Raw genomic sequence first — 56733 nt, 5'->3', positions numbered from 1 at the left:
CAGGCGATCGGCTTCGATGCCACCACCAGCCTGAAGCGTTCCGATTTCGGCATCGGCGCCTATGTGCCGAACGTCGGTGACGAAATCAAGATCCGCATCACCACCGAAGGTGCCGTGCCGAAGGCCGACGCTACTCAGTAAGTTCATCGGTAGCGCGATATGAAAAGCCCGCGTCGGTAACGGCGCGGGCTTTTTTTTGGAGCGGGAATGGGGAACAGGGAACGGGGAACATGCAGACTGATGGGTGCTTGCGGCGCCGCGTTCTTTTTTGATCTTTCTTTGTTTTGCTCTTGCTTTTCTGCCTCTGCTTTTAAGGCTTTTCCCCGTTCCCCGTTCCCCGTTCCCCGTTCCCCGTTCCCCGTTCCCCGTTCCCGCGATCAGTTCTTCGTGACGCCCTGATCTTTCAACGATTCCAGCTTCGACAGGTCGACGCTGGTGACCGCCTGCTTGAGCTGGTCGATGCTGTCGGCGTTGCCGCTGGCTTGCACGGTGAAACGCTGGGCGACGATCATGCTGAATTCGCCGCTCTTGCTGCTGTTGTCCCAGGTTTCGTGGATCATCCGGCCGGAGTCGTTATAGGTTTTTTCGTAGCCGTGGTCGGTCTGTTTCTCCGACTCGCCGGCAAAGCTGCTGGCCATGGCCATCATGCCTTTCATGCTGCCGGTGTCGGACACTTGCAGATTGATGCTATGGCCGTTGCCATCGGTGTAGACCGCTTGCGCCTCGGTAACCTGCATGCCCATGGTATTGGTGCGTCCGGCTGAGGCGCTCTCGCGCTTCAGGCCCGCCAAAGTCTCGGGCAGAAAGGCCTTGATCTGATCGACGGGCAGTGACTCCACCTTGCTGTCGCCCGATACCGCACCCATCACCTTGCCCATGGCTGCTTGTTGCGCGGCGCTGTCGCCGGATTTCTGCGCGGCCTCCAACTCTTTGCTGGCTTGCTCGGCGCGCTGGCCCATCGCGGCCAGTTTGCCCAGGGCGCTGCTTTCATCGACGGTGACGCTGCCATCGCTGCTGGTGACGTGCGTGCCACTCAGTGCCGCGCCGCTGAGGGCCGCCGCACCAATCACGCCGCCGATAATCATGGCGATGATCCAGCCGAACACGACGGCGATCACTACGCTCACGGCGGTATAGCCGGCGGCTTTTTCCGGCGCCGCTTTCATGGTGTGCGGCAGGCCCAGGTACAGCAGGTAGATCGAATAGATGCCGCCGAGGATGCCGATCAGCCAACCCAGCCAAGGCACGATGGAGGCAACGCCGGCCACCCAATAGGCGGTCCATGCATAGGCGACGGTCTTGAGCGCCTGTACCTGGTCTTTCTGGCCGCCAAAGGTGGGCGCCAGAGCGCTGATGATGAGTGCCATGACATAGGCCAGCGCCAGGCTGAGCACATAGCCGATGACCATGCCGACGATGCCCATGCCGAACGGCGTACGCACAGTGACACCGAACAGGCTGAAGCCGATCAGGCTGCCCTTGATGAAACTGGCGATCGCAGGGAGTGCCGCTACGATGGCGATATAGCCGCTGTACAAGCCGGTAACGCTGGCCGGCTCGGCCGCAATGGCAGGCCATTCGGTCTGTGGCGTGGTCAAGATAGCCTTGACCCGCGCGATGATCTTGGTGAAATCCACGTTATTCCCCTCAATGCAGATAGCCGACGCTCGGTGTCGGCAGACAGATACTGGGTCTGTTCCATGACAATCTGTATGACCGTTCAGACGCTGCTGCCCGATCAGCCCTTATCCATTCCCGGCAACGCCTGGGCGGGTGCAGCCTGCTACCATCTGCGGCCCGATGTCTAGTCTGGAGTTTTTCCATGTCGCGTTCCCCTGCCGCGGCCGTACCGCTGATTCCGGCAAATGCCGAAAATCGTTACGAAGTGACGCGCGCCGACCTGCCGCTGTCCTGTCCGATGCCCGGTATGGAGCTATGGAACTCGCACCCGAAGGTTTATTTGCCGATCGTCGATGACGGCGGCGAGTCGAAATGTCCTTATTGCGGCGCGTATTACGTCCTGCGCGACTGACGATTGAGCCGTGATGCCGGGCCGAAACGCCCGCGTAGGTGAGGTTTCGGCACGATTGCTGCTTGTGCCGTGGGATGAAGGTTTTCATTGAAGAGTCCATGTCCGCTGTCGCCATGCCCACCAGGTCGCTGACTGTCGTCCAGCTAATCCCTGCGTTGCATTCGGGCGGCGCGGAGCGCTCTGTGCTGGAAATCGGCCGCGCGCTGGTCCAGGCCGGTCATCGCTCGGTGGTGATTTCAGCCGGCGGGCGCCTGGTCGAGCAACTGCAGGCCGAGGGCAGCGAGCACATCACGTTGGACATTGGCAGCAAATCGCTACGCACGCTGGCCCGGTTTGGCGCATTGCGGCGGCGCTTGCGTGAGCTTAAGCCGGACATCGTGCATGCGCGTTCGCGGCTGCCGGCCTGGCTGGGCTGGTGGGCCATGAAGGGATTGACGCCCGCGGCGCATTTCATCACCACCGTGCACGGGCTTAATTCACCGGGTCGCTATAGCGCGATTCTGCTGCGCGGCGAACGCATCATCGCGGTCTCTCAAACCTTGCGCGACTTTGTACTCAGCCACTATCGCTGGCTAGAGCCGGGGCGGGTGCGAGTGATTCCGCGCGGTATCGATCCCGAGGCGTTTCCCTATGGACATCGGCCCGAGGATGCCTGGCAGAAGGCTTTTTTTGCCGAATATCCCAGCCTGGCTGGCGCACCTCTGCTGACGATGCCTGGGCGCGGCACACGCTTGAAGGGGCATCACGATGCCATCGCGCTGCTGGTCGAGTTGAAGCATCGCGGCATTGATGCACGGTTGCTGCTGCTGGGCGTGATCGAACCCGGCCGCGAAGCCTACGCGCAAGAGCTGCGCGAGTTGATCGAGGCTAGCGGCGTGGCGGCACAAGTCGTACTCGCCCCGGCACGTGCCGACATCCGCGACATCTATGCCATCTCCGCCTTGGTGTTGCAGTTGTCCAACAAGCCCGAATCGTTCGGCCGCACGGTGGTCGAGGCCTTGTCGTTATGCCGACCCGTGCTTGGCTATGCGCATGGCGGCGTAGGCGAGTTGCTGGCGGAGTTGTATCCCGCTGGCCGGGTGCCGCTAGGTGACAAAGAGCGATTGGTGGAACGTGCCGCCGAGCTTCTGCGCGTGGCACCACCCATCCCCATGCTGCAAAGCTATCGCCTGGCCGACATGCAACACGCCACCCTGGCCCTCTACGAAGAGGTCGTCGCGTAGGTTGGGGTGAGCAAAGCGAACCCCAACGTTGCGCGCTGTAGGGGTCGCGGCGAACGTCAAAAGCGTGCCATGTTGGGTGTCGGGGCCAGCCTCAACGTTGCGCAACGTTGGGCATCACTTTGTTCAGCCCAACCTACGTATTAGGTTACGTATTACGCATTGCCGCGTGAGGATTACAGTCGCGTAGGTTGGGCTGAGCAAAGCGATGCCCAACATTCGTGCGCTGATTATCGGTGTGGTTGATGACCCCCGCGCCGTCAATAATCGTTAACGTCGGCCACGCCCCCTACAATGCGTGAGCTAAAGCTAACCCGGTTACCGATGAGTCCGTTCGCCCTCCTGAAGGCCGCCCTACGTTCGCCACTCTTGCCATTCTGGCTGGTCGTAGCCTTATTGCCGTTCGGGCGTAGCGCCGAGCTAGGTACCTTTCTCTGTCTGATCGGCGTGGCCTTGCTGTTCGTGCGCCACCCGCGTGCCCTGTACGAGCATCCCGGTGCGCAATTGCTGCTATGGCTGCTTGCCGCCTATATCGGCGCGGCATTGATTTCGGCCATAGGTTCGGCAGCGCCAGGCAAAAGTTGGTCGACCGTGGCCGCGTTGCTGCGTTATGTCCCCTTGGGTCTTTACGCCTGCTTCGCGATACGTCGAGAAGAAAAGCTTTCCGCGTTGTATATGGCAATCGCTGCCGTGCTGGCCGTGTGGGTGTTCGACGCCTGGGTGCAGGCGCTTACCGGCTGGAGTCTGGGCGGGCAGGCCGAGGCCGAGCGCATTTCCGGCATCTTTGGTGCGGCCAATCTCAAGCTCGGTCCGACGCTGGCCGTGCTATCGCCGTTTGCGCTATGGGCGGCACGCCGTCGGTGGGGATTGAAGGGCCTGCTGCTCGCTCTGGTCCTGGTTTTAGGGCCGGTATTGCTGTCGGGGTCGCGGGCGGCCTGGCTTTGCTATGGGCTGGTCGCCCTGGGTTTTGCCTGGCGCGAGGCTGGCTCGCTGCGTCGCTTCGCGTTGCTGTGTGCCGGCGGAGCCGTATTGCTGGCACTCGCCGGTGGCATTGCCTGGAATACATCGGGGCGTTTCCATGCGCGCATGGAGCGCACCTTGAGCGCTTTTAACGGCGCTCCGCAGGGTCTGGACGAGGCGCTCGCCGGGCGCCTGGATATCTGGCGCACCAGCCTGCGCATGGCGCGGGCACACCCGGTCAATGGCGTTGGCGTGCGGGCTTTTCGCTATGTCTATCCACAATTCGCACCGGCCAACGATCACTTCGTGGTCGCCGAGGCCTGCGGTGTCGGCGAGGGCGCCTGCCATGCGCACCAGGTCGTGCTTGAGGTACTGACCGAAACCGGTGGGCTGGGCTTGCTGCTATGGCTGGCTGGCGCTGTGCTGGCTTTGCGCGCGTGGTGGCGTGCGGGTGCGGCCGCGCGCGCGCGGGCGTTTCCGGCGAGTCTGGCGCTTGGTGTGATGCTGTTTCCGCTCAATACCCATCTGGCTTTTTATTCGGCATGGTGGGGTTTGTTGTTTGCATGGTTGCTTGGCCTGTGGTGCGCCGCGCTCTATGTCGTACCCAGTGAGGAGTCGCCGCATGGCGCGTGAACCGTTATCGGTAGTGGTCATCACTTACAACAACGGCGGCACGCTGGATGCGTGCCTTCGCGGGGTGACCTGGGCCGAAGAGATCGTGGTGCTGGATTCGGGCTCGACGGATGACACCGTGGCGATCGCCGAACGCTATGGCGCGCGTGTCTCGGTGCATCCGTTCGACGAATTCGGCCCACAGAAGCAGCGTGCTTATGATTTGGCTACGCACGACTGGATTCTCAATCTGGATGCCGACGAAACTTTATCGGCCGGTACGCGCGAGGTGATCGAGCAGGCATTGGTGGCGCCTCGCTATGCCGGCTTTCGTTTGCCGCGCCGCGAGTTATTGTTTTGGAAAGTGCAGCATCGTTGGGGTCGCCGCAACGGTCTGCTGCGGTTGTTCGATCGACGGCGCGGTCGCATGAACCACGTCGAGGTGCATTCGGCGGTGGAGGTCGATGGCCCGGTCAAGACCTTGTGGCGCGCCGACTTCATCAATCATGGCGATGTCGATATCGCCACGCGAATGAACAAGATTAATAGCTACACCACCCGAATGGTTGCGCATAAGCTGCGCAAAGGGCAGCGGTTCACCGGTCTGCGCATGGTGTTCTATCCGCCATGGTTCTTTCTGCGGCAATACCTCGGCAAGCGTTATTTCCTGGATGGCTGGGCTGGCTTCGTCGCCAGTATGACCGGTGCTTTCTACGTGTTTTTGAAGTATGCGAAGTTGCACGAGGCCCAACGAAAGGTGGGGCCCGATAAAGGCATGCGCAGCAGATAAGCGGCTGCGCGGTCGATGACGCGTCGTGGCAAGGTTGCACGCGATAACGATTCTTATTTATTCAGCCGTCATTTATTTGTGCGAAATGGCTGAAGTAATAAATTACGGCGTCGAAATTTATTGCAGCAAGCATGATTTGGGCGGTTGCGCCAATTCGCCGTGAATTCCATGTGAATTATCACGATAGCGCGAAATTTATTGCGTTGTCAGAGTCATGGTTTAAATCGATGGAAATAAATGGACTGTTTTTACAGGTAATTGATTGTGTTTGGTTTGTTGGCTTTGTCGGGTGTTTTTGCGTAATTCCTTTCACGCGCATTGCGATTTTTCGATAGATATTCCTACACTCAAGAGCGATTGATGCGTGGGACGTTGGCGGGCGGATGCCGGGGGGCACCCTCGTTTCATTGAAAGTGACAGGTCTCCTTCAAGGAGAACCGCGTTGCCGGTATGGCAGCGCGGCGGGTGTCTTTTGCCTTGATTTTCTATGGCGTAACGATAAAGGAGGTCGGGACGTAACTAATGAATGGATCGGTAGAGTGACGAATTCAAAAAACAGGGGACCTCGCTTTTTTCATTGAAAGTTTCCAGGAGAACTACATGCGAAACGAGTATCTGATTCTGTGTGCTTCCATTGCTGCGGCGATTGCCGCGCTGCCAGCGGCTGCCATGGCGCAGCCGGTAACGACGCCCAATGTGGCCATTGCCGATCTCAATACGGTAGAAATGCCTCGCGTGACGAAGACCATCGATAGCAGCGTTTTGTCGACGGTCGAAAAGAGTCATCTGGGGCTCGTTGCCAAGGTACAGCCCACGGCCAGCGTGGCCGACTCGACCCCCATGAACCATATGCAGCTCATACTCCAGCGCAGCGCGTTGCGCGAGGGAGCGTTGAACGCATTGATCGCAGCCCAGCACGATCCCAAGTCACCGAAATTTCATACCTGGCTGACCCCTGAAGAATACGGCGCCACGTTTGGTGTTGCCGATGTGGATATCGGCGCGGTGAAGTCGTGGCTGACGGCGCAGGGTTTCACCGTCCACGGCGTTTACCCGAACAAGATGCAGATCGATTTCAGCGGCACGGCGGGCCTGGTGAAGCGCGCCTTCCATACGCAGGAGAACCACTACACCATCAATAAGGTCAGCCATATTGCGAATGCGAGCGATATCAGCATTCCGACGGCGTTGCGGGATGTGGTCGTCGGCGTTGCCGGTCTCAATGATTTGCACCCGCAGGCGTTGCACGTGGCGCCTAAGCTGGCGCAATTCGATGCAGCCACCCAGCGGTTCAAAGTCAAGCAGCCGGCGACCGTCCATAACCTGGTGGCAAACCCCGAGGCCGTCAGCTTTCAGGGCGGTGTGCGTGGGCTGGTGCCGTATGACATGGCCAAGATGTATGGCGTCGACCAATTGCGCGCCAGTGGCGTGACCGGTACCGGCATCACGATCGCGCTGGTCGAAGGCGGGTCGATGGTGCCGGCCGATTGGACCAACTTCGTCAGTCAATTCAACCTTGCCAGCTATGGCGGCACGTTTGCGCAGGTTCAGCCGCAAGCGACGCCACCGATGACCAATTGCATCGATCCGACGATTGCCAATCCTGGCGAGGATGACACCGAGACCTTGCTCGATGCGGAGTGGTCGACGGCCATGGCGCCGGGTGCGAATATTGTGGTCGCCAGTTGCTCTGACTCCAACGGCAGCAACTTCTTTGGCGGTGTATTTACCGCGGCGACCAACCTCATCAACGGCGCCAAACGCCCCAACATCATCAGTGCCAGTTACGGCTACGGCGAAGGCTTTACCGATGCCGCCAGCAAGGCCGCGATCGATCTGATGTGGGCGCAGGCCGATGCTGAAGGTATTTCGGTGTTTGTTTCCAGCGGCGACTCCGGCAGCAATCCGAGTTTCAATGGCGGCTTTATCAACGGGGCCGGCCTGGACGCCAACTCGTTCGGTACGTCGCCCAATGTCACCGTCGTGGGTGGCACGGATACCGCCGATGTGCTGGATAAGACCAGCAGCAAGTACTTCAGCAAAACGACCAATTCGGAGTATGGGTCGGTACTTTCCTACGTGCCGGAAATTCCGTGGAACCAATCCTGCGGCAATGCATTGGCGGCTAAATTCGCCGGGCAACCCAGTGCGCTTGCGTTCTGCAAGCAATATCTCATCTATGACCCCAACGGGTATTACGTAACCTCCGAAGCGGGCAGCGGCGGTCCGTCCTCGGTGGATCGCAAGCCGGCATGGCAGCGGCAGGTGCATAACGCGGCGAAGGATCAGTCGCGCGATGTCCCGGACGTGTCCTTGTTCGCCGGTTCGTATGGCGGCTATACCTGGGCGATTATTTGTACCGCGGCCAATCCGTGCGTGCCGGGATTCACCGCTCCAGTGAGCCTTGAGGGCGGTACCTCGCTGTCCGCACCGATGTTTGCCGGCATCCAGGCACTGATCGATCAAGGCCTGGCCGCACGCGGCCTGCCGGCGAATCAGGGCAATGCCGCACCGACGCTGTATGCGTTGGCGGCGCAGGAATACGGTGGTGCAACGGGTGCGGCGCCGCCCTCGCTGGACGTATGCAATGCCGATAACGGCCCCAAGGGCACCGGCAAATGCGTGTTTCACAATGTGACGCGTAGCGGTATTTCCACTCAATGCATCCAGCAGCTCCCGGCCGTGGTCAGTCCCGATTGCTATTTCTACGGAACGATCGCGAATTTCCAGGGGATCTATGGCCCAGTCCAGGTAGGTCTGACGTCGAGCAGCGCCACGGTATACACCCCCAAGACGGCAGCCTATGCGTCGCAGCCCGGCTGGAGCTTTGCTACAGGCCTTGGGTCGGTGAATGCGAAGAATCTGCTTGCCGCATGGAAGGCCTTCGTCAACGCGCCATGATCGGCCATAGCAGGTAAATAACACCCCTGGCGGCATGCGTCGCCAGGGGTCTGGTTGTCAGATGGGCCGTGCTATATCGACGTCTAAATAGCCGGAAAGCATTGGCTCAGGTTCTAACGCGCACTACTGTCGCGTGGTTGCTGCAGTGGATGGCTCGCTGAGCTGTGTTCGGGCGGTTTATCGCGCAAGAGCTTCACGAATTCGTCCGCGATCACGCTGGTGCTGAAATGCTGTTGCACGAAATCGCGGGCAGCCGCCGCCATCGGCATGCGGCGCGCGGGATCGCACATGCTGAGAATGGCATCGCGCCATGCGCCGACATCGTTTGGTGGCAGCAGCAGGCCGGTCACGTTGGGGGACAGGGTTTCGGGGATGCCGCCGATGTCGCTGCCCAATACCGGGACACCGGAGGCCTGCGCTTCTACCGAAACGCGCCCAAACGTCTCGGTCGCGATCGACGGAAACGCCAGCATCGAAAGAGCGGTGTAATAAGGATGTACGTCGTTGATCCAGCCCAGCACATGATGCCGCTCGGCGAATGCACCAGCGGTAATTCGCTCGTGCAGTTCTTGCGAGCTGGGGCCATGGCCCAGCCATAAGCAATGCAGTTGCGGTTCGCTCGCCATCGCCTGCTCTGCCGCTTCGAGCAGGGTGAAGATGCCCTTGCTGCCATGGATGCGGCCGGCATAGCCAAGCACGATCGCGTCATCGCCCAGGCCGAGCGAATCCAGGATTTCGCGGCGCTGTTGCGGGTCTGGCCGGCACTGGGCCATGTTTACCGGGTTATAGAGCACCTGCACCAGATCGCCGGGGATGCCGCAATCGAGATAAGCCTGGCGTGCATGTTGGGATACCGCGAAGAAATGCTTGGCCAGGCGTGGAAGCAGATAGCCCGATAGCCGGCTCATCGGCGGCGTGCGGTGGCGAAACAGCGTTACCGGCACGCGCAATAGACGTCCCATCAGGATCAGCGGCCAATATTCTTTGCCGAAGTTACCGACCAGCATGTCGGGTTTTAGTTGTCGTGCGGCCTTGAATGTCGCGGCATAGCCGCGCAGATCGAACACATTGCGAAACTTCGCCGGATACAGGCGCGCATTCGTATGGGCCAACCCGCGCGCGATCAGTCCGTCGGGATACGCCACCACGCTCACTTGATGGCCCGCTTCGGCGACGGCTTGAATCAAGGCGATGAAATGGGTCGCCGCCCCTGTGTGCTCGGGATTCGTGCCGACGAATAGGAATTTCATGCCCGTCGCCGATCTTCGTAGCCGCTGAACGCGCGCATGGCGAACTGCGGCAAGACGTGATGGCGGGCGACCTGCACCCGCGGCAGCCGCCACAGATTCATACCTGCTGCGGCACGGCCGCGCTGGGTCGTCGTGGCGGCGGTATAGCCGGCTTCTTCAGTCACCCGGGCAACGCGGTCATCCATATCGCCGTAGGGGTAGCAAAACTGAGTGACCGCTGCGCCGAGGCAGTCTTCCAGATCCGACTTGCTGCCGTGGATTTCATCGTGTAACTGCGCATCGCTGCATTGGGTCAAGCGCGGATGGGTACGTGTATGCGCGCCGATCTCCATGCCGCCGTTATGCCAATCGCGCAATTGCGTCGGCGTCATCAGCGGTTTGCGTACGCCCAGGCGTTCGGCATCCCACTGATTGAACTGACCGATGCCGCCGCTGACGACATAGCAAGTGGCGCTGAAGCCGTACTGCTGCAGTATCGGTAGCGCGTTGTCGAGATTGTCCGCATAGCCGTCGTCCAGCGTAATCACCGCGATTCGGCCTTGCTTCTCGCCACGCAAATAAGGCATCGCCGCCGACATCGATAGTCCGGTGTAGCCGAATCGACGCAACAGCCACATTTGGCGCGCGAACGCACCCGGATTCACATACAGGCTGCGCCAGCGGCGCAGGCCGCCCGGTGCTTGCGCGATGTTGTGATACATGAAAATCGGAAAGGCCATGGTTCGCGGTGCATCCATGCTCATTCCGCACTTCCGGTCGGCGACAAGCGCTTAGCCCGATGGCGGAAACGAGACGTGTATGAGGGGCGGTGGATCAACTGGATGGAGCAGGTTAAGTCACCGCACTTTTTTACCCGGCTTGGCTGTCGTGAGGCTGTCGAGTGGCTTAAGTGCTTGTTAACGCAATGGGTCTGGCCCGCCCCAGGGTACTGAACAGGGGTTTCGGATAACCCAACTGATCGCCATGCCGACCGATGCCTCGCCGATTGGATTCAGTAGATCGGTGCTTCGCCGTCTGGTCGCGTTTTGAACCGTTTATGCACCCATAGGTATTGCTCGGGTGCTTCGCGCGCCATCTGCTCGATGCTGGCATTGATGCGGGCGGTGTCGCCCGACGCGTCCGCGCTGGGGAAATCCTCCAGCGGTGCGCCCAGGCGCATGGCGTAGCCGCGGTCGTCCGGCAGGCGGCGATGAAAAAACGGAATGACTTTTGCGCCGGACATGCGTGCCAGATGGTGGGTGGCGGTAATGGTGGCCGCAGGCACGCCGAAAAACGGCACGAATACGTTGTCCTTGCTGCGCATGTCTTGATCTGGCGCGTACCACAGCGTGCCGCCCTGGCGCAGGTATTTCACGGTGCCGCGAATATCGTCCTTGTCGAACATGGCGTCGGCATAATCCAGCCGGGCGCGCAGCACCGCCCATTCGAACACCGCCGAATCCATTTGCCGGTACATGCCGGCAATGCGAATGTGTTGCGAAACCAGCCGTGCGCACAGCTCCAGATGCGAAAAATGTCCGCCCACCAGCAGCACGCCCTTGCCCTGCGCGCGCGCGGCGTCGAGGTGTTCAAGCCCCTCGATGGTCACCGGTACTTGCGCCACGGCACGGTCGCTGCCCATCCAGCCGAGTGCGAATTCCATCAGCATCAGGCCGATATCGCGTAGATGCGCATCTACCAACGCCTTTTGCTCAGCCTTGGAAAGCTCGGGAAAACACAGTGCGATATTGGTTTCGGCGACATCGCGCCGGGCCGAGTTGACGTAAAGGACCAAATCGCCGAGCCGCCGTCCCAGCCACATCAGCGCGGCATAGGGCAGCCGCGCAATCAGCCAGGTCACCCCGACGCCCAGCCAGGCCGGCCATTGCAGTGGGGAGAGCAGGGAGCGAGTGAAGTGAGGGCGAGGCGTACCGGGCATCGAACGCATTGTAGCGGGGCGGTGGCTGATTCCTAAGCGTTCTTATTCTCAGCCGCACGCATTCTCGACCCCATGGCCGGCATCGCTATACTGCGTTGTTCGACCAGAAGGCCAGCCGTTGCGCTATCTCTATACCCTTGCGATGTATCTGGTAACGCCGTTCATCATGCTGCGGTTGCTGGCGCGAGGTGTGCGTTACCGCGATTACCACCGGCGCTGGCGCGAGCGTTTCGGTTTTCCCAGTGCGCCGGCGGTCTCCGGCAGTTTGTGGGTACACGCCGTCTCGGTGGGCGAGGTGAATGCGGCCGAGCCGCTTATCAAGGCGCTGCGCGACAGTTATCCGAATGCGCCGCTGGTCGTCACCACAGTCACCCCGACCGGCTCTGAGCGCGTGCGGCAGCTATTCGGCGACAGTGTGGTGCACGTCTACCTGCCATATGACTTGCCGTTTGCCGTGTCGCGTTTCCTGCAGCGTGTGCGGCCCCGCATGGCGATCATTGTCGAGACCGAGATCTGGCCGAATTTGTATTTCGCCTGCCGGCGCCGTGGCATTCCACTGATGATCGTCAATGCGCGGCTGTCCGAGCGTTCGCTGCGCGGTTATCGGCCGATGGGCGGGCTGGTGCGTTCGGCGCTCAGTTGCGTATGTCTGATCGCGGCGCAGTCGCGTACCGACGCCGCCCGCTACCGTCTGCTTGGCGCCGATCCGGCGACGATTCTGGTCAGCGGCAATATGAAGTTCGATATGCCGGTTGCCGACGACGCCGTGCCTGCGGGTGAAGAGCTGCGTCAACAATGGGGCCGGTTGCGGCCGGTGTGGATCGCCGGCAGCACGCATGAAGGCGAGGAATTGCCCGTACTCGAAGCGCATCTGGAGGTGCTCAAGCGTTTGCCCGATGCCTTGCTGCTGATTGCGCCGCGTCATCCCGAGCGTTTCAAAATGGTCGAGCACTCCGCGCGTAGTCTTGGCTTTTCCGTAGCCACGCGTAGTGCGGACCGGGTGCCGTCGGCATCGCATCAGGTTTTTGTGATCGATGCGATGGGCGAGTTGATGCCGTTCTACGCAGCGGCGGATCTCGCCTTTGTCGGCGGCAGCCTGATCCCGATCGGCGGCCATAACGTGCTGGAACCCGCCGCGCTATCGACCCCCGTGCTGGTGGGGCCGCACACCTTCAACTTCGAAGAAATCACCCTGACGCTGATCCGCGAAGGCGGCGCGGCGCGGGTGAAGGGCAAAGAGCAGCTAGGCAAAGAGGTGCTGCGCTTGTTGCTCGATACCGAACGACGCGCGCGCATGGGCGCCAGCGCACGCATCGTTTTCGACAGCGAGCGTGGTGCGGTACGCCGGGTGATGGGGTTGATCGACAAGCAATTGCAGGAATAGCCCGCAGTAAAACGGGCTACATAAAAACGGCTACATAAAACGGGCTACAAAAAAGCCGAGCGCAAGGCTCGGCTTTTCTTCATGCGTGGACTACGCCGCTATCGCTTACTGCAGTAGCGCGTTGACCTCTTCCACATCCTTCAGATCGATCGCGCCGCTCGACTGCTTGAGCTGCAGCTTGTCCAGAATGAAGGCGTGCCGTGTCTGCGAGTAGGTGCTTTCCGACTGGGTCAATGTCTGAATCGCATTCAGCACGTTGAGCATGGTCTGGGTGCCCACGTCGAAGCCGGCACGGGTCGCTTCGAGCGCCTTCTGGCCTGAGTCCACCGACGCCTTGGCTGCCTGCACCTGCGCAATACCGGCGACGACCGAACGGTAGTAGTTGAGTGTGTTGCGGGTGACCTGGCGGCGTTGGATCTCCAGCCCGTCTTGCGCGGAGTCACGCTGGTAGATCGACTGACGCACATGCGACTGGGTGGCGCCGCCGGAAAAGATCGGAACCGACAGCGTCACGCCGGCCGTAGTGCCGTAGCGACCGTTGCCCAGCGCACTGCTGCTCAGAGGATTGACGTTGCCGTTCTCAAGCCAGCCGGTTGTTTTGCCGCGTTGCACCGTGGCACTGATGGTCGGCAGATGGCCGGCGCGCGCCGCGCTGATGGTGTGCTCGGCGGCTTCGACGTTGTATTGCTGCGCAAGAATGTTCGGGTTGTTCTTCAACGCCTCTTGCACCCAGGTGTTCGGGTCGTTCGGGGTGGGCGGATCCATCGGCAACTCTTCGCGCAGCTTCTTCAGCTCGCCGGTCTGTTTACCGGTGACCTGGGTCAGCCCTTCGCGCGCATCGTTCAACGTGTTCTGTGCCGCGATGGTCTGGGCTTTGGCGTTCTCGTAATACGACTTGGCCTGATAGACGTCGGTAACGGCGGAGAGGCCGACCTTGAAGCGCTGATCGGCCTGCTCGTAAGCCTGCCGGTAGGCGTCTTCGTTGGCCTTGGCGAAGGTCAATGCATCTTCGCTGGTCAACACCAGGAAATAGGCCTGCGTGACCTCCACATAAAGCGCCTGCAGCGCTGCCTGGTAGGTCTGGTCTTGCGATTCGGACTGCGAACGCGCCGCCGAGAGGTTGGCCCATTTGCTGAGGTCGAGTATCGACTGGTTCAGCGTGGCCGAGAGCTGGCGCGAACGCGAATGCCCGCCAGCGGAATCTCTGCTGTCGGCGCCGCTGGCCTGGCTGAACGTCAAGCCGGCCGATAGTTGCGGCAGCAGCAGCGCGCGCGACTGAGTAATACCTTCGGCAGTGGACAGTCGCTGAGCATCAGATTGCGCCAACGTCGGGTTGTTGGCGCGCGCTTCACGGTATGCATCCAGCAAGTCCTCACTGCGACCGGATAGCGGCAGCACCGCCAGGGTCAGGGCAAGGGTCAGAAGCTTCAAGCGCATGGGTTGCCTCATTCGGATAGATCAAATCGTATTGAACAGGGAGGGCGGGGCGCCCAGGATCAAAACCAGGATCAAAAGGTGAATCGACGCGCAGGTTCAGCATGTGCGAGATAAGGCAGGTCGGTTTCGAACAGCCTTTCTTCGCGATAACGGCCGTCGCCTTCGTGAGTTAGCAAGAGCACCTGCTGTGCCGGCGACTCGCCGTGAACCACAAGCAGGCGGCCACCGGGGCGCAGCCAGCCGAGGAAGCGCTGCGGGATCTCGCTCACCGCGCCGGTTACCGCCACGGCATCGAACAAGCCGCTCGGCTGCCAGCCCTCGATGGCTTCACCCACTTCCAGCGTCACGTTGCTGATGCGCGCAGCGGCCAGGCGTTGGCCGGCAGCGGCAATAAAGTCGGCATGGATGTCGATGCTGGTGACATGGGCCGACAAGCTGGCCAGGCAGGCCGTGAGAAAGCCCGAGCCGGTGCCGATTTCCAGCACCTGGTCGGTCGGCGTGAGGTCCAGCGCCTGCAGCACGCGGCCTTCAATGACCGGCTTCATCATTACTTCGCCATGGCCTAACGGCAGGCATACATCGGTGAAAGCAAGCTGCCGGTGTTCGGCGGCGACGAAATCCTCGCGGCGCAGGCTGCTGAGTACGTTCAGTACGCGGCTATCGAGCACCTCCCAGGGGCGCACTTGGTTTTCCACCATGTTTTGCCGCGCCTGTTCGAAGTTCATCGCCATCTCGCTTAAATCCTGTACAAATCGTAAAAAGGTCAGAAAGGATAAGCGCTTAGCCTGGTTCCGACAATGACGTTAGCCTGCGGCTTGGCGTGGCCTTCACGAAGTGCCGGAAGTCATCGCGCTAAACTGACGAAAGTCATGTGGGAAGCGGTGTCCGCGGACACTAGGCACTCCAGCGACGTACTCAGCAAGGCCGCAAGACCTGGTAAGGGTAAATCCCGCGAAGGAACTGAGCGTGACAGTCTCAGGTAAGGTTCGTGGAAAATAATTGTACCGACCCGTATAATAAACACGATTCCGCCATTTGTGAAGGTGTACGCATGACCACCGCTCCGCAACTCAAGCCGCAAGGGCCTGGACGCCCGAAGGACATGGAGAAGCGTGCTGCGATTCTCGAAGCCGCCAAAGCTTTGTTCATACGCAATGCCTTTGCCGGCACCAGCATGGATGCCGTGGCTGCCGAGGCCGGTGTGTCCAAGCTCACCGTGTACAGCCATTTCGGCGACAAGGACAATCTGTTTCGCGAAGTGATCCGCGCACGCGTGCAGGATTTGATCCCGGAAGAGACCTATCAATACGATCCGCAGGCCGATGTCGGCGAGACGTTGTTGCGGATCGCCCTGCATCACATCCATCTCGATTGCGATGCGCAGAATGTCGGTACCTTCCGCGCCATCCTCAGTGATTGCCGCCAGGGCAATCCCCGCTACGGCAAATTGATGTGGGAAGAAGGCCCCACCCGCACGCATGGCTTGATGGAGCGTTTGCTGCAGCATGCGGTTGACGACGGCAAGCTCGATATCACCAATGTAGTGCGCGCCAGCGTGCAGTTCTTTTCGCTAATCAAGGGCGAGTTGATGCTGCGTCGCATGTTCGGCTGCGAGGAGTGCCCGCACTCCTATGCCGCCGAGATGGAGCAGACCGCGCGTGACGGCGTCGATACTTTCCTGCGTGCCTATCTTCCGCGTTGAGTAGCAGCTCACCCCGCTTCGTGCTTGAATAGGCGCTTGTTGAAGCGGGGGTGCTGGCGATAGCCGGCTGAGAGAGTCCCTTCGAACCTGATCCGGCTAGCACCGGTGTAGGGAGCTTCGTCGCACGGGGGCAGCCGCGTGCGCCCGGCACCATCGCTTCGTCTGGGGTGAAAACCCCGCAAGAGTCCGTACCTGTGTCGGTGCGGGCTTCTCAAGCCAACAGGACGAACGCCGATGAATGCCTTGCCCTCCGATCTCGCGCGCGCAGCGCAGGAACTTTCCGAAGCCGTTGTTCGGCCGATCCCCGGATCGCGCAAGATCCATGTTCAAGGCAGCCGCCCTGATTTACGCGTGCCGCTGCGCGAGATCGCCCAGGCACAGACACCGACGCTGTTCGGTGGTGAAACCAATCCGCCGATCACCGTCTACGACACCTCCGGTCCCTATACCGACCCCGACTATCAGGTCGATCTGGTGGCCGGGCTGCCGGCGTTGCGTGCGGCCTGGATAACCGAGCGCGGCGATGTCGAATCATTGGCGGATCTCACGTCGGCCTTCGGCCGGCAACGTGCGGTCGATCCCAAACTGGCGGCCTTCCGCTTCGGTGCCACGCGCATGCCGCTGCGGGCCAAGGCCGGCGCCAACGTCACCCAGATGCACTACGCCCGTCGCGGCATCATTACGCCCGAGATGGAATACATCGCGATTCGCGAAAACCAACGCATCGAGGCTTTGGCGGGCAGTGCGCTGTGCAGCCAGCATCCGGGGCAGTCGTTCGGCGCGGCGCTGCCGAAGTTGATTACCGCGGAGTTCGTGCGCGACGAAGTTGCCCGCGGTCGCGCGATCATCCCGGCCAATATCAATCACCCGGAAAGCGAGCCGATGATTATCGGCCGCAATTTCCTCACCAAGATCAACGCGAATATCGGCAACTCTGCCGTGTCTTCGGGTATCGCCGAAGAGGTGGAGAAACTGGTGTGGTCGATCCGCTGGGGCGGTGACACGGTGATGGATCTATCCACCGGCAAGCATATTCACGAGACGCGCGAGTGGATTATTCGCAACTCGCCCGTGCCGATCGGTACGGTGCCGATCTATCAGGCGCTGGAGAAGGTTGACGGGGTCGCCGAGGATCTGACCTGGGAGCTGTTTCGCGACACCTTGATCGAGCAGGCTGAGCAGGGCGTGGATTACTTCACCATTCACGCCGGCGTGTTGCTGCGCTTCGTGCCGCTTACCGCCAAACGAGTGACCGGCATCGTGTCGCGCGGTGGTTCGATCATGGCCAAGTGGTGCCTGGCGCATCACAAAGAAAATTTTCTCTACACGCACTTCGAAGATATCTGCGAAATCATGAAGGCCTACGACGTGTCGTTCAGCCTGGGTGACGGCTTGCGTCCGGGCTGCATTGCCGACGCCAATGATGCGGCGCAGTTCGGTGAGCTGGACACCTTGGGCGAACTGACTCAGATCGCCTGGAAGCACGACGTGCAGGTGATGATCGAGGGCCCAGGCCACGTGCCGATGCATCTCATCAAAGAGAACATGGAGCGCCAGCTAGAGAAATGCCATGAGGCGCCGTTCTATACCCTCGGGCCGTTGACTACCGACATCGCACCGGGCTACGACCACATTACCTCGGCGATCGGTGCGGCCATGATCGGCTGGTTCGGTACCGCCATGCTTTGTTATGTCACGCCCAAAGAGCATCTGGGACTGCCGAACAAGCAGGATGTGCGCGACGGCATCATCGCCTACAAGATCGCCGCGCATGCGGCGGATCTTGCCAAAGGCCACCCCGGTGCCCAGGTGCGTGACAACGCACTGAGCAAGGCGCGCTTTGAGTTTCGCTGGGACGACCAGTTCAATCTGGGCCTGGACCCGGAGAAGGCCAAGGAATTTCACGACGAGACCCTGCCCAAGGATGCGCACAAGTCGGCGCATTTCTGCTCCATGTGCGGCCCCAAGTTCTGTTCGATGAAGATCACCCAGGATGTACGCGACTATGCCGCCGAGCACGGCACGGATGCATTCGAGGCGATCGACGAGGGCATGGCCGAAAAGGCCGCCGAGTTTCGTGCCCAGGGCGCCGAGGTCTATCACAAGGCCTGATCTTCACGCGCTTGTATGCCATCGGTGTGGATCGTGCGTTGTAAACGCTGATCCCGCCCTTGGAGTCACCCGATGGAACAGGCTACTTCAGCCCGATCGAGTCAGCCCCGCCCCAGTCATACCTTGCTGCGAAGTGTGCTGACCCTGTTGGCATTGCTGGTGTTGTTGGTATGTGTGGTGATGTGGTGGTGGGTCAGCGGGTCCGATGCATTCGACTCGGTTATCGGCAGCACGGCACAGCAAATGGCGATCGGCGGCTTGTTGCGAAATATCGCCTAGGCATCTTCCCCAAACAGATACTAAAGACCAGATACAAAAAAACAGGCACAAAAAAACGCGGCGCCCACCTGGGGCGCCGCGTTCTCATGCAGCGCGATCAGCCCTGATCGGCGACGTAGCGAGCCATGCCGGAGACGATTTCGGCCTTGGCCTCATCGGCACCGACCCAGCCTTCGAGTTTCACCCATTTGCCCTTCTCCAGATCCTTGTAGTGCTCGAAGAAGTGGCCGATGCGCTCCAGCCAATGGCCGGAGACTTCATTGATGTCCTTGATGTGCGCGTAGCCGGCGAAAATCTTCGCCACCGGCACCACCACCAGTTTTTCGTCGCTGCCGGCTTCATCGGACATTTTGAGCATGCCGACCGGATGGCAGCGGATCACCGAACCGGGCACCAGCGGCAACGGCAGGATCACCAGCGCGTCCAGCGGATCGCCGTCGCCGCCCAGCGTGCCCGGCACGTAGCCGTAGTTGCACGGGTAGCGCATCGGGGTGGACAGGATGCGGTCGACGAAAATCGCGCCGCTCTGCTTATCGACCTCGTACTTGACCGGCTCGGCATCCTTGGGGATTTCGATGATGACGTTGATTTCGTTCGGCACGTCACGACCGGCGGGGACGAGATGCAGACCCATGAATAGTCCTTGAAAATGAAAGAAAAGGGAGAGGAAAGCGCACAAGGATACGGCAAAACGCCATAAATGTAGGAACGCCCGCTGTACGCGAAAGCCGTGTAGGAGTCCATCTGGTCGGCAAAACGCCAGTGCAGCGATACCGCCGCCGCCCTTTCGCGCACAGGGCGTGCGGTTGCAGAAACATCAACGCGCCAGACCGGCTCTTAGCGTTGAAACGGTCGCTCGCGCAGCCACTTGGTGGCAATCCATTTCTCGCCGCGCAGCACCGGCAGGCCGGCATGCAGCGAGGACTGGTCGCCGCTTTCATAGGCGAAATAGACGGCTGAACCGCGCCAGGCGGTCACGGTCAGCCCGAGCGCCGGAAAGCCGGTGCCGCCGCCTTCGTCCGGTGTGTTCAGATACATCACCACGCTGGCAACGCGTTGGCCGCCTTTTGCGGTGATCGCGGCATAGCCCGGCTGGGTGGGGTCGAACCAGTCGAAATGCGGCTCGTACTCTTGGCCGGGCCGATAGTGCAGGATCTGCAAGCCCTCACCGTGATCGGCCGGCATGTCCAGCAGATCGGCCAGGCGTTTCTCGATGGTCTGGATCAGCGGTAGTTCGCCCAGCGTAAAGAACATGCCCTGGCTGGTGCGTGTCTCGTCGACTTGATGCTGACCATGGCTATCGACGGTCAGGGCGCGCTGCAGGCGTGGTCTTGCCAGCTCGATCAGTGCGGTGCATTCCTCGGCCGATAGCAGGCCGTCGAGCACGCGCAATGGCGGCGCATCGACACTCAGCGCGACCCGAATCGTTTGGCCGTCTATAGCGACCATGGGCGCTTCGGGGTGGCGTGGGCGGCGTCCGCTCGGCTTGGTGGTCGAAGCGTTCATCGCAGCAAGCGGGATCTTCAGCACTTCAGAGACCATGCGCCGACTCTGCACCGGGTCGTAGCCCGATTCTTTCATCAGGCGCAGCAAGTCGGGCACGCCATGGCCGGCACTGGCCGTGGCGAGTATCCATTCGCGCAGTTCAGGGCGGATCTTGGTGGGAATGACCTTGGTGTACGGTTTCATAAGGTTCGGGCTGACGATCCAGAGTGCAGATAATAGCCGCGTTAGGTGTTTCCCTCTTCGGCCAGATCACGCCCTTTTGCAGGGCGTGATCCGAGACGGTTTACAGATCCACGCCAAAGCCGATGCCGCCGGAGGCATCCGAGCCGCTGGCGGTAGCGCCGAAGCTGATATGCGCGCGGGTCCCTAGCGGGGCTGCATAACCCACCGACAATGCCGTCTTGCCGCCCTGGAAGCCCACACCGGCGGCAATTCGACCACTACCGGTAGCACCGGCGGCATTGATGGCCATTTGAGTCGAGGCGGCGCCCATCGCGCCGAGGCGGTCCATGCGCTGATCGACCTGGCGGAAACGATCGTTCACCTGATCGCGAAATTGACCTAGCTGCTGACCCGCATTGGCCACGCTTTGATTGGTATAGGCCTTGCCCTGGTCGATCGCCAATTGCACGCCCGCATCAAGTTGCCCCTTGTTGACCGCGTCGGTAGCCGCCGTGCCCGCGGCCACATTGACGACCCGCCGCTGCTGACTGGCGCTGCCAACAGACACCGTATTGGCCTGATCGGCGACCGCGCCTTGGCCCAGCGCCACGGCATTTGCCGCTGTCACTGACGCGCGTTGGCCTACTGCCGTGCCAGAGGCGGCCGTTACGCTGGCGCTCTCGCCCATCGCCACCGCATTCGTCGCGGTGGCGGCGATCGCGGTGTTGGCGCCGACCGCGGTGCTGCCATCGGCGTTTACCTTGGCGTTGCCGCCGAGCGCGGTGTCGTTCGGGCCGGCGGCATAACTGTCGCCGCCTATGGCGGTGCCATGATCGCCGCCGGTCTTGGCATTCGAGCCTATGGCTACGCCGCGCGAGCTGCTGATGACGGTGGCCTTGTCGGTTCCGTCGCCTTTGCCGTCGACCGTGACGTAATCCAACTGCGCGGTGTTTTGCTGCAGGTTGCCGATCTTGCTTTCGATGGTGGTGACGCGACCATCGATCTGCGTGATGGCCTGGGTGTTGCTGCTTACTTGCGTATTGACCAGATCCAGTTGGCCTTTGGTCGCCGCATCGCTAGCCGCAATGCCGTCACCTACGTTCACGATGCGACGAGTGAGGGCGCTGCTGTATGCGGAGTGGGTGCTTGGATCGATATCCGTCGTGGTGTGGCCTACCGAAACGGTATTGGCGGTTGTTGCGGTGGAATAGGCGCCAAGCGCCACCGATGAGCCGGCCCCGGCCAGCGTGGTGCTGAACGCACCGAGCGCATCGCTATTGTTGCCCGCAGCCGTGCTGACATGACCATAGGCGCTGCTGTAGCTACCGCTGGCGCTGCTGTAGAAGCCAAACGAGCTGCTGTAGCCGCCGGCAGCGCTGCTGTTGGCGCCATAGGCATTGCTGCCGGCCCCGCTGGCGCTGCTGTGGCTGCCGTAGGCGTTGCTGGTCACGCCGCTGGCCAGGCTGCTGTCGCCCATGGCGCTGCTGTTGTCGCCAGTGGCCTGACTGCCAAAGCCATAAGCATTGCTGGCAATACCGCTGGCCTTGCTCAAGTGACCAACCGCATTGCTGTTGACGCCGCTGGCCGTGCTGAACACGCCAAATGCACTGCTGTTGAGGCCGCTGGCGATGCTGCTATCGCCAACAGCGCTGCTGCTGGCCCCACTAGCGGTGCTGAGGTAACCGTAGGCGCTGCTGTGACTGCCACTGGCGATGCTGGTATTGCCATAGGCACTGCTGCTGGTGCCATTGGCCTGGCTCTGGGTGCCATAGGCGCTGCTGTTGTCGCCGATGGCCGCGCTGGCATCGCCAAAGGCGCTGCTGCTATTGCCTTGGGCAAAGCTGCCATTGCCAAAAGCAATGCTGAAATCGCCTTGGCTAGCGGCATTATGGCCAGCAGCCATGCTGGAATTGCCGCTGGCGTCGCTGAATACGCCAAATGCGCTGCTGTAGTCGCCACTGGCCGTGCTAAGCGCCCCCAGCGCCGTGCCGTAATCGGAGGTGGCCAACGCCAGGCCGCCGATGGCTGACGTATAGGTACAGTTCGCAGCGCCACCGCCTGCGTTGTAGCTGCCTGAGGAGTTAGTGCAGGTGGCAAAGGCTGGAGCGATGGCGCCCGCGCATGCCAGCGCCACAATGCTCAAGGCGAAGGTGCTGAGCCGGTGATGTCTGGCAGGGTACGCTTCGTTGGTCGTGCGCATGGCGCGCATCAGCGCGACAGTGAGCGGGTTGTGGCGCGCTGGCGATGCAGTCAGGTGGTGAGTCGTGCGATTCATGGATCATCCCCAAATTCAGTAAGCCGACGTCAATGCGGCATGGGAGTAATCGAGATTTCGCACTGCCAACTGACATGTCGCTAAAGACAGCGCCAGTAAGAGCCTGTCTAAGTCACCGTCCGACGACATACCGGCACCCGCAGACCGGGGTTGCCACGGCCTTCAGGTGCCTCGAATGCGGTAAGGCGCCAGCGATCAGTCCGTTACGCCGGCACAGTGGGCGCCGAGCCAGCGCCCATCGATCTCTACATGCACCTTGCCGCCGCCGGCAAAAGCGATATCGGCCACGCTGGTCACCGTGGATGGGCTGGATGCATTGACCGTCACCGTGCCGTTGCGCGCATGCTCACCCTGGCAACTTAGCTGTAGCTGCTGCCGGGTCGATGTGCTGGCGATCACCGTGCGCGAGCAGCTCTCGTCCTGCTCTCCGATAAAGGCGTTTTTCTCCTGCAGCACTTGCGGGGTGACGCACTCCTGGTCGACTTGAGTACTGACTTTGCCGGAGCGGGCTTGCATCGCCGCGGCAATTTTTGCGCGCTGGGCCGACGGCATCTGCGTCAGCATCTCAGGGGGTACCAGTACGCCCTGTGTGCTGGTTCGGGTGGTGATCTCCCAGGCGCCCAGATTGACGTTAAGCGGGGTGAGGTCAATTGCGAACGTCGTGGTACTGGCGGCCAGCAGTGACAGGGCCAGCATCGTAGGTGAGCGAGTATTCATTGCAGATCTCCGGTTCGTGGAAAGGCATCGTTTCCAGAGAATCGAGATCCGCGTGCAAAAACTGACATCGGCCGGCATGGCGATGACGTACTGATGATTCAGCGCGGGCAGGGGCTGCCGTCGAACGGGTGTTTGCCGCCGTCGCCGAGAACGGCAAGTTTGCGTGTGCTCATTTCGGCCAGCACGGCCTGTGCATCGGTGCAGCGATCAAGCATGGCCAGGGAGTGCGCATAGGCGCGGCCGACGTTCGGTTGCCGTTGCGCAAAATCGTGGCTGCGCCCGAAGTCGTGGGCCGCGGCGAGATCGGGCAAGGCATCGCCATCCCGATGCAGGTCTTGCAGTACGCGGCCGTGCACGAATCGCGCTTGTGCGGTGTCCTCGTTCTGTTCGCCCAGCTCATGCTGAAGACTGGGCAGCACCTGCTCCAGCGCTGCCAGTGCCTGGGTCGGCTTGCCGGCTTTTTGCAGGCTGATGGCGTAATACAGGTACTCACGCCACACCATGACGTTATCGGCGCCAAGAGCATGGGTGCGGCGCTGAATCACGTCGAGGTGTATCGCCGCCGCCTCGGCATGGCGTCCATTCAATCCGAGCAGGGTGGCGCGGCTGGAAAGGTGATCGACTACGCCAGGATCATCGGCAGGCAATGGCTTGCGTTGCAGCAACTGCAAGGCCTCGTCATTGGCGGCTAGCGCCGCGGCGAGATTATTCACGCCGTACTCCGCTACGCTCAGGGTCGACAACGCGTCCACCAGGCCGCTGTCGCTACCGACCTCGCGCTGCAAGGCAACGGCTTCTCGCGCCATGCCAAGCACTTGTTGCGTACTGAGGCCATGGCCGACATAGGCGCGCATGGACAATACGAGGGCGCGATCCTCCTTTGAATCGGGCAGCCGCGTTTCCTGCAGTACCTGCGCACGTTCGATCAGCTCGTTGGCGTGAATGTCCTCGCCCAGCGAGATATAGCTGGTGGCCGCCGCCAACAGTGCCCGTACGGCAATGCCGGGCTGATTCTTGGTCGTTGCGTCCAGATGTTTCACGGCGCTATCGAGTGCTTGTCTCAGCGTGACATTCGGTGTGCCTGACAATTCAGCCGCACCGCCGGCGAACACATCGCTAAGGAAATTGTTGACCGCTTCCAGACGCGCGACTTCCTGCTTGGCATGCATGGCCTCGCGTTCGGCACGGGCGGCTTCGGCGTGGGTGGCGCGGTTTTGCAGCAGCACGCCGATGCTGCCGGCGATCATCGCGACCAGCGCCAGTCCTGCCATGCTCACGCCCCAGCGGTTGCGGCGGACAAATTTTCCAAAGCGGTAGCCGGCGGTGTCGCCTGACACTGACACAGGCCGGCCTTCAAGCAGACGCTGTAGATCGCGCGAGAATGACTCCACCGAGGGGTAACGGCGTTGCGGCTCCTTCGCCAGCGCGGTTTGCACGATGCGCGACAAGTCGCCGCGGACGAACCGGCGAAATGCGGAGGGATCAGTGTGTCGCTGGGTCAATCGTTGCGCGATCTCGGCCGGGGTGCCACTGGTCAGCGCCTTTTCGAGCCGGGTCGCCTGGCGCGAGGTGATGGCCTCGCTGGTTGCGCGCAAATCGAGCTGATCGAACTCATAAGGCAATCGCCCGGTCAGCAATTGATACAGGATCACCCCGAGTGCATAGACGTCGGTGGCGGCGCTGATGGCGGTGCCGGAAACCTGCTCGGGTGCGGCGTATTCCGGGGTGAAGCCGGCCAGTACGCCGGTGCGCGTGGCCGAAGACGATTCGGCGATCAGCTTGGCGACGCCGAAGTCGAGTACCTTGGCGTGGCCGTTGCGATCGACCAGGATATTCGCCGGCTTTAGGTCGCGATGCACTACAAAGTGCTGGTGCGCATGCGCTACCGCAGCCAGTACTTGGCGAAACAATTCAATGCGCTCGCGTAAACCCAGTTGCTGCTGATCGCTCCAGTCGAGCAGCGATTGTCCTTCGATGTATTCCAGCGCGAACCATGGCCTGCCGTCGTCATCGTGCCCGCTATCGAGCAGGCGCGGAATATTCGGATGGGTCAATGCCGCAAGAATGCGTCGCTCCTGCTGAAAACGCAGCGCGTGCAGGCTGCCGTCCCAGCGATGCTGCAGGCGCTTGATCGCGGCGCGTTGGCCGCTGTCGCGTTCGCCGTCGATACGCCGAGCGGCGTATACGGTGCCCATGCCGCCGCGGCCGAGTACGGCCATGAGTTGCCAGGCGCCAAGCACTTCGCCGATGGCGCGTTCGGCATCGGCATCGCGTTCAGCCAGGGTGGACACGGCATCGAGGTCGATCAGGCCGCCGAGGCCACGGTCAAGCATGCTGTCGTCGCGGTCTGCCGCCACCATCCGCTCCAACTCGTCGCGCAGGGCGGGATCGTCGGCGCATTCGGTGCTGAGCCAGGCCTCGCGTTCGGCCGGGTCGAGTTCAAACCATTGATGGAATAGCTGCGATAGCCGTTGCCAGCGGAGTGCCTCGGGCGCCGGGCTCATAGGGCAGGATCGCTCAATCGGGTTTGCAGAAAAGCCCGCGCAAAGCGCCAGTCACGATGCACCGTGCGCACACTGAGGCCAAGCTGTTCGGCGATTTCATCGAACTCCATGCCGCCGTAAAAGTGGCATTCGACGACGTTGACCATGCGTGGGTCGATCTCTTGCAACGCCTCCAATGCCTGCTCGATCTCCAGCAGGTCGAGCGGTCGCGCGGCGTGGGCAAAGGGGACGTCGGTGACCAAGGTGATGCGGGCGAGATCGCCGCCTCGCTTCTCGGTCTTGTTGGCCCGGATGTGATCGACCAGCACGCAGCGCATGGCTTTTGCAGCCAGTGCATAAAAGCGGCCGCGCGAGCTGACATCGGGCTGATTCGGCCGCAACTTCAGATAAGCCTCATGGACCAGCACAGTGGTGCACAACGTCACCCGTGCGGAGCCGTTGAGTTGTTTGCGTGCGAGATGGCGCAGTTGATCGTATAGCTCGATGAAGCAGGCGCGATACGCGTCGTCGTTCCAGTCTTGGGCGGGAACGAGGGTCAGGGCAGCGAGTGCGGTTGCTTCCATGGCAGAACCGTTATGACGCTGCCGCGGGCAGCCTGCGCAAGGCTAGCATGCGTCCTGGGATAGTCCGCCAGCCCCTCCACCTGCGAACAGGGGCGGGGCTGGCGGCCTTCTACTTCAGGCGGCTGTACTCCAGTCCTACTTCACGTGTTCCCACAGGTAGGTGTAGCCGAGTGCGTTCATAAAGGCCGACTGCTTGTTGTCCGCTGCTGCGCCATGGCCGCCTTCGATGTTTTCGTAGAAGCTGGCGTCGTAGCCCAGGTCCGCAAGTTTCGCGTACATCTTGCGTGCGTGTACCGGGCCGACGCGGTCATCGCGGGTCGAGGTGGTGAACAGCGTCGGCGGATACTTCTGGCTGGCTTTGGCGTTGGCATATGGCGAGAAGGTTTTGATCCATGCCCATTCGGCCGGCTTGTCCGGGTCGCCGTACTCGGCGATCCACGAGGCGCCGGCGGAGAGATGGGTGTAGCGCTGCATATCGAGCAAGGCGACCTGGCTGACGATGGCGCCGTAGAGCTGCGGGTAGAGGGTGAGCATATTGCCCATCAACAGACCGCCGTTGCTGCCGCCCATGGCGCCCAGATGCTGCGGCGAGGTGATCTTGCGCGCAAACAGATCTTCAGAGACCGCGGCGAAGTCTTCATAAGCGCGCAGGCGGTTCGCCTTGAGCGCGGCCTTGTGCCAGCGCGGCCCGTATTCGCCGCCGCCACGGATATTGGCGATGACATAGACACCGCCTTGCTCCAGCCAGGCGCGGCCCATGCTGCCGCTATAGCTCGGTTGCAGCGAAACTTCAAAGCCGCCGTAGCCGTATTGCAGGGTCGGATTCTTGCCGTTGGCCTGGAGATTTTTCGGTGCGATTTCGAAGTACGGCACGCGGGTGCCGTCTTTGGAGGTGGCGAAATGCTGGCTCACCGTATAGCGCGAAGCGTCGAAGAAACTCGGGCTGTTCTTCAATGCCGACGGCTCGCCCTGGCCGAGCTTGCCGTAATACAGCGTGGTCGGCTGCAGAAAGCCGCTGACGGTAAGGAAATAATCGTCGCTGTCATCGGCATCAATGCCACCGGCGGCAATGGTCGAGAGCGCTGGCGCGCCGCCGAGGTTTTCGCGTTTCCACGCGCCTTCTTGTGGGGTGAGCACCTCCAATTTGTTCACCACGTTTTCCATCACATTGAGAATCAAGTGATGACGGGTCCACGAATGGCCATCTAAAGCCGTGCTGTCTGTAGGCTCGAACAAGACGGTGATGTCGCGCTTGCCGGCCATGTAGTCGTCGAATTTGGTCGCCAGCAACGAACCTGATTTATAGGTTTTGCCTGCCACGGTCCAATCGTTGCGTGGCTCGATCAGCAGCCACTCGCGCTCGACACTCGTATTGGTGTCGTTGGGCACATCGATCTTGGTGAGCTTGCCGTCCTTGCCGCGCAAATACGTTTCGCTGTCGTAAAAAGCGAGCTGGCGATTGACGAAGTCACGCTCGAAGCCTGGTGTGTTGTCACGAAAGGCCGCGACCGTCATGTCGTCGGTCTTGCCTTCGTATACGGTGACGGCCGTGGTCAGCGGGGTGCCGCGCTTCCACTCTTTGACGATGCGCGGATAGCTTGACGTGGTCATCGAGCCGGGGCCGAAATCGGTGGCCACGTAAAGATGGTCGCGATCTTTCCAGGCCACGTTGCTCTTGGCCTCGGGCAGTTCGAAACCGCCTTTGACGAATTGTTTGTCTCGCAGATCGAACTCGCGCACCACATCGGCATCGGCGCCGCCGCGCGACAGCGAAACCAGGCAGCGCTGGTTATCGGGCTTCAGACATTGAGCGCTGTGCCAAACCCAATTCTCGTTCTCGGCTTTGGACAGGGCATCGAGATCGATCACTGTTTCCCATGCCGGCTGCGGCTTGCGGTATTCGGCCAGCGAAGTGCGCCGCCACAGACCCTTCGGATGCTCCTTGTCGCGCCACAGGTTGTAGTAGCTATCGCCGATCTTGTTGACCATGGGAATGCGTGCATTGGAATCGAGCACTTCGAGGATGCGTGCGTCGAGCTGCTTGAATTCCGGCGTTTGCGCGTACTTCTGCACGGTTTCGGCATTGTGTTGCTTGACCCATGCGAGCGGTTTGGCACCGTCGATGTCTTCCAGCCACAAATGAGTGTCGGCATGGCCCTCTGGCGAGGTGGCCGATGCGGTCGCGGGTGATGTGGCTGCGTGGGTCATACCGGTGATTACCAGGGTGGCAAGAAAAGCGAGGGAGCGTTTATTCACGTCTGACCTCCAAAGGGGTAGGGGGCCATTCAATCAGTCTTTGCCGGATCAGTCACCTGGATCAGCACGCTACGGAACACATCGATGCCGTTCATTTCCTCCACATGAGCTTGATCGGGTAACGGATAGCTGGCACCCATGCTGGCGTGTAAGCCGGCCGTTTCAAGCCAGTCGCGGACATGGCTGGCGCGTTCGGAGGCGAGGCTTGCCGTGCCGTTGCCATCACTGCTGGCCCGCCCCTCGACGAGAACCTGCTTGACGCCCCAGCGCCGGGTGGCCCAGACGACTTGCTGCATGGTCGCGACCTGCTCGTCGCCAAGCTCGGCCGATGCGCGCCCAAACAGCACCGGCGGTAGCGGTCGCGGCGGGGGTACGATGTGTACCTTCCAGCCGCCGAGTTGCGCATCCAGGTGATCTTCCATCTGTTTGAGTGTCGTCAGTGATGCCGTGGCGGTAGGGGCGATTATCAAGGTGATGATCTTGTCCTGAGCTTCAATCTGCGAGCCGAGCAAGGGCAAGGGGAAGTTGCGCACCACGTCATGAGCTTCGTCATTGATGTTTTGCGTGGTCGAGGCGGCTGCATTTTGCGCGCCGACACTCAAGGCCGAACGGGTCAGCTCCGCGCGCGCGGGATCGACGGTGATTACTGGATTCAAGCGCAGGGACAGATTCGGTGGTAGCGCGGAAACGAGCGCCTGATGCAGGTTGGTGTCGTCTTTCATGTCGTAATGTTGCGCAGCGAAGGTGACGTCGAGCACCTTGCGGCTGTCGTCGATCTGCATATCGAGCACGCGGACGGTTTGGTCGCTCAAGGTGCTGGTCAGTGTGCTACGCACGGTGCCGAGCAAGCGGGTTTGCTGTGCGATATCGCCCAGCGCATGCGCCAGCGGCCAACCCAGCGGCAACAGCACGGCAAAGCCAACGACGATCTGCCAGGCCACCGCATGACGGGTGGCGCGGCCGCTGAATCCGTACCATGTACTCATCAGCGTAGCGCTAAGCGCAATCGTCGCCAGATTGGTGGTGAATAGCAGTAGCGCGCCCTGGGAAATCCGCCATTGTCCTACCGCCAGGCCAAAACCGACCACAGCCATCGGCGGCATCAATGCGGTGGCGATGGCGACGCCGACGATGGTGCCGCCGCGCTTGCGGATCATCGCGTAGCCGCCGGCCAGGCCCGATAGCGTGGCCGCAATCATGTCGAACAGGTTGGGCGTAGTGCGCGCGAGGATCTCCGGCGTCGGTGTACGCAATGGCGATAGCCAGACGATCAGAATCGATACCAGCAAGGCCAGGCCCATGCCGGCGAACAAGGTGCCGAGCGAACGGAATACCCGGTCGATATGCAAGGTGGCGATGCCGAGGCCGAGCCGCACGATCGGCCCCATCAGCGGCGACACCAGCATCGCGCCGATGATGACCGAGACCGAGTTACAAAGCAGGCCGATGGTGGCAATACCCGAAGCCATCGCGCACATGAACAAATAACTGCCTTCAAGCTCGCCGTCGTCGTCGATTTCCTTGGCGATAGTGTCGCGATCGACGGAAGCCGCTTGGCGGATCAACCAGCGACGAATGAGTTTGAACATGCTTGGCCTCAACAGTGCAGGTGACAAGAGCAGGCGGCCCCACCAGGGCAACCTATCTAACCGGGCCAGAGTCTATGCTTTGAGGTGAACATCATGCGAGCTTCAACAGGCGCTGAGGCGAGCGAATTCGGGTCGATTGCGCTGGGCTCCATTGAGCATGAGTCAATCGAATCTGACTCATGTAATGACAGCGGATAGATCCCCGGCACGGCATTCAATCGGGCGACGGGCGGGCGAGACCTCGGCTTTCCTGGCCAATCCGAGCTATGGCGACGCGGCCGGTCCGATGGCTTTTTCGGCGATATGGCAGCGCGCAGGCTCATCCGCCTTGCCTGAAAAAATGAAGCGGCAGTGGCTGCGGCGGTTAGGAATCGCACCGGCCGGACAACCCTAGTCAATCGACACCCCCTCTCCTATCGGGAGAGGGGGTGTCGGCTTTGTGGTTAGAGCAAGGGGATAAGCAAAAGAGCCACGATATTGATGATCTTGATTAGCGGGTTTACCGCCGGGCCGGCCGTATCCTTATAAGGGTCGCCCACGGTGTCGCCGGTAACGGCGGCCTTGTGCGCATCCGAGCCCTTGCCGCCAAAGTGGCCGTCTTCGATGTATTTCTTGGCGTTGTCCCAGGCGCCACCGCCGGTGGTCATCGAGATCGCCACAAACAGGCCGGTGACGATGGTGCCGATCAGCACGCCGCCCAGCGCCTGTGCGCCAGCCTCGGCGCCGCCCAGCCACTTGAAGCCGAACATCACCAGGACCGGTACCAGCACCGGCAGCAGCGAAGGGATCAGCATTTCCTTGATCGCGGACTTGGTCAGCATGTCCACTGCACGGGAGTAGTCCGGCTTGGTGGTGCCTTCCATGATGCCGCTGATTTCGCGGAACTGGCGGCGTACTTCTTCCACCACGGCACCGGCCGCCCGGCCGACTGCCTCCATCGCCATCGCGCCGAACAGATACGGAATCAAGCCGCCGATCAGCAGGCCGATGATGACGTAGTGGTTGGACAGATCGAAGCGGAAATCGGCAATGCCCAGATGCTGGCTGAGGTTGTGCGTGTAGTCGGCAAACAACACCAGCGCGGCGAGGCCGGCCGAACCGATCGCATAGCCCTTGGTTACCGCCTTGGTGGTATTGCCGACCGCGTCGAGCGGATCGGTGACCCCGCGCACTTCCGGCGGCAGGTCGGCCATCTCGGCGATGCCGCCGGCGTTGTCGGTGATCGGACCATAAGCATCCAGCGCGACGATCATGCCGGTCATGCTGAGCATCGCGGTCGCCGCGATGGCGATGCCATAGAGGCCGGCCAGCGAGAAGGCACCCCAGATAGCGGCACACACCGCCAGCACCGGCAACGCGGTGGACTTCATCGACACACCCAGGCCGGCGATCATATTGGTGGCATGGCCGGTGGTGGATGACTGCGCGATATGACGCACGGGCGCATATTCGGTGGCGGTGTAGTACTCGGTAATCACCACCATGGCGCCGGTAAGCGCCAGGCCTATCAAGGCACAGCCGTAAAGATGGCCGACCGCGAACGTCGATTGCTGGTCGCCCATCAGTTGCGTGGTGATCGGCCAGAACGCGATCGCGGCGATGACCGCCGATACCGCCACGCCGGCATACAGCGCATTCATGATCTTCGGCCCGCGAGCCTTGACGAAGAACGTGCCGATGATCGAGGCGATGATCGAGGCACCGCCCAGCAGCAGCGGATAAAGCACGCCGTTGGCGCCGACCTGTTCGGCCATCACGCCGCCGAGCAGCATGGTGGCGATCAAGGTCACCGCGTAGGTTTCGAACAGGTCGGCCGCCATGCCCGCGCAATCGCCGACGTTATCGCCCACGTTGTCGGCGATGACTGCCGGGTTGCGCGGATCGTCCTCGGGAATGCCCGCTTCTACCTTGCCGACCAGATCGGCACCGACATCCGCGCCCTTGGTGAAGATGCCGCCGCCGAGACGGGCGAAGATCGAGATCAATGAGGAGCCAAACGCGAGGCCGATCAGTGCATGCAGCGCGTGCATGGTCTCGTAGCCCAGATATTTCAGTACCAGGTAATACGTGGTGACGCCGAACAAGGCCAGTCCGACCACCAGCATGCCGGTAATCGCACCGCCACGAAAGGCCACTTTCAGGGCCGCCGCGAGGCCGTTGCGTGCGGCTTCGGCGGTACGTACATTGGCACGCACCGATACATTCATGCCGATATAGCCGGTGGCGCCGGAGAGAATCGCGCCGACCGCAAAGCCGATCGCCGTCGCCCAATCCAAGGCAAAGCCGACGATAAAGAACAGCACCGCGCCTACGCCACCGATAGTGGTGTACTGGCGGTTGAGATAAGCCCGAGCGCCTTCTTGGATCGCCGCGGCGATCTCCTGCATACGCGCGTTGCCTGGTGATTGCGCCAAAACCCAGCGCACCGAAAGCGCGCCATACAGAACTGCCACGACCGCACACGCCAGCACGATCCACAAGCCATACTGCTGCAGCATCTGAGCCTCCCCATGATTGGTTATCCAGAACGGCCGGATAAACACCGGCCTCCCGACGGTGGCCGCCTGTAGTGGCGGTCAGGTCGAGTATAGGCAGAGGTCGATGACGAGGCTGTTGTGCGACGCAGCGCCGATGGGCGATCCGCCGTCAGCGGATAGCGATATCCAGAATGATGCCGGTAGCGATCGCCACTAAGAGATAGTCGTTGTTCGAACGGATCCAGCGATAGCCGCGCGGTGGTTGGCGCAAACGGTAGTAACCGTAGTCGCGTACCACGACGTTGGGGCCGTAGTAGCGATGTCCGCGCGCCCAGCGATGCGGCCGGTAAGGATGATTCCAGCCATGATGACGACGGTCTTCGCGGTAGTAGCGGCGATCGTCGTAACGGTTTCCATGGCGTTGGCGATCATGGTCGCGATAGTCGCGGTGATGATCGCGTTGATTACCGTGACGATGGCGTTCACGGTGATCGTTGTCGGCAAATGCTGCGCCGCTGCCGAGTAGCAGGGAGAGGGCAGCGAATGCCCTGGCAATGATTTTCATAGGTTGTTCCTCCACCGGCGAATGGATCGCGGGGACCGGTCGAGGCATCGTAAAAACATGCGCATGAATGGTTGGGTGTCATCGCCTGGCCGGTTTTCATGCTGCGCTCAGGCTCTGCGGGCCTGCCCCTGTGTGGCAAGCTGTGCCCAGCGTCACGACACAGGGGTGGTCATGTACCTAGAGCAACGGATAAGTGCGCGTGTTATCGCCGCACGATGGCCATTGAATGAAATGCCGACATCCGAGGCCCCATGTTCTGGCGTGTGATGGCGGTATTCGCTGCACTCGTACTGCTGCTGTATGGCGCGTTCTGCGGGTATCTATACCTCAGCCAGCGACAGCTCATCTATCGGCCTGAGGGAACCTGGTTGGTGCGACAGCCACCGAACTTAGAGCTGCGTCGTGATGGCGTGGTGCTGCGCGGCTGGGTGATGAATCCCGGTCAGTCGAAAGCCTTGCTCTATTTCGGCGGTAACGGCGAGCGTATTGAGGACGCACGCGAGGAGCTGGCGCGCTGGTTTCCGCATTACACGGTGTACCTGCTTGCTTATCGCGGTTATGCCGCCAGTGAGGGAGCGCCGAGCGAGCCTGCGCTGGTGGCCGATGCGCAGGCGCTGTACGACCAGGTCGCACCGCATCACGCGGCGATCGCGGTCATTGGGCGTAGCTTGGGCAGCGGGGTAGCCATCCAGCTTGCAGTGCGCCGGCCGGTCGGGCGGCTGATCTTGGTTACGCCGTTCGACAGCATGTCGCGCATGGCACAGTCGTTGTATCCGTGGGTGCCGGTGTCGTGGTTGCTCAATGATCGCTATGAGTCGTGGCGCTATGCTGCCGAGGTGCGTTGCCCTGTGTTGTTGCTACGAGCGGGTGACGACATGCTCGTGGCGCCGCAACGCACGGCGCGATTGGCCGCAAGTTTCCATACGCCACCCTTGCAGCAGGTGGTTGAGGAGGCCGGCCACAACACGATTCAAGACTATGCGGAATATCAAACAGGGCTGAGTCGCTTTCTTCAATAGGCTTGCCTTGCGTAGGCCTTCGCCACTGCATCGCTCAATTCCCGTCGATGACAACTCAAGCAGGCGCAGCCGACAGCGCGTCGCGCAACCATGCTCGTAGAGCATGAAATGCCGGATCGGATGCGGTCGCCGGCGGATACACCAGGTAATAGGCAAAGCCGTCGAGCGTTGGGCCGAACGGTTGCACCAGCGTGCCTTGAGCCAATTCATCGGCGACCAGCGAGGTGTTCAACAAAGCGACGCCCTGACCGGCGATGGCCGCTGCCATCGCGTGAGTTTCGTCGCTGAAGGTCACCCCGCCGAGAAAATCCATCGTGCCAAGTCCCGCCTTGCGACCCCATGCCGGCCAATCCGGCGGATCGGGCAGGCTGGGTTGCCACAGGTAATGCAGCAGTGGATGTCGTGGCAATTGAGTCGTTGTGTGCAGGCCCAGGCGCGGGCTGCATAAGGGGGCGTATTGCGTGCTCGACAGATACTCGCTCTGCAGGCCGGGGTAGTCGCCGCGGCCATAGCGGATGGCCGCATCGATCTGCTGCGTGCTGAAGTCCACCGGTGTGGTCGAGGCATGCAGGCGCAAATCCAGATCGCCGTGCTGCGCGTGAAAGTCGGCCACCTTGGGTACCAGTCGGCGCGCGACGAAGGCGGGTGTGGCCGATATGGTCAGAGTGCGTCGCTTCTTCGGCTGCAGCAGAGGCGCCATCACGGCGGCGAAGGCGTCAAAGCCATCGCGCAATACCGGATACAAGGTTCTGCCTTGTGCCGTCAGTAGAACCTTGCGCACGCGGCGTTCAAACAGCGGCACGCCGAGCAGGGATTCCAGTTGCCTGACCTGATGGCTGATGGCCGTGGGCGTTACCGACAATTCATTGGCAGCCAGGCGAAAACTCTGATGCCGTGCGGCGGCCTCAAACGCACGCAGTGCGGACAGTGGCGGCAAGTACCGGCGCTGCTGCGAGATAGATGAATTCAAATCATTCATTGAAAGAGAAAGAATCGTTTGTCGTGCATGGGTAGCCTGCCTAGCATGCGGCTCTCGTCGCCAAGCGACAAATTCTACTCACTTATAAGAGAGGGCTGGCCATGACTACCTTGTTACAGCTAGACGCCAGTGCGCGAGCTGGACGTTCCGATGTTCATGCTCACGGCTCGCATACACGCCGGCTGACCGCGCGCTTTGTCGAGCGCTGGCGCGAGACCGTGCAAGACCGGCTGCTATATCGAGACCTTGGGCAGCGCCCACCGGCACCGGTGGATGGCGACTGGATCCACGCCGCTTTCACGCCGCTGCCGGCACGTATGCCATGGATGCAGCAGCGATTGCTGGAAAGCGATGCCTTGATCGACGAATTGCTCGACGCTGACGTCATCGTGGCCGGCGTGCCGATGTACAACTTCGGTGTGCCAAGCGGCTTCAAGGCCTATATCGACAACATCGTGCGGGTAGGGCGCACCTTTGGATTCGATCGCGCACGCAGTGGCGAGCCCTATTGGCCCCTGCTCGCGGGACAGGGGCGCACCTTGGTCCTGCTCGGTTCGCGTGGTGACTATGGCTACGAGCCGGGCCAGCGTATAGCGGCGATGAACCACGTCGAATCCTCCGTCCGCACCGCTTTCGGCTACATGGGCATTACTGACGTGCGTTCGCTGGCGGTGGAATACGACGAATTCGGTGGCGAGCGGCTCGCTCATTCCTTGCAGCAGGCGGAACACGCGGTGGACCGGCTGGTGGATCAACTACTGGCCGAGCGCAAGATCGCCTTAGACAGGCTCTTAACTACGGCTTGAAGTCGGGCAATTTGCGCGATACCGCGGTGTTCTTCAGTTGCACATAAGCCGGCAGGCCGTCTTTGCCGTAGGGCGGGGGCGCCTCACCCTGAATCAGCGGCGCCAGATAGCGGCGTGCCGCTGCGGTGATGCCAAAACCGTCGCGGGTGATAAAGCTGCGCGGCATTTTCTTTTCATGATTGGCGACTTTGCTCAGCGGCGCCGGCTCGATCTTCCAGCGATATGGCGCATCGGCGGTGCGCACGATCACCGGCATCACCGCGTTCATCCCGGCCAGCGCGTATTGCACGGCGGCCTTGCCGACGGCATAGGCCTGCTCGGCATCGGTTTTCGACGCCAGGTGACGCGCGGAGCGCTGCAGGTAATCGGGCAGGGCCCAATGATATTTGTAACCGAGCTTGTCCTTCACCAGCGCGGCCAGCACCGGTGCGACACCGCCAAGCTGGCTATGGCCGAAGGCATCGCGGGTGCCGGCCTCGGCAAGGAACTGGCCGGCCGCATTGCGAATGCCTTCGGAGGCGACCACGGTGCACCAGCCCACGCGTTCCACTGTGGCTTTGACTTTGGCCAGAAAGGCGGCCTCGTCGAATACGTTCTCGGGAAACAGGATCAGATGGGGTGGCGCATCGGCATGATCGCCGGCGAGGCCTGCGGCGGCGGCGATCCAGCCGGCATGACGGCCCATCACTTCGAGAATGAACACCTTGGTCGACGTATCGGCCATGGAGGCGACATCCAGGCTGGCCTCCAGGGTGGAGACCGCCGTGTACTTCGCGACCGAGCCGAAGCCAGGGCTGCAGTCGGTTACCGCCAGATCGTTGTCCACCGTTTTCGGCACGCCGATGCAGCGGATGTCATAGCCCATCGCCTTGCCCAACTGCGAGATCTTCAATGCCGTGTCGGCCGAGTCGTTGCCGCCGTTATAGAGAAACCAGCGGATGTCGTGCGCGCGCAATACCTCGATCAGCCGCTCGTACTCGGCCCGATGGGTATCGAGCGATTTCAGCTTGTAGCGGCACGAGCCGAACGCCCCGCCGGGGGTGTGGCGCAACGCGGCAATCGCTGCTTTCGATTCTTTCGAGGTATCGATCAAGGTCTCGCGCAGCGCGCCAAGAATGCCGTTACGGGCCGCATAGACCTTCACCCCGTGGGCGCGAGCCGTTTCGATGACCCCGGCGGCACTGGCATTGATAACGGCGGTAACGCCGCCCGATTGGGCATATAGCAGGCGATCGGTGGCGGGGCTGGCGTTGGACTTCATCACATTCTCCATACGGCGGACGATCCAGTGTGACAATGCGTCATTGCTTGTGGATCGCTTGTACAACAGTGACTTGGCGATGGGGGAGCGGTGGGGCGGTTTGACGGCACCCCCCGCAGAAGCTAATTTGAGCAGCCAAATTAACGGAATCTGGCGGATCGCCGCAGTGTGCGGCAGAACGCGGATCTTGTGGAGTTATATGCGACTCGTCCTACTCGGCGCGCCCGGCTCGGGCAAAGGTACCCAGGCCGAAAGGCTAAAGACGGAGCTCAGCGTGCCGCATATCTCGACCGGCGACATGCTGCGGGCAGCGGTGGCGGCCGGGACGCCCCAGGGCCTCAAGGCCAAGGCGGTGATGGATGCCGGCAAACTGGTGTCCGACGATATCCTGCTTGGCATGCTGGAAGAGCGCCTTACTCAGCCAGACGTCAAGAACGGTTTCATCCTCGATGGCTACCCGCGCAATCTCGCGCAGGCCGACGCGCTCGAACATCTGCTGGTCAAGATCGGCCAGCCGCTCGATGCGGTCATCAAGCTCAAAGTACCGAGCGAGGTGATTCTTGGCCGCTGCGAAATCCGCTTCAAGGCGCAGGGCCGTGCCGACGATAACCCGGAGACGGTGCGTGATCGCCTGGTGATCTACGCCGAACAGACCGCGCCGGTGGCAGAGTTCTACGCCAAACGCGGCAAACTGCAAATTGTCGACGGCGTAGGTGAGCTCGAAGAAGTCACGGCGCGAGTCAAACGCGCACTTGAAAACGAGTCAGCCGCCGCGAACGGTTGAACCACAGGGGCCGCCATAGTGCGGCCCTTGCTTCTTTAGGGCAGCGTGACCACGCCGGCCCGTTTTGCGTTGAATAGGGCAATCATGCGTCTGCATATCCTCGGCATCTGCGGCACCTTCATGGGCGGCGTCGCCGCGCTAGCGCGCGAACTCGGTGACGTGGTGGAAGGCTCCGATGCCAACGTCTATCCCCCGATGAGCACGCAACTCGAAGCGCTCGGCATTTCGCTTAAGCAAGACTATCGCGCCGAACACTTGCAGCCGGCTCCCGATCTGGTGGTCGTCGGCAATGCGATGGTGCGCGGTAATCCGGCGGTGGAATACATGCTCGATCGGCAGTTGCGCTACATTTCCGGCCCGCAATGGCTGGGTGAAAAGCTGTTGGCCGATCGCGAGGTGCTAGCGGTAGCCGGCACCCACGGCAAGACCACCACCACCAGTCTGCTGGCGCATCTGCTGGAAAGCGCCGGCCTCGCACCGGGCTTTCTGGTGGGTGGCGTGCCTGGAAACTTTGGCGTGTCGGCGCGGCTGGGCCAGGGCCGACATTTCGTCATCGAGGCCGATGAGTACGACACCGCGTTTTTCGACAAGCGCTCGAAGTTCGTGCATTACCGGCCACGTATCGCGATCCTCAATAACCTCGAATACGACCATGCGGACATCTTTCCAGATGTTGCCGCGATCCAGCGTCAATTCCACCACCTCGTGCGCACGGTGCCGGGCAACGGCCGGCTGATCGTCAATGCGCATGATGCGTATCTGGCCGAAGTGCTGGCGATGGGCTGCTGGACGCCAGTGGAGACCTTTGGCATTGGCCAGGGCGATTGGCGCGCTACTTTGGTCGAGGCGGACGGCTCCGTCTTTACCGTGCATCGCGGGGACGAGCTGATCGGTGAAGTGAGCTGGCCGCTGCTCGGCAACCACAGCGTGATGAACGCATTGGCGGCGCTGGCCGCCGCGGTGGCGGCAGGCGCCGATCCACGCGTACTGCTGCCGGCCTTTGCCACCTTTGAGAGCGTCAAGCGCCGCATGGAAGTCGTCGGCGAGATCGGTGGCGTGCGCGTCTATGACGACTTTGCCCATCACCCGACCGCCATCGCCGCCACACTGGCCGGCCTGCGCGCCAAGGTTGGCAAGGCACGCATCCTGGTGGCGCTTGAGCCACGTTCGAACTCGATGCGTCTGGGCGCGCATGCCCAGGCTCTGGCGCCATCGTTGGCCGATGCCGATGCGGTGATCTTTCTGCATCGGCCCGAACTGCCCTGGGACGCGAGGCACGTTACCGATGCGCTGAACGGTCGCGGCACCACGGCAGCGAGCGTAGATGCGTTGATTGCATCGCTGCGCGATCAGGCCCAGGCCGGGGATCATGTGGTGTTTATGTCCAACGGCGGTTTTGAAGGCGCGCCGCGCCGCTTTGTCGATGCGCTGCGCCCATAGAGCGGAGCATTCCTAAGCCATAGGCGCGTCGAAGCTTGGTTTGCGGCGCTGATACTCGCGTTGCCCGGCAAACCAGACGCTAAGGCCAAAACTGAGCGCGATAATGGCAACCAGGCCGCCGCCGAATACATAGCCCAGTGCGCCGATCAGCCAATAGCCGCCCCAGTAAGAGGCCATCGCGCCAAGTATCACGACGATATTCGCCAGCGTGCGTCCTAAGGTGCTTTCCGGCCCGATCAAATGCACCGCAAGCGCCACCAGGCTTGCTGCCGAGGTCACGATGATCGTGGTCATCAGCATCCGGACCGGTTCGGCCGCGTGGGTCAAGGCAATACCGAGCAGGGTGTAGGCCACGGCGCTCAATACGCTGATCGGCACCAGTATCAGCAACGCATCGGCTAGGGTCTTCTGATATTGCGCGTGCGTGGTCGGCGCCAGCGTCAGATACAGGTCGGCGAGGTTGGGACGTATCCGTTGCATGCCGCGGCCAAGCTGCGGAAAACGACCCAAGGTCAACAAGGTGGCATAAGCGCCGACTACGGCGGCGTTGAAGTGCTGCCGGTGAATAGCGGCGAAGAAATAAATCGTAACGAAGGCAGCGACCCAGGTCAGCCGCAGTGCGATGGCCAACGGGTTGTCATGCGGCAATAGCAGTCGGCGGATCAGTGTCAGCCGTTGCCTGGCGCCGGGCTGTTGCCGGTAGCTGCGCAATGCAAGATCCAGTGCGCGTTGCGAGGTGCGGTCGAACAGGCCTACCAGTCGTTTGCTCAGGGCACCGCGCGGCGGCGGTGTGCCGCCGATGTTGTTGGAGCGGTCAAGACTCATGCTTTCGAGCGGCGACGTTTCAATGTCGCGATCATCGATGCGCAGCAGCGGGCGCAGGGACAAGTGCAGTATCAAGACAGCGACCAGCAACAGCAGTGGTGCGGTCAACGGGGATTGCAGTGCGATGTGCAAAGCCGCCACGGCCAACTCAGGCTTCCAGCCGGCCACGATGAATATCGGCCAGATCAGCAAGCCGGCGCGGCGGCCTTGGCTGCTGACCAGGCCCAGCGCAGCGACACATAGCAGGGCTGCCGCAATCAGCCAGGCATGCGGTAAGCCGAGCAGCCCGCTAAGCAGCGCCGGCAGCAGCACCCACTGCGCTGCGTCGATGGCCGCAGTCCACGTCAGCCGGCGCAGAAAGTCCGGCATCAAGAAACTTTCGGGGCGGCATAGTTCGCGCAGGATCTGCCCTTGTCCGATATGCCAGAACCATGAGCCGAATGCGATCAATCCAAGGGCGGCGGCGTTGAGGTCGACTTCGCTATCGACGGAAAACAAATACATGCCCATCGCCGCCAGCCACATCAGGCTTACCAGCGCTGCCAGCACAGGCATGCGCTTCCATGGCTGCAACCACAATTGCCAGACCGCCTTCATGCGAGTTCCACGAACAGGTCTTCGAGGGTGGGCGTCTCGATACGCAAGCTCGCGTTCAACTGCACGGCCAGCGCCTGCAGATTTTCGATATCGGGATGTTCGACCAGTAGCTGCGCTTCGTGACCCTTGATATTCGCCTTGAGCATGCCGGCAATGGGTGGTACCTCAAGCCAGCCTTCCGCGCGGCTCAATATCACGCGGTGCATGCACTCGCGTAACTCGGCCAGTGGTCGGGTGAACTGGATGCGGCCATCGCGCAATAAAGCGATGTCGGCATCCGCACGCTCCAGATCGGCGGTGATGTGGGTGGAGAAAATCACCGTCTTGCCGGGGCGGCGCGTCAGTTCCAGCAGCTCGGCCATAAATGCGCGCCGGGCTTGCGGGTCGAGGCTGGCTACGGGCTCGTCGAGTACCAGCAAATCTGGTTGCGGCGCAATCGCTCGCACGATGGCCAGTTTTTGCCGCTGGCCCTGCGAGAGTTGGCCGATCTTCTGTCGAGGATCGAGTTGCCAGCTATCGAGCAAGCGAGCGGTCAGCGCGTGATCCCAGCGCGCATAAAACGCGGCGGTGAAATCCAGGTAGGCCCGCACCTTCATCCATGGAAACAGATCGAAGCTCTGCGGTACGAAACCGACGCGGTGCATGCGTTCGCCGCCCGGTTCAATCATCGGTTCGCCGAACAGCTCGATCTGGCCACTATCGATCGGCGACAAACCCAGAAGGCAGCGCAATAGCGTCGTTTTGCCGGCACCGTTGCGACCGAGCAGGCCAATCACGCGACCGGCCGGCACGCTCCAGTCGATGGCTTGCAGTACCTGGCGCTTTTCAAAGGATTTACTCAAGGCATCGACTCGCAGCACGGGCATGCCGTCCAGTGCGGGCGCAGCGTTGGGTGCGGCGATGGCAATCGGTAATTCGGCAGGCATGGACATCCGTGATGATTCCCTTGTAGACCGGGAGAAATGTGAGGCCGTTGCGGGCCGTAGTCCAGTGGTGCTTGTCATGGACAGGGCATCCCTAATCAAACCGCACTGGTTACACTGACGCCCATGGCTGCCCAACCCCCACTCACCGAGCTGCCGCTGTTCCCGTTAGCCACCGTGCTGTATCCCGGTGCGCCACTGCAGCTGCGTATCTTCGAACCGCGTTATCTCGACATGGTGCGTGAATGCGCGCGTGCCGACGCCCCCTTCGGCGTTTGTCTGATTCTGCAAGGCCATGAGGTCGGCGCATCGGCGCTGCCTGCTGCTGTCGGTACGTTGGCGCGGATTACCGATTTCAGCCATGGCGCCGATGGTTTGCTCGGCATCGTGGCCGAAGGCGGTACGCGTTTCCGCGTGGCCCATACGCATGTGCGTTCGGACGGCCTGGTGCGCGGTGAAGTGGCATTGTGGCCGGCGGAGCCGGTCCTGCAGGTGCCAGTGGAATTTTTCTTGTTGCAAACGATTCTTGAGCGCTTGATCGAGACGATGGCGCCGCATTGGCGGCACGCGCCGCGCAGCGCTTATGACGATGCCAGTTGGCTGGGCTTTCGTCTGGCAGAGCTGCTGCCGCTGCATGATGATGAGCGGCAGCGGATGCTTGAGCTTATCGACCCCGTATCTCGCCTTGCTGAATTGCGTGACATCCTGCCGCGATTTCAGAAAGGCTGAGCTGCGTTTTTTCGCGGATACATTGTGAGTTTTTTAAAGAGGCGGATACCTATGAGCAGTTTGGCCGGCAAGACCTTGTTCATCACCGGTGCTTCGCGTGGCATCGGCTTGGCCATTGCACTGCGCGCAGCGCGCGATGGCGCCAATATCGTGGTCGCTGCCAAAAGCAGTGTGTCCAATCCCAAGCTTCCAGGCACCATTTATACCGCCGCAGAGCAGATCGAGGCGGCTGGCGGTAAAGCCTTGGCGCTGAAGTGCGATATCCGCGAAGAAGACGAAGTGCGTGCCGCCGTGGCAGCGACCGTGGATGCGTTCGGCGGTATCGACATCCTGGTCAACAATGCGAGCGCGATCTGGCTGGCCGGTGCCTTAGATACACCGATGAAGCGCTTCGACTTGATGCAGCAGGTCAATGCGCGCGGCAGCTTTCTTTGCGCGCAATGGTGCATGCCGCACTTACTCAAGGCCGCGAACCCGCACATCCTGACGCTGGCGCCGCCGCCCAGCCTGGACCCCAAGTGGTGGGCGCCGCATACCGGCTACACCCTGGCCAAGATGGGTATGAGTTTTGTCACGCTGGGTCTTGCCGGTGAGTTCGGTCCGCAAGGCGTGGCGGTCAATGCACTGTGGCCGCGTACGATTATTGCTACCGACGCATTGAATATGATTCCTGGTATCGCCATCGAGCGCTGTCGCACGCCGACGATCATGGCGGACGCTGCTCACGCCGTATTGACGCGCCCGGCGGCGGGTTTCGCTGGACACTTTCTGATTGACGACGTGGTGCTGCGCGAGAGTGGCGTTACCGATTTTTCATCCTATGCGGTCGATCCGTCACAGCCCTTGTTGCCTGACTTGTTTCTGGATTAATTCACTATGAAATATCTGCACAGCATGATCCGCATCCGCGATGTCGATGCCAGCCTGCGTTTTTTCTGCGAGGGTCTGGGCCTGCGCGAAACGCGCCGGATGGAAAACGAAGCGGGCAAGTTCACCCTGATTTTTCTGGTCGCGCCGGAATCGCCGGAGGCGGAGGTCGAGCTGACCTACAACTGGGGCTCGGACGAGGACTACGGTAGCGCACGCAACTTCGGTCATCTGGCCTTCCGCGTCGATGACATTTACGCCACCTGCGCGCGCCTGCATGCGATGGGTTACACCATCAGCCGTCCACCGCGAGATGGCCATATGGCCTTCGTGCGATCCCCCGATCTGATCTCGATCGAGTTATTGCAAGACGGCCACCTGCCACCGCGAGAGCCCTGGGCGTCGATGCCCAATACCGGTGTCTGGTGAGCACTTTGGATCGTGCCAACTTGACCGTATAGACCGCCATTTCCCGGCTCGATGACTCGTAGGTTTTTACGTACTTTTGCGCTGGAAATTTCGTCATCCAAAGACGAAATTTGACGCACATTTGTTATACGGATGGATGTATATTCAACAACGCTTCTCACGTATCCATAACATGTAGAAGCCGGTCGCCTGAGGGGAGTCGGCTGTAAGGGCCATCGGAGGGGGTGGCCACTGAGTGTTGCAGACGGGTTATGCCGCCCAACCGTGAAGAAGCGACACAGTCAACAAGCAACCCGTGAACTTGTATTCAGGGGAGAGAGCGATGACTGCGATAGGGGAAGCGAGCAGGCGTTGTGTGGTTTGGTTCGGCCAACCAACTGAGCGCGAGCGTATCAGTCTGGCCGATGTGGGATGGGCAACGCGTATCGTGGATGCCGAAGCCGGAGGGGGCGTCGGCAAACGCCATGGCGACATTGTCGTTGCACTGGCTGATTTGCGCTGCGGTGATGCTCATCGTGTACAGGCAATCGTCAAATGGATGGCTGAACATCCGCACTTGCTGTGGCTGACTTTGCTCTCGCCGGATGCGCCGGTGCAGACGCCGCAGGTGGAATGCCTTGTGCATGCCAGCATGGACTGCTTTACCGCCCCACTCGATCTACAGCGATTGATCCACGTATTGAGGCGGATGGAAGGCGATTATCTGCCCATCGCCGAGGCGCGTAGCGAAGGCATTGGCATCGATGGCTGCAGCGAGGCGATAGGCACGCTGATCTCCAGCGTACGTAAATACGCACCCGTGGATCTTCCGGTGCTGATTACCGGCGAGACGGGTACTGGCAAGGAGGTCGCTGCCAGGGCCCTGCATGGGCTATCCGCACGCGCCGCGCATCCTTTTGCAGCGATCAACTGCGGTGCCTTACCACCGAATCTCGTGCAGTCCGAGCTATTCGGTCACGAGCGCGGCGCCTTTACCGGTGCCAACGTACGCCGGATCGGTCATTTCGAAACAGCCGCGGGCGGTACGGTATTTCTCGATGAAATAGGTGACCTGCCACTAGATGCGCAGACCAGCTTGCTACGTTTTCTACAAGAGGGCACGCTGGAGCGGGTAGGCAGCAGCCATTCGATCAAGCTTGATGTGCGCGTGCTTTCGGCGACGCATATCGATTTGGAAAAGGCGGTGGCGCAAGGCCGCTTCCGTGAGGATTTGTATTACCGGCTCAACGTGTTGCGCCTGCGCATGCCCGCATTGCGCGAGCGAGAAAGCGATGTGGAGCTGCTGGCGCAGCGTTTTCTCGATGCCTTCCGCGTGCATCACAGCACGAACGCCCGCACGTTCAGTCGCGCCGCTCGCCAGGCGATGCGCAACTTTGCCTGGCCAGGCAATATTCGCGAGTTGCTCAATCGTGTGCAGCGCGCGGCAGTGGTCGCCGAAGACGTGCTGATAAGCGCGGCCGATCTGGATCTGGTCGACGCGCCATTGCTTCAATCGATGCGTTTCAGTCTGGGTAGTACCCGGGTGACGGCTGAGCGCGATGCGGTCATCACGTGTTTGCGCGAGAGTCGTTTCAACGTCAGCGAATGCGCGCGTCGGCTGCGTGTGTCGCGGGTCACCATATATCGCTTGTGCAAAAAGCATCAGTTGGCACTGAGCGAGTTGCGCTGATGGCTTCTAACGACGCTCCCCCATAGGCATGCCGCTAATGGCATACCTACGGGGGAGCGGAAGATATCGAGTCTAGAAGATATAAGGCACTTTGAAGGTCAGCATGAAGTTCGGTGCATCGGGCGTCAGGCCGATCCCCAGCATGGTGACCAAGGTAGTGTGCTGGCTTAGCGCATAGGTCACGCCGAGATTGAAAGTGCCGGCATTGGCGTCGCTGCCGATGATCTTCGTCCAGGACGCGCCGCGAGTTTGCAGCGAGGCCTTGCCATTCACCTTGTCGCTGAAAGACAGGCTCAGGCTGGTGCGGTCATTGAATGCGAATGCCACACCGGCACCGAAGTAATACGCGTCACCGAGTTTTACCCGACCAGGCGATTTGGTCTGCGGATCGGTACCGATATCGGGAAAGCTGCGGGCAAAGGAGTGAATGACGCCGAGATTGGCGAAGACGATGGCCGGGTCCATCGTTTTCACTGCGGATACACCCAGGTTGGTTTGCCATAGGCCATTGCCGGTGGGTTGTTCGACCGGTACCGAGAAACGCCCGTCGGCTTTGTTGCCGGTGTTGCCACCAGGCGCTACCCACTTGATACCGTAGGGCTCGCGTCCGGTAGGCGCGACAACCCCCAGAGTAAGCACCGTATCGGGCCGGCTATCGGTTTCCGAGAACAGCTTGTAGTTGGCACTGAGCGTGATATCGCCGATGCCTTTACCCGTGGTCGACTCTTCAGCGATCTGCGCGGCGGCGCCACCGGCGCCACCCTGGAAATAAGAAGTCTTGCGACCGAGGTAGGGCACTTCGAGATTCAGGGTGAGGCGCGGACTGACGCCGTAGCGCGCGGCAGCCGTATAGGTAAAGGTATTGGACTTCACGTCTTGCAGCGCGATGTTGCCGAGGAAAATCGCATCCAATGCGAGGAAGCCGTTCAAGGTAAGTTGCTTGCGGTCGTACCAGGCATAGCTGATGCCGTTCTCGATAGTCAGCTTGCGATTGAACAGGGCGTGCTCCTGTTGCAAGGCATCTTGCAGGCTTCGCGACTGCGCGGCTTGCTCGGCTTTGCTGGCATCGGCCTGATTGCCTGCGTGTCCACTGTCGGCAGCGGCCACGGCGGTTGTCGATTCGGCAGATAGCGGTGCCGCCGGTATGGCGGTATCGCCCGCTTTGCCGGTCAGGCGGGTTTGCAGGGCTTGCACTTGCATATCCAGCTCGCGCAGCCGGCGCACCTCTTGCGCGTAGTTGGCCTTGAGTGCTTGCAGGTCGCGGGCCAGGGTTTGTACGTCGCTCTGGTCTTGCCGATTGGGGGCCGGCGGCCCGGCGGACGCCGGGTCATCGGGAGCATGAGTGGAGGCAGTTGCTTGCTGCGCGGTTGCAGCCATTGGCAATGCACCGATCAAAGCACATGCCACGGCGGTGGCTAGAAGCTTGGTTTGCATGATGATGTCCCCTGTAGCTTGAGCAGGCTCTAACGCACGCCGGATTGGCGTCGGGATCTCAGCGGCCGCTTACTCCGTGAGTGAGGTTGATCGCCTGCGCCACGTTTTGCGCAAGCTGGATATTGGTGGCGACCGCACGGCGGATCAGGTCGATCTGCATTTGGTTGCTCACCATCTGGTTGTCGGACGAGAGCGTTACGCTTTGTCCGAGACTGCCGTTGCGAATCCACTGCTCGACAGCACCCTGGCCCTGAATCGTCAGGCGCACGCTGGCGGCATCGCCGGCGTAGCTGGCGGTCGCGGTGGCACCGTCCTTGCTGATGGTTGCGAGGGCGTTGCTGGGAGCGGTGGGAGTGGTAGGCGTCGTGGAAGGGCTGGACGGTGCGGGCGGCGTGCCGCCGTCCTGCACATTGAGCCGGGTGGTGTTGCTGGCATGGTTGCTGTCACCGGCGATCTGCACGCTTTGCACTACGCCGCCCGCATTCGCCAGACCGCTGCTGTCTACGCTGCGGCTGGGGCCGCTGGGTGCAGTGGGAGGAGTGGGATTCGTCGTGGTTGGCGGCAGCGGAGCATTCACGCTGGTGATAGTTACATTCGGCTGAAAGCTGATTTGAGGTTGGTCTTTCCTGAAATCCATATTCAACGTCAGTGTGCTTTGCAAGAGCTGGTTGGTTGCGGTTTGCCAGGTCGAGATCATGCTCACGCCAAACCACGCCACGCTGGTGCCGCCTGGCGGGGAGTAGCGGCCGCGCATGGTGCTCATCTCGGTGTCGGACAATTCACGTAGGCCGTGACCTGGCGGGGCCTGATCGGCGGCAAAGACGGGCGCGCACAGCGGAGCGAGCGCGAGGGCGAGTGCCGTTATCAGATAAGTTCGGTGATTCATCGCTCCGTTGTTCATCGTTGCGCGTCCTTTATAAAGAGGGTGCTCGAAGAAATCGGGCCTGGGAAAAATCAGCCTAGAAAAAATCAGCATGGGTAAAACCGAAGTCGAGCAGCTCGGCATCGGTGATCGGGCCTTGGCGGGCGAATAGCGCGCGCGCGCTCGGCTTGGTTACAGGTTGAAGCAGCACGGTGTTGCGATCGAAGTCACTACCGATCACGACGAATACCGCGCGCGAATTCCAGCCTTTCATGAAATCGGCTAAAGCCATGCTGCGGTTGCCGAGCATCGGATCGGCAAGCTCAACGGTTTCGTTGCGAATCTGCTTGAGCACGACGAAATGGCGGAAGCCGTTCACATCCATCAGTACCAGGCCTGGCACACGCAAGCTGCGCAGGCGTCCTTCGTCCACGCGATAGCCGCGGCCGCGCAAGCCGATCGATTCCACATAGCGTTTGATGTCCAGCAGCGAGAACCCGCGCTGTTTCACCACCGCCGGGTCGGCCACACCCATCATCCCCTGGATGACGGTGTTTTCATTCACGTCCAGGTGGTAGGCATAGCGAAGCACCGTGGCAAGCGCTGCCGCGCCGCAACTGTAATCGGTATGCTGGCGCACCATGTTGCGGTAGCGCTCTTCTTGCATGCTTTGCAGGTGGCCGACATACAGATTGCCGTTGGGCAGCACACCGCTGAAACTCACATCGCTGGCGCTTGCAACATGCACGCTGGCGATGCAGAGCGTGCCTAGCAAGCACGCACTTGAAATCATCAGGCTTAAGTAGCGTCGTGCGTTGGTTGTCATGAGGCGTTTCATCCGAGATCTCCCCTGCCGAAGGAAGACCCCCGGCCCGCAGGGGACGGGTCGGGGGCTTCCAGAGGTACCCCAGCAACAGCACTGCTGGGTTACCGCCCTCGTTTCCGCCAAGTGGCGGGTTGATTTTGCAGAGCCATCAATGCGAGGCGCTGGCGACTGCCATCGACAGGCTGTTGGATTGCAAGTTGCCGGTACCCGATGCGATGTTCACGCCGACGTTGCCCTGGGCGTTCTCAAACGCATTGCCACCCAGGCTCGCGGTGTTGCTCAACGGGCTGTAGGTGTAGGTCACAGTGTGAGTGAGGCTATGGTCTTCACAGTCGTACTGCCACAGCTCTTTGTAGCCCAGCTCAAGCGGGTCATTGTGAACTGTATTGTCGTGCGACTTCTGATCCGTGCTGGCCGTTGCAGTGGAGTAGACACTGTTGGTCGCGCTTGCGGCAGCGAGCGAATTTGACTGCTCGTTGTTGTCGCCCGCAGCAACGTTGACACCGATGTTGCCCTTGGCATTTTCAAAGGCATTGCCGTCGATGCTGGCCGAATTCACCGAGCCGTCGTTATCGACGAAGTTGTCTTTGCCAGTCTGGCGGGTGAACACTTCGGCATCAGCCATGCCGCCGGCTTGTGGATCGTTTTTACCGCCGCCGCCGCACTTGCCATTGCAGTTCGGGCTGATACCCAGAAGATCCCCGCCGCCTCCGCCACCAAAAGCAAAGCTGGCGTCGGTAGCGGCAATCGCGCCAGAGTTGCTCTGTGCGTTGTTGTCGCCGGCTGCCACGTTCGCGCCGATATTGCCTTGCACACCCATCGCGGCGTTGTCGTCGATCGAAGCGGTGTTCGTCAGGTTCTTGTTGTAGGTCTCGTTGTCATGAATCGATTGGGTGGTATCGGCCAGCCCAATGGCTACCGAGTTCACCGCAATCTTGGCTTTGATATCGATATCGGCATCGACGTGGGTTCTGGCGCGCAGCGAGACCTTCTTGTTGATCTCTACCGAGGTGCTGTGCTCGCCATCGCCGCGCTCTTGCGCATAGGCCATCGAAGTACTGAACAGGGCGGCTACGGCCAGTGCGATCATGGTCCGTTTCAGATTCGCGTTCATGGTGTGTCCTCACTTATTTCAACAGTCGATTGTGTTCAACGCGAAGGTGGTGCCGTGAGCAACAAAAGATTGCCCGTGGCATTGCCCGACCCCGCGATCTGATTGAGTTGCAGCACACCTTGAAACCCTTGCAAAGCGGACGACTCCACCGCGACGCTGCGCGTACCGCCCGATTGCGTATGTGGGTTCTTGGTGGACTGCTCCCCTGCCGACGCTGAGACGGCGGTCGACAGACTGACGTCCGTCGCCTCGCGTATGCCCTGGTTGGCCAACGTCGCCGTAATGACATTGAGCTCGGCATTGCCGCTGCCGCTGGCCTGATTGATTGAGGCGAGCCCTTGCCCGCCCGCGTAGGCCGCGCCGCCGATGCTGGCGGTCGCGGTCAGTGGTGTGTCGTAGTGGTTATTGCGCTGCTGTTGCAACGAGTAGATGACGGTTTGTGCGTACTCGCCGCTGGCGAACGCGCGCAGGTTGGCCTGCAGATTCAAATCGCCTGCGGCCATGTTCACCGCGCTGGCGCCATGGGTATTTTGAAAGGCCTGGCCGTCGATGCGGCTGTTGAGATAGCCCAGCATCGCGGTGTAATCGTCGGCTGCAGCGGCAGGTGTGCCGGCGCTGGCGAAAGCCAGGGCGAGCAGGCCCGACGTGCACGCGTTTCGTGCAGTGAGTTTCATGAGTCGATGCCTCAATGTCCGACGCTAGGCGGTTGGCTGAGCATGGGAAGTTGCGCCAGCGCCCCGGTGACCTGGTCACCGACACCACGAGTCGTGCCGCTTATGGCGCCCATCGGGCCGGCCATCATGTTGCCGCCGATGCCCTGGTTGCCTGGGCCTGCGCCTAAGGTGTGGCCTAGTGCGTTGCCGACTGCGCTTGCCACCGAGGTCTGTTGGCTGCTGTTGAGGGTCGTGCCCGCACCCATGCTGGAATAGTCCGCGTCCGACAGCTCGTTGGTGCCGAGTGTCTGGGCTATCTGCGAGCGTGGCGAGGGATCGACGATCTCGGCCATGCCTGGCGAACTGGTGCGATAGGCGATACGCGGGGCGACATTGCGCTGTAGCACGATGTCACCGGGTCGGGCGTTTACGGCCTCATATACGGTATTACCTACCTGTGCTTGAACGGGTGCTCCGATCAGCATCGTGCCGATCAGGCACACGAATGCGGCGGTCGCAGAACGGCGGCGCGCAAATGGCCAGTGTGAATGGTCCATGGTGATTCCCCTTTTCCCCTTTCCGTCTCATAAGGTTTATGGCAATCGCCGTGCCAACGATTGAAAATGCGCCTATGGCGGGCCTTGCGCGGCTAGTTCAATGCATGGATCAGGCATAGCCCCTGCTGCATGCGTTACAACTACGCTGGCCTTGGCGCGCTCACTGGCACGAGGCAGATGGCGCTGTTAACCGCTTGGCAAGGGGTGTAACGGTGTCGATACAGTGCGTCGGTCCGTTACAACGGGCGCCGCCGCTCCGTGCAAACCGCCGCATCAGGTTTTACGATGCACACCCGCGTCGCGCACCATCGGCGACAACTCCCCAGCCAACCTTTTGGCATCGCCGCATGGCCATGCCTGGAGTACGACATGCATTCGCAAGACCGTCCCGCTCAGCCGCCGATCGACCAGCCGCTGATTGATCTGGGCAAGCGCTACTGGCTGCCGATCTATCGACCGCGCGAACTGGTGCTGGATCACGGCAAGGGCGCGCGGGTTTGGGACACGCAAGGGCGCGACTACGTGGACTTTGGCGCGGGTATCGCCGTCAATGCGCTCGGCCATCAAGACCCTGATCTGCTTGAAGCGCTTACGACGCAGGCACACAAGCTGTGGCATGCCAGTAACGTGTTCTACTCCGAGCCGCCGCTGCGCCTGGCCGAGGAGCTGGTCACCGCGTCGGGCTTTGCCGAACGGGTGTTCTTGTGCAATTCCGGCAGCGAGGCCAACGAGGCGACGATCAAGCTGGTGCGCAAGTGGGCCGCCTCAAAGGGGCGTGCGCCGGAACAGCGAGTCATCGTCACCTTCCGCGGTTCCTTTCATGGCCGCACCCTGGCCGCCGTCACCGCCACCGCGCAACCGAAGTATCAGGAAGGCTACGAGCCGTTGCCGGGCGGTTTCCGCTATCTCGATTTCAACGACGAGGCTGCGTTGGAGGCTGCGTTTGCGCACGGCGATGTGGCCGCCGTGATGCTGGAGCCGGTGCAGGGCGAGGGCGGGGTGTTGCCGGCGGCACCGGGGTTCCTCAAGCGTGTGCGCGAGCTGTGCGATAAGCACGATGCGCTGTTGGTGCTGGACGAAATCCAGTGCGGCATGGGCCGTACTGGAACGTTGTTCGCCTACGTGCAAGATGGCGTGATCCCGGACATCGTGACCCTGGCCAAGGCGCTTGGCTGCGGCTTTCCGATCGGCGCGATGCTGGCGGGCCCCAAGGTGGCCGAGGTGATGCAGTTCGGTGCCCACGGCACCACGTTCGGTGGCAATCCCATGGCCGCGGCGGTAGCCCGTGTTGCATTGTCCAAGTTGTCCTCGCCCGAGCTGTTGGCGAATGTGGCAAAACAATCGCAGGCGCTACAGGACGGTCTCGCCGCTATCGATGCCGAATTCGGACTGTTCGCCCAAGTGCGCGGTCGCGGCCTGATGCTGGGCGCCGTGTTGGCCGATGCTCATAAAGGCAAGGCGGGGGCCATTCTGGAGCAGGCCGCTGCACATGGTTTGCTGGTGCTGCAAGCTGGGCCGGATGTATTGCGTTTTGTGCCGCCGTTGAACATCGGCGATGCCGATGTCGCCGAGGGTTTGCGCCGGCTGCATGCCGCGTTGGCGGCTTTCGTAGCCGGCTGATACCAGTCACCCGGCAGTTTATGGCGTGAGGTTGGAATCGAGCGACGTGCCGCAGCCGCGGCAGTAGCGAGCGTCGCTTGAATGTTCGCTCAAGCCGCAAGAGGGGCATGCGGTTTTCTGTGTTTCACGTATGCCTGCGGCCAGCTCGACGGCGAAAATGCCGGTCGGTATGGCGATGATGCTGTAGCCGACCAGCATGATTAGCGATGTCAGCATCTGGCCCAGCACGGTGTACGGCGTGATATCGCCGAAGCCGACGGTCGTCATCGTCACGATCGCCCAGTACATCGAGCGCGGAATGCTGCTGAAACCGTTTTGCGGTCCCTCGATCAAGTACATCAGCGCACCGAAGATCAGCACCAGGGTCATGATGGTGCTGATAAAGATGAGAATCTTGCGGCGACTGCGCAGCAACGTGGTCCACAGCAGATTCGCTTCGCCGACATAGCGCGTCATCTTGAGAATGCGAAAAATCCGCAAGATGCGCAGCGCGCGAATCACCACCAGATACTGACTGCCGATAAAGAACAGGCTTAGATAGCTCGGCAAGACGGCGAGCAGATCGACGATACCGAAGAAACTGCGCAAGTAACGCCATGGCCGATCGACCACGGCAATGCGCAGAATCAGCTCCAACGTAAAGGCGAGGGTGAATACCCACTCCAGTACATAAAACATCGTGGCCAGCCTGTCATGCAGGCTGGCGACCGAATCGAGTACCGACACGATGACACTGGAGAGGATCGCAACGATCAACACCACATCGAACAGTCGCCCAGGGGCATCGTCGTGATTGAAGATGATGTGAAACCAGCGGGCGCGCCAGGCGGCACCCGCTGCTGGATGGAGCGCCGAAGGAGGCGTGGCGCGGCTCATCACGGTGTCGTCAGGCGGTACGCATGGCGCGCAAAACCTCGCGCGAGGCTTGCAGCGTCAAGGCGAGATCGTCATCGCTGTGCGCACTGGACAAAAAACCTGCCTCGAACGCCGATGGCGCCAGATACACGCCACGTTGCAACATGCCGTGGAAGTAGCGATTGAACATGGCGGTATCCGCCTTGGTCGCCTGTGTGTAGCTGGTCACTTTGTCTGCAGTGAAAAACAGGCCGAACATGCCGCCGACCCGATTCGTGCTGAAAGCGATGCCTTCGCCGTCCGCCACCGCTTGCAAACCATCGGTAAGCAGACGTGTGCGCGAGGCGAGCTGGTCGTAAAAGCCCGGCGCCTGGATCAACTCAAGCATGGCCAGGCCTGCTGCCATCGCGACCGGATTGCCCGACAATGTGCCAGCCTGATAAATCGGACCAGACGGTGCGATTTGTTCCATCAAGTCACGGCGACCGCCGTAAGCGCCCACCGGCATGCCGCCACCGATGATCTTGCCGAAGGTAGTCAGGTCGGGCGTTACGCCGTAGTGCGCCTGCGCGCCGCCCAGGGCTACCCGGAAACCGGTCATCACCTCGTCGAAGATCAGCAGCGCGCCGTACTGCGTGCACAGCGTGCGTAGCGCTTGCAGATAGCCATCGTTCGGCAAAATGCAGTTCATGTTGCCGGCAACCGGCTCGATAATCAGCCCGGCGATATCGGTGCCGTGCTCGGCAAACAGGGCTTTGGCGGCATCCAGGTCGTTATAGGGCAGGGTGAGCGTGAGGTCGGCATTCGCCTTCGGCACGCCTGGGGAGGTCGGTACGCCAAAGGTCAGTGCCCCCGAGCCGGCCTTCACTAGAAAGCTGTCCCCGTGACCGTGATAGCAACCTTCGAACTTCACGATTTTGTTGCGCCCCGTCGCGCCACGGGCGAGGCGAATCGCCGACATGGTTGCCTCGGTGCCGGAATTGACCATACGTACCATGTCCACCGAGGGGATCAAGCGCGTGATCGTCTCGGCCATCGTCACTTCGGCTGGGCAGGGCGTGCCGAATGACAAACCATTCTTTACCGCCCGTTCCACGGCCTCGCGCACGTGTGGATGGTTGTGGCCGACAATCATCGGACCCCACGAGCCGACATAGTCGATATAGCGTGTGCCCTCGACATCCCATAGATAGGCACCATCTGCCCGTGCGGTAAAGAATGGCTCGCCGCCCACCGATTTGAACGCGCGTACCGGCGAGTTGACGCCGCCGGGCATCAAGGCTTGGGCGCGCTGAAAAAGTTCGTGGTTACTGCTCATCGTGGGTTCCATGGAAATAAGAGACGGATGGATCAATCGGCAACAGAGTAGAGGTCGGTGAATCGCTGTGCGGCGGCACGGACATCGGCAGCGCCAAATACCGCGGAGATCACAGCAAGATAATCTGCCCCAGCCTGTACTAGCGATGCGCCATTGTCCGGGGTGATGCCGCCAATCGCCACTCGTGGCAAGCCCAGCGCGGCGCTCTGCCGCAGCAGTTCAATCGGCGCGCGAGGGGCATGTGGCTTGGTCGGTGAGGGGAAGAACGCGCCAAACGCGAGGTAGTCAGCTCCCGCCGCGGCCAGCTCCCTGGCCCGATCCAGCGAGTTATAGCAAGACACGCCAATAATGGCGCCAGGACCCAGCGTGGCCCTGGCGGCGGCGAGCTCCCCGTCGCTGGCCCCCAGGTGGACACCATCGGCGCCGATAGCGTGGGCCAGGGCAATGTCGTCATTGACGATCATCGGTACGCCATATGCGGTGCAAAGATCCTTTAATGCCCCGGCTTCGTGGCTGCGGCGCGATGATTCCGCGCTTTTGTCGCGGTACTGCAGCAGTTTTGCGCCTCCGGCAAGCGCCTGGGCCACCTTGTCGAGCAGATCGTCACGGGGGCCGTCAGTGATGATGTAAAGGCCTCGATGGCGCAGTAGAGCGGACGTCATTTGGATTCCAGGATGGGGGATATATCGCAGCGAGCCACTCGCGGCGCTTTCGCTTCGCAGGGCGAATTGCCAGAATGCACTATTCCATTCCGTTCAAGCAGCCCGCCAATGAGTCAGAGTTCTACCGAAACCAAAGCCCTGAGCAAGTGGATGTGTGTCGTCTGCGGCTTTATCTATGACGAAGCCGAGGGCCTGCCTGATGAAGGCATTGAGCCCGGTACGCGTTGGGCGGATGTGCCCGCTGCCTGGACGTGCCCTGATTGCGGCGCGACCAAAGACGATTTCGAAATGATCGAGATCGACTGACCCGCCTGGTTTTGCCCGCTTTTTTGCCCGGAATCGGCCCGCTACGTCAGCGCGTTGACCGTGCCGTCTGCTGTGATGCTGCTGCGCTTCCACTCGAAGCGCTTTGCAGCGGAGCAGAGAACATGCAGCAATTCATACCTTTTGAAGATGATTGGGACGCCTTGGAGACATTGCGTCCCGAATCACTTATTCCCTACCGCATCGGCGTGCCTTGCACGCATGACCTGGCCGATTCGGCTTCGGTTCAATCAGTGCACGGCACCCGTCGCACCCTCGATCTTCAGCTCGTCGCCGGCACGAGCGCCAATCCGACCTGCCGTACCCGCAGCTAGCTCCAGCACATAGCGTGCAGGCTGATCGCTGGGATAAATCGCACAGGGGTCAGCCTTGCACGGCAATGCATTCAACTGCATAGAGACCAACTTGCGATCGGCATCAAAGAAGAGGATGTCCAGCGGGATCAGCGTGTTCTTCATCCAGAACGAGCGCGGATAGCTATCTGGAAACACAAACAGCATGCTGTGATCGCTGGCAAGTTCAGTACGCATCATCAAGCCGCGTTCGCGGCTGGCATCGTCGATGGCGAACTCCACCGAAAAGCGTTGTCCGTGCAGTTGCACGTTGGGCGATGATTCGCGCGGCGCCGCCATGGCGCAGCCAGCAAGCAAAAAGAGCGCGGGTGCGAGCAGTCGTTTCAGCATATAGATGACGCATCTCTATAGTTAGGAGGGCGCTACAGAGTGTAGCGCTCGGCGCCAGGGATGCTCTGATCTATGGGCATCATGCCGCCTGCGCCAATAGATCAGAGTATCCCCAGACACATCGCTGCAATAAAAATCGATTTACCCCCTTCCCAGCCATGCCGCTGGAGGCTATGATTCACACCCCTTCGCTGACACGCCCTTCGCGAAGGACTTTCACCGGCAACAACTGCAGAAAAAAAGTTTCACGCAGGTGTTGACGGACTTGGAAAGCGATGTAGAATGG

The 56733-nt window shown here is 61.2% G+C and carries 50 protein-coding genes and 1 riboswitch (1 of these 51 only partly in view); of the genes, 20 read left to right on the top strand and 30 right to left on the bottom strand.

Annotated elements, in window-relative coordinates; all coding sequences use genetic code 11:
- Positions 1 to 141: the 3' end of a YceI family protein gene (locus tag DVJ77_RS17835; protein ID WP_114846881.1), read on the top strand. The gene continues 453 nt to the left of window position 1, outside the view; the window shows 141 of its 594 coding nt (coding positions 454–594); its start codon lies off the left edge, out of view; it ends in the stop codon at positions 139 to 141.
- Between the two features lie 236 nt (positions 142 to 377).
- Here the strand turns inward: DVJ77_RS17835 and DVJ77_RS17825 are convergent, their stop codons facing one another.
- Entirely contained in the window at positions 378 to 1637 is a 1260-nt protein-coding gene (locus DVJ77_RS17825; protein WP_114846880.1) for a Yip1 family protein, read from the bottom strand.
- A 185-nt stretch (positions 1638 to 1822) separates the two neighbouring features.
- Here DVJ77_RS17825 and DVJ77_RS17820 point away from each other — a divergent pair, with 185 nt between their 5' ends.
- The 5 genes from DVJ77_RS17820 (at position 1823) to DVJ77_RS17800 (ending at position 8515) form a co-directional block, all read left to right on the top strand.
- Positions 1823 to 2032, top strand: coding sequence for a zinc-finger domain-containing protein (locus DVJ77_RS17820; protein ID WP_114846879.1), 210 nt, complete (start codon positions 1823 to 1825; stop codon positions 2030 to 2032).
- A gap of 98 nt (positions 2033 to 2130) precedes the next feature.
- Positions 2131 to 3255 carry a glycosyltransferase gene (locus DVJ77_RS17815; RefSeq protein WP_114846878.1) on the top strand — a complete coding sequence of 375 codons (1125 nt, stop codon included), beginning with the start codon at positions 2131 to 2133 and terminating at the stop codon, positions 3253 to 3255.
- A gap of 321 nt (positions 3256 to 3576) precedes the next feature.
- Positions 3577 to 4845: an O-antigen ligase family protein gene (locus DVJ77_RS17810; protein ID WP_114846877.1), complete on the top strand. Its 1269-nt coding sequence runs from the start codon at positions 3577 to 3579 to the stop codon at positions 4843 to 4845.
- Entirely contained in the window at positions 4835 to 5614 is a 780-nt protein-coding gene (locus DVJ77_RS17805) for a glycosyltransferase family 2 protein (protein ID WP_114846876.1), read from the top strand. Before DVJ77_RS17810 ends, DVJ77_RS17805 begins: the two co-directional genes overlap by 11 nt.
- Before the next feature lie 600 nt (positions 5615 to 6214).
- Entirely contained in the window at positions 6215 to 8515 is a 2301-nt protein-coding gene (locus DVJ77_RS17800; RefSeq protein WP_114846875.1) for a S53 family peptidase, read from the top strand.
- 113 nt (positions 8516 to 8628) lie between these two features.
- On the opposite strand, the gene DVJ77_RS17795 is transcribed toward DVJ77_RS17800, so the two are convergent.
- The 3 genes from DVJ77_RS17795 to lpxL all read right to left on the bottom strand — a co-directional run bounded on the left by DVJ77_RS17795 (position 8629) and on the right by lpxL (position 11692).
- Positions 8629 to 9765: a glycosyltransferase family 4 protein gene (locus DVJ77_RS17795; RefSeq protein WP_114846874.1), complete on the bottom strand. Its 1137-nt coding sequence runs from the start codon at positions 9763 to 9765 to the stop codon at positions 8629 to 8631.
- Positions 9762 to 10484: a polysaccharide deacetylase family protein gene (locus tag DVJ77_RS17790; protein WP_380039194.1), complete on the bottom strand. Its 723-nt coding sequence runs from the start codon at positions 10482 to 10484 to the stop codon at positions 9762 to 9764. Before DVJ77_RS17790 ends, DVJ77_RS17795 begins: the two co-directional genes overlap by 4 nt.
- Before the next feature lie 272 nt (positions 10485 to 10756).
- The gene (gene lpxL, locus DVJ77_RS17785) at positions 10757 to 11692 is read right to left on the bottom strand and encodes an LpxL/LpxP family Kdo(2)-lipid IV(A) lauroyl/palmitoleoyl acyltransferase (protein ID WP_114846872.1); all 936 of its coding nucleotides are present in this window, start codon (positions 11690 to 11692) and stop codon (positions 10757 to 10759) included.
- A 109-nt stretch (positions 11693 to 11801) separates the two neighbouring features.
- On the opposite strand from lpxL, the gene waaA reads away from it, so the two are divergent.
- Positions 11802 to 13067, top strand: a complete 1266-nt coding sequence (gene waaA / locus DVJ77_RS17780) for a lipid IV(A) 3-deoxy-D-manno-octulosonic acid transferase (protein WP_114846871.1) — start codon at positions 11802 to 11804, stop codon at positions 13065 to 13067.
- A gap of 105 nt (positions 13068 to 13172) precedes the next feature.
- On the opposite strand, the gene DVJ77_RS17775 is transcribed toward waaA, so the two are convergent.
- Both DVJ77_RS17775 and DVJ77_RS17770 read right to left on the bottom strand, forming a co-directional pair.
- Positions 13173 to 14504, bottom strand: a complete 1332-nt coding sequence (locus tag DVJ77_RS17775) for a TolC family outer membrane protein (protein WP_114846870.1) — start codon at positions 14502 to 14504, stop codon at positions 13173 to 13175.
- A gap of 71 nt (positions 14505 to 14575) precedes the next feature.
- Positions 14576 to 15235, bottom strand: a complete 660-nt coding sequence (locus tag DVJ77_RS17770) for a protein-L-isoaspartate O-methyltransferase family protein (protein WP_114846869.1) — start codon at positions 15233 to 15235, stop codon at positions 14576 to 14578.
- 320 nt (positions 15236 to 15555) lie between these two features.
- Between DVJ77_RS17770 and DVJ77_RS17765 the strand changes: the two genes are divergently transcribed.
- The 3 genes from DVJ77_RS17765 to DVJ77_RS17755 all read left to right on the top strand — a co-directional run bounded on the left by DVJ77_RS17765 (position 15556) and on the right by DVJ77_RS17755 (position 18597).
- A complete protein-coding gene (locus DVJ77_RS17765) occupies positions 15556 to 16206 on the top strand; it encodes a TetR/AcrR family transcriptional regulator (RefSeq protein WP_114846868.1) in 651 nt (216 codons plus the stop codon).
- Positions 16207 to 16242: 36 nt separating this feature from the next.
- Positions 16243 to 16337: riboswitch (TPP riboswitch) on the top strand.
- A 103-nt stretch (positions 16338 to 16440) separates the two neighbouring features.
- Positions 16441 to 18318, top strand: coding sequence for a phosphomethylpyrimidine synthase ThiC (gene thiC / locus DVJ77_RS17760; protein ID WP_114846867.1), 1878 nt, complete (start codon positions 16441 to 16443; stop codon positions 18316 to 18318).
- A 72-nt stretch (positions 18319 to 18390) separates the two neighbouring features.
- On the top strand, positions 18391 to 18597 hold the full coding sequence (locus DVJ77_RS17755; protein WP_114846866.1) for a hypothetical protein: 207 nt from the start codon (positions 18391 to 18393) through the stop codon (positions 18595 to 18597).
- Positions 18598 to 18694: 97 nt separating this feature from the next.
- Here the strand turns inward: DVJ77_RS17755 and ppa are convergent, their stop codons facing one another.
- The 10 genes from ppa to DVJ77_RS17705 form a co-directional block, all read right to left on the bottom strand.
- Positions 18695 to 19231, bottom strand: coding sequence for an inorganic diphosphatase (ppa, locus tag DVJ77_RS17750; RefSeq protein ID WP_114846865.1), 537 nt, complete (start codon positions 19229 to 19231; stop codon positions 18695 to 18697).
- Positions 19232 to 19434: 203 nt separating this feature from the next.
- Positions 19435 to 20286, bottom strand: coding sequence for a 2OG-Fe(II) oxygenase (locus DVJ77_RS17745; protein WP_114846864.1), 852 nt, complete (start codon positions 20284 to 20286; stop codon positions 19435 to 19437).
- A 100-nt stretch (positions 20287 to 20386) separates the two neighbouring features.
- Positions 20387 to 22540 carry a YadA family autotransporter adhesin gene (locus DVJ77_RS17740; RefSeq protein ID WP_114846863.1) on the bottom strand — a complete coding sequence of 718 codons (2154 nt, stop codon included), beginning with the start codon at positions 22538 to 22540 and terminating at the stop codon, positions 20387 to 20389.
- A gap of 195 nt (positions 22541 to 22735) precedes the next feature.
- Positions 22736 to 23257: a DUF3617 domain-containing protein gene (locus tag DVJ77_RS17735; protein ID WP_162791554.1), complete on the bottom strand. Its 522-nt coding sequence runs from the start codon at positions 23255 to 23257 to the stop codon at positions 22736 to 22738.
- 98 nt (positions 23258 to 23355) lie between these two features.
- Positions 23356 to 25761, bottom strand: a complete 2406-nt coding sequence (locus DVJ77_RS17730; protein WP_114846861.1) for a serine/threonine-protein kinase — start codon at positions 25759 to 25761, stop codon at positions 23356 to 23358.
- The gene (locus DVJ77_RS17725) at positions 25758 to 26324 is read right to left on the bottom strand and encodes an ECF-type sigma factor (protein ID WP_114846860.1); all 567 of its coding nucleotides are present in this window, start codon (positions 26322 to 26324) and stop codon (positions 25758 to 25760) included. The genes DVJ77_RS17730 and DVJ77_RS17725 overlap by 4 nt, the downstream gene beginning before the upstream one ends.
- Positions 26325 to 26459: 135 nt before the next feature.
- Positions 26460 to 28532 carry a prolyl oligopeptidase family serine peptidase gene (locus DVJ77_RS17720; RefSeq protein WP_114846968.1) on the bottom strand — a complete coding sequence of 691 codons (2073 nt, stop codon included), beginning with the start codon at positions 28530 to 28532 and terminating at the stop codon, positions 26460 to 26462.
- Between the two features lie 77 nt (positions 28533 to 28609).
- Positions 28610 to 30169 carry a TIGR00341 family protein gene (locus tag DVJ77_RS17715; RefSeq protein WP_114846859.1) on the bottom strand — a complete coding sequence of 520 codons (1560 nt, stop codon included), beginning with the start codon at positions 30167 to 30169 and terminating at the stop codon, positions 28610 to 28612.
- Between the two features lie 443 nt (positions 30170 to 30612).
- A complete protein-coding gene (locus DVJ77_RS17710; protein WP_114846858.1) occupies positions 30613 to 32667 on the bottom strand; it encodes a sodium-translocating pyrophosphatase in 2055 nt (684 codons plus the stop codon).
- 148 nt (positions 32668 to 32815) lie between these two features.
- Positions 32816 to 33211, bottom strand: a complete 396-nt coding sequence (locus tag DVJ77_RS17705; RefSeq protein ID WP_114846857.1) for an RcnB family protein — start codon at positions 33209 to 33211, stop codon at positions 32816 to 32818.
- Positions 33212 to 33462: 251 nt separating this feature from the next.
- Between DVJ77_RS17705 and DVJ77_RS17700 the strand changes: the two genes are divergently transcribed.
- Complete coding sequence (locus DVJ77_RS17700; RefSeq protein WP_114846856.1) at positions 33463 to 34230, top strand: alpha/beta hydrolase; 768 nt, start codon at positions 33463 to 33465, stop codon at positions 34228 to 34230.
- Between the two features lie 55 nt (positions 34231 to 34285).
- Here the strand turns inward: DVJ77_RS17700 and DVJ77_RS17695 are convergent, their stop codons facing one another.
- A complete protein-coding gene (locus DVJ77_RS17695; RefSeq protein ID WP_380039115.1) occupies positions 34286 to 35200 on the bottom strand; it encodes a LysR substrate-binding domain-containing protein in 915 nt (304 codons plus the stop codon).
- 110 nt (positions 35201 to 35310) lie between these two features.
- Here DVJ77_RS17695 and DVJ77_RS17690 point away from each other — a divergent pair, with 110 nt between their 5' ends.
- On the top strand, positions 35311 to 36015 hold the full coding sequence (locus DVJ77_RS17690; RefSeq protein ID WP_114846854.1) for an FMN-dependent NADH-azoreductase: 705 nt from the start codon (positions 35311 to 35313) through the stop codon (positions 36013 to 36015).
- On the opposite strand, the gene DVJ77_RS17685 is transcribed toward DVJ77_RS17690, so the two are convergent.
- Positions 36005 to 37276, bottom strand: coding sequence for a 6-phosphofructokinase (locus tag DVJ77_RS17685; protein ID WP_114846853.1), 1272 nt, complete (start codon positions 37274 to 37276; stop codon positions 36005 to 36007). The two genes, DVJ77_RS17690 and DVJ77_RS17685, sit on opposite strands and share 11 nt — an antisense overlap.
- A gap of 199 nt (positions 37277 to 37475) precedes the next feature.
- Here DVJ77_RS17685 and DVJ77_RS17680 point away from each other — a divergent pair, with 199 nt between their 5' ends.
- Together DVJ77_RS17680 and mpl are read left to right on the top strand one after the other, a co-directional pair.
- On the top strand, positions 37476 to 38060 hold the full coding sequence (locus DVJ77_RS17680) for an adenylate kinase (protein WP_114846852.1): 585 nt from the start codon (positions 37476 to 37478) through the stop codon (positions 38058 to 38060).
- Between the two features lie 84 nt (positions 38061 to 38144).
- Positions 38145 to 39500: a UDP-N-acetylmuramate:L-alanyl-gamma-D-glutamyl-meso-diaminopimelate ligase gene (gene mpl, locus DVJ77_RS17675; protein WP_114846851.1), complete on the top strand. Its 1356-nt coding sequence runs from the start codon at positions 38145 to 38147 to the stop codon at positions 39498 to 39500.
- Positions 39501 to 39512: 12 nt separating this feature from the next.
- On the opposite strand, the gene DVJ77_RS17670 is transcribed toward mpl, so the two are convergent.
- Together DVJ77_RS17670 and DVJ77_RS17665 are read right to left on the bottom strand one after the other, a co-directional pair.
- Positions 39513 to 40922: a hypothetical protein gene (locus DVJ77_RS17670; protein ID WP_114846850.1), complete on the bottom strand. Its 1410-nt coding sequence runs from the start codon at positions 40920 to 40922 to the stop codon at positions 39513 to 39515.
- On the bottom strand, positions 40919 to 41854 hold the full coding sequence (locus DVJ77_RS17665) for an ABC transporter ATP-binding protein (RefSeq protein ID WP_225428072.1): 936 nt from the start codon (positions 41852 to 41854) through the stop codon (positions 40919 to 40921). The genes DVJ77_RS17670 and DVJ77_RS17665 overlap by 4 nt, the downstream gene beginning before the upstream one ends.
- Before the next feature lie 117 nt (positions 41855 to 41971).
- On the opposite strand from DVJ77_RS17665, the gene DVJ77_RS17660 reads away from it, so the two are divergent.
- The 4 genes from DVJ77_RS17660 (at position 41972) to DVJ77_RS17645 (ending at position 45539) form a co-directional block, all read left to right on the top strand.
- Positions 41972 to 42574 (top strand): LON peptidase substrate-binding domain-containing protein, encoded by a 603-nt coding sequence (locus tag DVJ77_RS17660; RefSeq protein ID WP_114846849.1) that lies wholly within the window; start codon positions 41972 to 41974, stop codon positions 42572 to 42574.
- A gap of 51 nt (positions 42575 to 42625) precedes the next feature.
- Complete coding sequence (locus DVJ77_RS17655; RefSeq protein ID WP_114846848.1) at positions 42626 to 43444, top strand: SDR family oxidoreductase; 819 nt, start codon at positions 42626 to 42628, stop codon at positions 43442 to 43444.
- A gap of 6 nt (positions 43445 to 43450) precedes the next feature.
- Positions 43451 to 43870: a VOC family protein gene (locus tag DVJ77_RS17650; RefSeq protein WP_114846847.1), complete on the top strand. Its 420-nt coding sequence runs from the start codon at positions 43451 to 43453 to the stop codon at positions 43868 to 43870.
- A gap of 322 nt (positions 43871 to 44192) precedes the next feature.
- On the top strand, positions 44193 to 45539 hold the full coding sequence (locus DVJ77_RS17645; protein ID WP_114846846.1) for a sigma-54 interaction domain-containing protein: 1347 nt from the start codon (positions 44193 to 44195) through the stop codon (positions 45537 to 45539).
- Between the two features lie 72 nt (positions 45540 to 45611).
- Here DVJ77_RS17645 and DVJ77_RS17640 read toward each other — a convergent pair whose 3' ends face one another.
- The 6 genes from DVJ77_RS17640 to DVJ77_RS17615 all read right to left on the bottom strand — a co-directional run bounded on the left by DVJ77_RS17640 (position 45612) and on the right by DVJ77_RS17615 (position 50985).
- Positions 45612 to 46916, bottom strand: a complete 1305-nt coding sequence (locus tag DVJ77_RS17640; protein WP_380039191.1) for a transporter — start codon at positions 46914 to 46916, stop codon at positions 45612 to 45614.
- A gap of 115 nt (positions 46917 to 47031) precedes the next feature.
- The gene (locus tag DVJ77_RS17635; RefSeq protein WP_225428071.1) at positions 47032 to 47874 is read right to left on the bottom strand and encodes a hypothetical protein; all 843 of its coding nucleotides are present in this window, start codon (positions 47872 to 47874) and stop codon (positions 47032 to 47034) included.
- 58 nt (positions 47875 to 47932) lie between these two features.
- Positions 47933 to 48628 carry a C39 family peptidase gene (locus DVJ77_RS17630; RefSeq protein WP_114846966.1) on the bottom strand — a complete coding sequence of 232 codons (696 nt, stop codon included), beginning with the start codon at positions 48626 to 48628 and terminating at the stop codon, positions 47933 to 47935.
- A 181-nt stretch (positions 48629 to 48809) separates the two neighbouring features.
- Positions 48810 to 49775 carry a hypothetical protein gene (locus DVJ77_RS17625; protein WP_114846843.1) on the bottom strand — a complete coding sequence of 322 codons (966 nt, stop codon included), beginning with the start codon at positions 49773 to 49775 and terminating at the stop codon, positions 48810 to 48812.
- 35 nt (positions 49776 to 49810) lie between these two features.
- Entirely contained in the window at positions 49811 to 50449 is a 639-nt protein-coding gene (locus DVJ77_RS17620; RefSeq protein ID WP_225428070.1) for a hypothetical protein, read from the bottom strand.
- 11 nt (positions 50450 to 50460) lie between these two features.
- A complete protein-coding gene (locus DVJ77_RS17615; RefSeq protein ID WP_114846842.1) occupies positions 50461 to 50985 on the bottom strand; it encodes a hypothetical protein in 525 nt (174 codons plus the stop codon).
- Positions 50986 to 51354: 369 nt separating this feature from the next.
- Here DVJ77_RS17615 and DVJ77_RS17610 point away from each other — a divergent pair, with 369 nt between their 5' ends.
- Positions 51355 to 52605 carry an acetylornithine transaminase gene (locus tag DVJ77_RS17610; protein WP_114846841.1) on the top strand — a complete coding sequence of 417 codons (1251 nt, stop codon included), beginning with the start codon at positions 51355 to 51357 and terminating at the stop codon, positions 52603 to 52605.
- Positions 52606 to 52623: 18 nt separating this feature from the next.
- Here DVJ77_RS17610 and DVJ77_RS17605 read toward each other — a convergent pair whose 3' ends face one another.
- From DVJ77_RS17605 to thiE, 3 genes are read right to left on the bottom strand one after another with little or no spacing between them, the layout of a single operon-like run.
- Entirely contained in the window at positions 52624 to 53481 is an 858-nt protein-coding gene (locus DVJ77_RS17605; RefSeq protein ID WP_114846840.1) for an ion transporter, read from the bottom strand.
- Positions 53482 to 53491: 10 nt separating this feature from the next.
- On the bottom strand, positions 53492 to 54778 hold the full coding sequence (gene hemL / locus DVJ77_RS17600) for a glutamate-1-semialdehyde 2,1-aminomutase (RefSeq protein ID WP_114846839.1): 1287 nt from the start codon (positions 54776 to 54778) through the stop codon (positions 53492 to 53494).
- Positions 54779 to 54810: 32 nt separating this feature from the next.
- Positions 54811 to 55440: a thiamine phosphate synthase gene (thiE, locus tag DVJ77_RS17595; RefSeq protein WP_114846838.1), complete on the bottom strand. Its 630-nt coding sequence runs from the start codon at positions 55438 to 55440 to the stop codon at positions 54811 to 54813.
- Positions 55441 to 55548: 108 nt separating this feature from the next.
- Between thiE and DVJ77_RS17590 the strand changes: the two genes are divergently transcribed.
- On the top strand, positions 55549 to 55746 hold the full coding sequence (locus tag DVJ77_RS17590) for a rubredoxin (protein WP_114846837.1): 198 nt from the start codon (positions 55549 to 55551) through the stop codon (positions 55744 to 55746).
- Between the two features lie 248 nt (positions 55747 to 55994).
- On the opposite strand, the gene DVJ77_RS17585 is transcribed toward DVJ77_RS17590, so the two are convergent.
- The gene (locus DVJ77_RS17585; protein WP_114846836.1) at positions 55995 to 56447 is read right to left on the bottom strand and encodes a DUF192 domain-containing protein; all 453 of its coding nucleotides are present in this window, start codon (positions 56445 to 56447) and stop codon (positions 55995 to 55997) included.
- Positions 56448 to 56733 lie beyond the last annotated feature (286 nt).

The organism is Dyella tabacisoli, assembly GCF_003350925.1.
GTDB classification, from domain to species: Bacteria; Pseudomonadota; Gammaproteobacteria; order Xanthomonadales; family Rhodanobacteraceae; genus Dyella_C; species Dyella_C tabacisoli.
The sequence above is the reverse complement of the archived record's forward strand: the minus strand, read 5'-3'. Positions and strand labels throughout refer to the sequence as shown.

Bases quoted from the DNA above. Each gene is read 5' to 3' on its own strand.
- DVJ77_RS17730 (WP_114846861.1), bottom strand. From the start codon at position 25,761: ATGAGCCCGGCGCCCGAGGCACTCCGCTGGCAACGGCTATCGCAGCTA.
- thiE (WP_114846838.1), bottom strand. From the start codon at position 55,440: ATGACGTCCGCTCTACTGCGCCATCGAGGCCTTTACATCATCACTGAC.
- DVJ77_RS17630 (WP_114846966.1), bottom strand. From the start codon at position 48,628: ATGATTTCAAGTGCGTGCTTGCTAGGCACGCTCTGCATCGCCAGCGTG.
- DVJ77_RS17805 (WP_114846876.1), top strand. From the start codon at position 4,835: ATGGCGCGTGAACCGTTATCGGTAGTGGTCATCACTTACAACAACGGC.
- DVJ77_RS17815 (WP_114846878.1), top strand. From the start codon at position 2,131: ATGTCCGCTGTCGCCATGCCCACCAGGTCGCTGACTGTCGTCCAGCTA.
- DVJ77_RS17800 (WP_114846875.1), top strand. From the start codon at position 6,215: ATGCGAAACGAGTATCTGATTCTGTGTGCTTCCATTGCTGCGGCGATT.
- DVJ77_RS17790 (WP_380039194.1), bottom strand. From the start codon at position 10,484: ATGGCCTTTCCGATTTTCATGTATCACAACATCGCGCAAGCACCGGGC.
- DVJ77_RS17605 (WP_114846840.1), bottom strand. From the start codon at position 53,481: ATGAGCCGCGCCACGCCTCCTTCGGCGCTCCATCCAGCAGCGGGTGCC.
- DVJ77_RS17715 (WP_114846859.1), bottom strand. From the start codon at position 30,169: ATGTTCAAACTCATTCGTCGCTGGTTGATCCGCCAAGCGGCTTCCGTC.
- hemL (WP_114846839.1), bottom strand. From the start codon at position 54,778: ATGAGCAGTAACCACGAACTTTTTCAGCGCGCCCAAGCCTTGATGCCC.
- DVJ77_RS17620 (WP_225428070.1), bottom strand. From the start codon at position 50,449: ATGAAACTCACTGCACGAAACGCGTGCACGTCGGGCCTGCTCGCCCTG.
- DVJ77_RS17635 (WP_225428071.1), bottom strand. From the start codon at position 47,874: ATGAACAACGGAGCGATGAATCACCGAACTTATCTGATAACGGCACTC.
- DVJ77_RS17625 (WP_114846843.1), bottom strand. From the start codon at position 49,775: ATGAACGCGAATCTGAAACGGACCATGATCGCACTGGCCGTAGCCGCC.
- DVJ77_RS17705 (WP_114846857.1), bottom strand. From the start codon at position 33,211: ATGAAAATCATTGCCAGGGCATTCGCTGCCCTCTCCCTGCTACTCGGC.
- DVJ77_RS17590 (WP_114846837.1), top strand. From the start codon at position 55,549: ATGAGTCAGAGTTCTACCGAAACCAAAGCCCTGAGCAAGTGGATGTGT.
- DVJ77_RS17725 (WP_114846860.1), bottom strand. From the start codon at position 26,324: ATGGAAGCAACCGCACTCGCTGCCCTGACCCTCGTTCCCGCCCAAGAC.
- DVJ77_RS17710 (WP_114846858.1), bottom strand. From the start codon at position 32,667: ATGCTGCAGCAGTATGGCTTGTGGATCGTGCTGGCGTGTGCGGTCGTG.
- DVJ77_RS17645 (WP_114846846.1), top strand. From the start codon at position 44,193: ATGACTGCGATAGGGGAAGCGAGCAGGCGTTGTGTGGTTTGGTTCGGC.
- DVJ77_RS17680 (WP_114846852.1), top strand. From the start codon at position 37,476: ATGCGACTCGTCCTACTCGGCGCGCCCGGCTCGGGCAAAGGTACCCAG.
- DVJ77_RS17810 (WP_114846877.1), top strand. From the start codon at position 3,577: ATGAGTCCGTTCGCCCTCCTGAAGGCCGCCCTACGTTCGCCACTCTTG.
- DVJ77_RS17670 (WP_114846850.1), bottom strand. From the start codon at position 40,922: ATGAAGGCGGTCTGGCAATTGTGGTTGCAGCCATGGAAGCGCATGCCT.
- DVJ77_RS17585 (WP_114846836.1), bottom strand. From the start codon at position 56,447: ATGCTGAAACGACTGCTCGCACCCGCGCTCTTTTTGCTTGCTGGCTGC.
- DVJ77_RS17690 (WP_114846854.1), top strand. From the start codon at position 35,311: ATGACTACCTTGTTACAGCTAGACGCCAGTGCGCGAGCTGGACGTTCC.
- mpl (WP_114846851.1), top strand. From the start codon at position 38,145: ATGCGTCTGCATATCCTCGGCATCTGCGGCACCTTCATGGGCGGCGTC.
- DVJ77_RS17615 (WP_114846842.1), bottom strand. From the start codon at position 50,985: ATGGACCATTCACACTGGCCATTTGCGCGCCGCCGTTCTGCGACCGCC.
- DVJ77_RS17610 (WP_114846841.1), top strand. From the start codon at position 51,355: ATGCATTCGCAAGACCGTCCCGCTCAGCCGCCGATCGACCAGCCGCTG.
- DVJ77_RS17700 (WP_114846856.1), top strand. From the start codon at position 33,463: ATGTTCTGGCGTGTGATGGCGGTATTCGCTGCACTCGTACTGCTGCTG.
- DVJ77_RS17685 (WP_114846853.1), bottom strand. From the start codon at position 37,276: ATGAAGTCCAACGCCAGCCCCGCCACCGATCGCCTGCTATATGCCCAA.
- DVJ77_RS17660 (WP_114846849.1), top strand. From the start codon at position 41,972: ATGGCTGCCCAACCCCCACTCACCGAGCTGCCGCTGTTCCCGTTAGCC.
- DVJ77_RS17735 (WP_162791554.1), bottom strand. From the start codon at position 23,257: ATGAATACTCGCTCACCTACGATGCTGGCCCTGTCACTGCTGGCCGCC.
- thiC (WP_114846867.1), top strand. From the start codon at position 16,441: ATGAATGCCTTGCCCTCCGATCTCGCGCGCGCAGCGCAGGAACTTTCC.
- DVJ77_RS17720 (WP_114846968.1), bottom strand. From the start codon at position 28,532: ATGACCCACGCAGCCACATCACCCGCGACCGCATCGGCCACCTCGCCA.
- lpxL (WP_114846872.1), bottom strand. From the start codon at position 11,692: ATGCGTTCGATGCCCGGTACGCCTCGCCCTCACTTCACTCGCTCCCTG.
- DVJ77_RS17770 (WP_114846869.1), bottom strand. From the start codon at position 15,235: ATGGCGATGAACTTCGAACAGGCGCGGCAAAACATGGTGGAAAACCAA.
- DVJ77_RS17665 (WP_225428072.1), bottom strand. From the start codon at position 41,854: ATGTCCATGCCTGCCGAATTACCGATTGCCATCGCCGCACCCAACGCT.
- DVJ77_RS17795 (WP_114846874.1), bottom strand. From the start codon at position 9,765: ATGAAATTCCTATTCGTCGGCACGAATCCCGAGCACACAGGGGCGGCG.
- DVJ77_RS17765 (WP_114846868.1), top strand. From the start codon at position 15,556: ATGACCACCGCTCCGCAACTCAAGCCGCAAGGGCCTGGACGCCCGAAG.
- DVJ77_RS17775 (WP_114846870.1), bottom strand. From the start codon at position 14,504: ATGCGCTTGAAGCTTCTGACCCTTGCCCTGACCCTGGCGGTGCTGCCG.
- DVJ77_RS17820 (WP_114846879.1), top strand. From the start codon at position 1,823: ATGTCGCGTTCCCCTGCCGCGGCCGTACCGCTGATTCCGGCAAATGCC.
- DVJ77_RS17655 (WP_114846848.1), top strand. From the start codon at position 42,626: ATGAGCAGTTTGGCCGGCAAGACCTTGTTCATCACCGGTGCTTCGCGT.
- ppa (WP_114846865.1), bottom strand. From the start codon at position 19,231: ATGGGTCTGCATCTCGTCCCCGCCGGTCGTGACGTGCCGAACGAAATC.
- DVJ77_RS17650 (WP_114846847.1), top strand. From the start codon at position 43,451: ATGAAATATCTGCACAGCATGATCCGCATCCGCGATGTCGATGCCAGC.
- DVJ77_RS17740 (WP_114846863.1), bottom strand. From the start codon at position 22,540: ATGAATCGCACGACTCACCACCTGACTGCATCGCCAGCGCGCCACAAC.
- DVJ77_RS17745 (WP_114846864.1), bottom strand. From the start codon at position 20,286: ATGAAACCGTACACCAAGGTCATTCCCACCAAGATCCGCCCTGAACTG.
- DVJ77_RS17640 (WP_380039191.1), bottom strand. From the start codon at position 46,916: ATGGCTGCAACCGCGCAGCAAGCAACTGCCTCCACTCATGCTCCCGAT.
- DVJ77_RS17755 (WP_114846866.1), top strand. From the start codon at position 18,391: ATGGAACAGGCTACTTCAGCCCGATCGAGTCAGCCCCGCCCCAGTCAT.